The sequence below is a fragment of the Vibrio cyclitrophicus genome, from assembly GCF_024347435.1.
Classification (GTDB): Bacteria; Pseudomonadota; Gammaproteobacteria; order Enterobacterales; family Vibrionaceae; genus Vibrio; species Vibrio cyclitrophicus.
Genome location: NZ_AP025481.1, coordinates 173014 through 230684 on the forward strand (window position 1 = coordinate 173014; position 57671 = coordinate 230684).

The 57671-nt window shown below is 44.4% G+C and carries 52 protein-coding genes, 6 tRNA genes, 3 rRNA genes and 1 riboswitch (2 of these 62 only partly in view); of the genes, 28 read left to right on the forward strand and 33 right to left on the reverse strand.

The genetic code is table 11. The features are described 5' to 3' along the window. Positions 1 to 79, reverse strand: the start of a protein-coding gene (gene ribB, locus OCW38_RS15790) for a 3,4-dihydroxy-2-butanone-4-phosphate synthase (protein WP_004733029.1). It extends 578 nt beyond the left edge of the window; only the first 79 of its 657 coding nucleotides appear in the window; it begins with the start codon at positions 77 to 79; the stop codon falls past the left edge of the window. 213 nt (positions 80 to 292) lie between these two features. Next, positions 293 to 443, reverse strand: a riboswitch (FMN riboswitch). Positions 444 to 796: 353 nt separating this feature from the next. Here ribB and OCW38_RS15795 point away from each other — a divergent pair. After that, positions 797 to 1534 carry a phosphatase PAP2 family protein gene (locus OCW38_RS15795; RefSeq protein WP_016767022.1) on the forward strand — a complete coding sequence of 246 codons (738 nt, stop codon included), beginning with the start codon at positions 797 to 799 and terminating at the stop codon, positions 1532 to 1534. A 62-nt stretch (positions 1535 to 1596) separates the two neighbouring features. Here the strand turns inward: OCW38_RS15795 and OCW38_RS15800 are convergent, their stop codons facing one another. From OCW38_RS15800 to OCW38_RS15810, 3 genes are all read right to left on the reverse strand, one after another. Continuing rightward, positions 1597 to 1959, reverse strand: coding sequence for an MmcQ/YjbR family DNA-binding protein (locus tag OCW38_RS15800; protein WP_010433062.1), 363 nt, complete (start codon positions 1957 to 1959; stop codon positions 1597 to 1599). A gap of 82 nt (positions 1960 to 2041) precedes the next feature. Continuing rightward, positions 2042 to 2767: a sulfite exporter TauE/SafE family protein gene (locus OCW38_RS15805; RefSeq protein WP_010433065.1), complete on the reverse strand. Its 726-nt coding sequence runs from the start codon at positions 2765 to 2767 to the stop codon at positions 2042 to 2044. Between the two features lie 225 nt (positions 2768 to 2992). Next, positions 2993 to 4204, reverse strand: a complete 1212-nt coding sequence (locus OCW38_RS15810; protein ID WP_016767024.1) for an MFS transporter — start codon at positions 4202 to 4204, stop codon at positions 2993 to 2995. A 636-nt stretch (positions 4205 to 4840) separates the two neighbouring features. Here OCW38_RS15810 and OCW38_RS15820 point away from each other — a divergent pair. Beyond that, positions 4841 to 5455 carry a YitT family protein gene (locus OCW38_RS15820; protein WP_010433071.1) on the forward strand — a complete coding sequence of 205 codons (615 nt, stop codon included), beginning with the start codon at positions 4841 to 4843 and terminating at the stop codon, positions 5453 to 5455. A gap of 124 nt (positions 5456 to 5579) precedes the next feature. Here OCW38_RS15820 and sigZ read toward each other — a convergent pair whose 3' ends face one another. After that, positions 5580 to 6179 carry an RNA polymerase sigma factor SigZ gene (sigZ, locus tag OCW38_RS15825; protein ID WP_010433074.1) on the reverse strand — a complete coding sequence of 200 codons (600 nt, stop codon included), beginning with the start codon at positions 6177 to 6179 and terminating at the stop codon, positions 5580 to 5582. Continuing rightward, complete coding sequence (locus OCW38_RS15830) at positions 6163 to 6459, reverse strand: ArsR/SmtB family transcription factor (protein WP_010433077.1); 297 nt, start codon at positions 6457 to 6459, stop codon at positions 6163 to 6165. Before OCW38_RS15830 ends, sigZ begins: the two co-directional genes overlap by 17 nt. Positions 6460 to 6692: 233 nt before the next feature. On the opposite strand from OCW38_RS15830, the gene OCW38_RS15835 reads away from it, so the two are divergent. Then, positions 6693 to 7793, forward strand: coding sequence for a permease (locus tag OCW38_RS15835; protein WP_016767025.1), 1101 nt, complete (start codon positions 6693 to 6695; stop codon positions 7791 to 7793). Positions 7794 to 7895: 102 nt separating this feature from the next. Here the strand turns inward: OCW38_RS15835 and trmY are convergent, their stop codons facing one another. Next, positions 7896 to 8495, reverse strand: coding sequence for a tRNA (pseudouridine(54)-N(1))-methyltransferase TrmY (gene trmY / locus OCW38_RS15840; RefSeq protein ID WP_004733046.1), 600 nt, complete (start codon positions 8493 to 8495; stop codon positions 7896 to 7898). Positions 8496 to 8751: 256 nt separating this feature from the next. Here trmY and OCW38_RS15845 point away from each other — a divergent pair, with 256 nt between their 5' ends. The 11 genes from OCW38_RS15845 to OCW38_RS15895 all read left to right on the forward strand — a co-directional run bounded on the left by OCW38_RS15845 (position 8752) and on the right by OCW38_RS15895 (position 16205). Beyond that, entirely contained in the window at positions 8752 to 9276 is a 525-nt protein-coding gene (locus OCW38_RS15845) for a DUF3087 family protein (protein WP_016767026.1), read from the forward strand. Between the two features lie 604 nt (positions 9277 to 9880). Further along, a 16S ribosomal RNA gene (locus tag OCW38_RS15850) occupies positions 9881 to 11435 on the forward strand. Between the two features lie 123 nt (positions 11436 to 11558). Beyond that, positions 11559 to 11634, forward strand: a tRNA-Glu gene (locus OCW38_RS15855). A 20-nt stretch (positions 11635 to 11654) separates the two neighbouring features. Then, positions 11655 to 11730, forward strand: a tRNA-Lys gene (locus tag OCW38_RS15860). A gap of 25 nt (positions 11731 to 11755) precedes the next feature. Next, a tRNA-Val gene (locus OCW38_RS15865) sits at positions 11756 to 11831 on the forward strand. 25 nt (positions 11832 to 11856) lie between these two features. Further along, positions 11857 to 11932: transfer RNA gene (locus OCW38_RS15870), tRNA-Ala, on the forward strand. Positions 11933 to 11961: 29 nt separating this feature from the next. Further along, positions 11962 to 12037, forward strand: a tRNA-Val gene (locus tag OCW38_RS15875). 420 nt (positions 12038 to 12457) lie between these two features. Next, a 23S ribosomal RNA gene (locus tag OCW38_RS15880) occupies positions 12458 to 15351 on the forward strand. A gap of 101 nt (positions 15352 to 15452) precedes the next feature. Beyond that, a 5S ribosomal RNA gene (gene rrf / locus OCW38_RS15885) occupies positions 15453 to 15568 on the forward strand. Together the 16S, 23S and 5S rRNA genes with 6 tRNA genes alongside form the textbook arrangement of a ribosomal RNA operon. Positions 15569 to 15674: 106 nt before the next feature. Next, positions 15675 to 15765: transfer RNA gene (locus OCW38_RS15890), tRNA-Ser, on the forward strand. A 206-nt stretch (positions 15766 to 15971) separates the two neighbouring features. Next, positions 15972 to 16205, forward strand: coding sequence for an LbetaH domain-containing protein (locus OCW38_RS15895; protein WP_010428389.1), 234 nt, complete (start codon positions 15972 to 15974; stop codon positions 16203 to 16205). A gap of 195 nt (positions 16206 to 16400) precedes the next feature. On the opposite strand, the gene OCW38_RS15900 is transcribed toward OCW38_RS15895, so the two are convergent. Together OCW38_RS15900 and OCW38_RS15905 are read right to left on the reverse strand one after the other, a co-directional pair. Then, complete coding sequence (locus OCW38_RS15900) at positions 16401 to 17735, reverse strand: MATE family efflux transporter (protein WP_016785945.1); 1335 nt, start codon at positions 17733 to 17735, stop codon at positions 16401 to 16403. A gap of 262 nt (positions 17736 to 17997) precedes the next feature. Further along, the gene (locus tag OCW38_RS15905) at positions 17998 to 18972 is read right to left on the reverse strand and encodes a helix-turn-helix domain-containing protein (protein ID WP_010428403.1); all 975 of its coding nucleotides are present in this window, start codon (positions 18970 to 18972) and stop codon (positions 17998 to 18000) included. A 92-nt stretch (positions 18973 to 19064) separates the two neighbouring features. Here OCW38_RS15905 and OCW38_RS15910 point away from each other — a divergent pair, with 92 nt between their 5' ends. Beyond that, a complete protein-coding gene (locus tag OCW38_RS15910) occupies positions 19065 to 20435 on the forward strand; it encodes a serine hydrolase domain-containing protein (RefSeq protein ID WP_261896242.1) in 1371 nt (456 codons plus the stop codon). Positions 20436 to 20501: 66 nt separating this feature from the next. Further along, positions 20502 to 21287, forward strand: a complete 786-nt coding sequence (locus OCW38_RS15915; protein ID WP_010428407.1) for a hypothetical protein — start codon at positions 20502 to 20504, stop codon at positions 21285 to 21287. 82 nt (positions 21288 to 21369) lie between these two features. Here the strand turns inward: OCW38_RS15915 and ppsA are convergent, their stop codons facing one another. After that, positions 21370 to 23742, reverse strand: a complete 2373-nt coding sequence (gene ppsA, locus OCW38_RS15920) for a phosphoenolpyruvate synthase (protein ID WP_016769087.1) — start codon at positions 23740 to 23742, stop codon at positions 21370 to 21372. A gap of 178 nt (positions 23743 to 23920) precedes the next feature. Here ppsA and ppsR point away from each other — a divergent pair, with 178 nt between their 5' ends. Next, positions 23921 to 24754 carry a posphoenolpyruvate synthetase regulatory kinase/phosphorylase PpsR gene (ppsR, locus tag OCW38_RS15925; protein WP_010428412.1) on the forward strand — a complete coding sequence of 278 codons (834 nt, stop codon included), beginning with the start codon at positions 23921 to 23923 and terminating at the stop codon, positions 24752 to 24754. Between the two features lie 65 nt (positions 24755 to 24819). On the opposite strand, the gene grxB is transcribed toward ppsR, so the two are convergent. The 3 genes from grxB to OCW38_RS15940 all read right to left on the reverse strand — a co-directional run bounded on the left by grxB (position 24820) and on the right by OCW38_RS15940 (position 27038). After that, a complete protein-coding gene (gene grxB / locus OCW38_RS15930; protein ID WP_010428415.1) occupies positions 24820 to 25452 on the reverse strand; it encodes a glutaredoxin 2 in 633 nt (210 codons plus the stop codon). 282 nt (positions 25453 to 25734) lie between these two features. After that, on the reverse strand, positions 25735 to 25893 hold the full coding sequence (locus tag OCW38_RS15935; protein ID WP_010428418.1) for a hypothetical protein: 159 nt from the start codon (positions 25891 to 25893) through the stop codon (positions 25735 to 25737). A gap of 164 nt (positions 25894 to 26057) precedes the next feature. Then, positions 26058 to 27038, reverse strand: a complete 981-nt coding sequence (locus OCW38_RS15940) for a Gfo/Idh/MocA family protein (RefSeq protein ID WP_010428421.1) — start codon at positions 27036 to 27038, stop codon at positions 26058 to 26060. 209 nt (positions 27039 to 27247) lie between these two features. Between OCW38_RS15940 and OCW38_RS15945 the strand changes: the two genes are divergently transcribed. After that, positions 27248 to 27730 carry a GNAT family N-acetyltransferase gene (locus tag OCW38_RS15945; RefSeq protein WP_065099778.1) on the forward strand — a complete coding sequence of 161 codons (483 nt, stop codon included), beginning with the start codon at positions 27248 to 27250 and terminating at the stop codon, positions 27728 to 27730. Between the two features lie 2 nt (positions 27731 to 27732). Then, positions 27733 to 28512, forward strand: a complete 780-nt coding sequence (locus tag OCW38_RS15950) for a L,D-transpeptidase family protein (RefSeq protein WP_016769090.1) — start codon at positions 27733 to 27735, stop codon at positions 28510 to 28512. 78 nt (positions 28513 to 28590) lie between these two features. On the opposite strand, the gene OCW38_RS15955 is transcribed toward OCW38_RS15950, so the two are convergent. The 7 genes from OCW38_RS15955 to OCW38_RS15985 form a co-directional block, all read right to left on the reverse strand. Continuing rightward, the gene (locus OCW38_RS15955; RefSeq protein WP_010428431.1) at positions 28591 to 29328 is read right to left on the reverse strand and encodes a sulfite exporter TauE/SafE family protein; all 738 of its coding nucleotides are present in this window, start codon (positions 29326 to 29328) and stop codon (positions 28591 to 28593) included. A 158-nt stretch (positions 29329 to 29486) separates the two neighbouring features. Continuing rightward, positions 29487 to 30206 carry a glycerophosphodiester phosphodiesterase family protein gene (locus OCW38_RS15960; RefSeq protein ID WP_016769091.1) on the reverse strand — a complete coding sequence of 240 codons (720 nt, stop codon included), beginning with the start codon at positions 30204 to 30206 and terminating at the stop codon, positions 29487 to 29489. A gap of 56 nt (positions 30207 to 30262) precedes the next feature. Then, positions 30263 to 31561 carry a sn-glycerol-3-phosphate ABC transporter ATP-binding protein UgpC gene (gene ugpC / locus OCW38_RS15965; protein WP_010428437.1) on the reverse strand — a complete coding sequence of 433 codons (1299 nt, stop codon included), beginning with the start codon at positions 31559 to 31561 and terminating at the stop codon, positions 30263 to 30265. Beyond that, positions 31551 to 32393, reverse strand: a complete 843-nt coding sequence (ugpE, locus tag OCW38_RS15970) for a sn-glycerol-3-phosphate ABC transporter permease UgpE (RefSeq protein ID WP_010428440.1) — start codon at positions 32391 to 32393, stop codon at positions 31551 to 31553. Before ugpE ends, ugpC begins: the two co-directional genes overlap by 11 nt. Positions 32394 to 32479: 86 nt before the next feature. Continuing rightward, positions 32480 to 33361, reverse strand: a complete 882-nt coding sequence (locus tag OCW38_RS15975) for an ABC transporter permease subunit (RefSeq protein ID WP_010428443.1) — start codon at positions 33359 to 33361, stop codon at positions 32480 to 32482. A 261-nt stretch (positions 33362 to 33622) separates the two neighbouring features. After that, complete coding sequence (locus tag OCW38_RS15980; protein ID WP_010428445.1) at positions 33623 to 34915, reverse strand: extracellular solute-binding protein; 1293 nt, start codon at positions 34913 to 34915, stop codon at positions 33623 to 33625. A 287-nt stretch (positions 34916 to 35202) separates the two neighbouring features. Next, on the reverse strand, positions 35203 to 35805 hold the full coding sequence (locus tag OCW38_RS15985; RefSeq protein WP_016769093.1) for a 2OG-Fe(II) oxygenase: 603 nt from the start codon (positions 35803 to 35805) through the stop codon (positions 35203 to 35205). A 371-nt stretch (positions 35806 to 36176) separates the two neighbouring features. Between OCW38_RS15985 and OCW38_RS15990 the strand changes: the two genes are divergently transcribed. Beyond that, positions 36177 to 36965 carry an MBL fold metallo-hydrolase gene (locus OCW38_RS15990; protein ID WP_016769094.1) on the forward strand — a complete coding sequence of 263 codons (789 nt, stop codon included), beginning with the start codon at positions 36177 to 36179 and terminating at the stop codon, positions 36963 to 36965. A 75-nt stretch (positions 36966 to 37040) separates the two neighbouring features. Here OCW38_RS15990 and OCW38_RS15995 read toward each other — a convergent pair whose 3' ends face one another. Together OCW38_RS15995 and rimK are read right to left on the reverse strand one after the other, a co-directional pair. After that, positions 37041 to 37469 (reverse strand): ATP-dependent zinc protease family protein, encoded by a 429-nt coding sequence (locus OCW38_RS15995; protein ID WP_004733090.1) that lies wholly within the window; start codon positions 37467 to 37469, stop codon positions 37041 to 37043. Between the two features lie 32 nt (positions 37470 to 37501). Then, the gene (rimK, locus tag OCW38_RS16000; RefSeq protein ID WP_010428457.1) at positions 37502 to 38407 is read right to left on the reverse strand and encodes a 30S ribosomal protein S6--L-glutamate ligase; all 906 of its coding nucleotides are present in this window, start codon (positions 38405 to 38407) and stop codon (positions 37502 to 37504) included. A gap of 602 nt (positions 38408 to 39009) precedes the next feature. On the opposite strand from rimK, the gene OCW38_RS16005 reads away from it, so the two are divergent. Together OCW38_RS16005 and OCW38_RS16010 are read left to right on the forward strand one after the other, a co-directional pair. After that, entirely contained in the window at positions 39010 to 40794 is a 1785-nt protein-coding gene (locus OCW38_RS16005; protein WP_016769095.1) for an SgrR family transcriptional regulator, read from the forward strand. A 164-nt stretch (positions 40795 to 40958) separates the two neighbouring features. Further along, positions 40959 to 42020 carry an MBL fold metallo-hydrolase gene (locus tag OCW38_RS16010; RefSeq protein ID WP_010428470.1) on the forward strand — a complete coding sequence of 354 codons (1062 nt, stop codon included), beginning with the start codon at positions 40959 to 40961 and terminating at the stop codon, positions 42018 to 42020. A gap of 196 nt (positions 42021 to 42216) precedes the next feature. Here OCW38_RS16010 and OCW38_RS16015 read toward each other — a convergent pair whose 3' ends face one another. Beyond that, positions 42217 to 42642 carry a MarR family winged helix-turn-helix transcriptional regulator gene (locus OCW38_RS16015; protein WP_016769096.1) on the reverse strand — a complete coding sequence of 142 codons (426 nt, stop codon included), beginning with the start codon at positions 42640 to 42642 and terminating at the stop codon, positions 42217 to 42219. Positions 42643 to 42740: 98 nt separating this feature from the next. Here OCW38_RS16015 and OCW38_RS16020 point away from each other — a divergent pair, with 98 nt between their 5' ends. The 5 genes from OCW38_RS16020 (at position 42741) to OCW38_RS16040 (ending at position 47660) form a co-directional block, all read left to right on the forward strand. Then, a complete protein-coding gene (locus tag OCW38_RS16020; RefSeq protein ID WP_016769097.1) occupies positions 42741 to 43232 on the forward strand; it encodes a DUF2798 domain-containing protein in 492 nt (163 codons plus the stop codon). Between the two features lie 34 nt (positions 43233 to 43266). After that, on the forward strand, positions 43267 to 43572 hold the full coding sequence (locus tag OCW38_RS16025) for a DUF3861 domain-containing protein (protein WP_010428476.1): 306 nt from the start codon (positions 43267 to 43269) through the stop codon (positions 43570 to 43572). Positions 43573 to 43778: 206 nt separating this feature from the next. Further along, positions 43779 to 44543, forward strand: a complete 765-nt coding sequence (locus OCW38_RS16030; RefSeq protein WP_261896253.1) for a hydratase — start codon at positions 43779 to 43781, stop codon at positions 44541 to 44543. A gap of 222 nt (positions 44544 to 44765) precedes the next feature. Then, a complete protein-coding gene (locus OCW38_RS16035; protein WP_016797062.1) occupies positions 44766 to 46124 on the forward strand; it encodes a Na+/H+ antiporter NhaC family protein in 1359 nt (452 codons plus the stop codon). Between the two features lie 159 nt (positions 46125 to 46283). Further along, positions 46284 to 47660 carry an IS4 family transposase gene (locus tag OCW38_RS16040; RefSeq protein ID WP_261894103.1) on the forward strand — a complete coding sequence of 459 codons (1377 nt, stop codon included), beginning with the start codon at positions 46284 to 46286 and terminating at the stop codon, positions 47658 to 47660. A 179-nt stretch (positions 47661 to 47839) separates the two neighbouring features. Here the strand turns inward: OCW38_RS16040 and OCW38_RS16045 are convergent, their stop codons facing one another. The 3 genes from OCW38_RS16045 to OCW38_RS16055 all read right to left on the reverse strand — a co-directional run bounded on the left by OCW38_RS16045 (position 47840) and on the right by OCW38_RS16055 (position 51558). Continuing rightward, the gene (locus OCW38_RS16045) at positions 47840 to 49036 is read right to left on the reverse strand and encodes a Bcr/CflA family efflux MFS transporter (RefSeq protein ID WP_438356657.1); all 1197 of its coding nucleotides are present in this window, start codon (positions 49034 to 49036) and stop codon (positions 47840 to 47842) included. 274 nt (positions 49037 to 49310) lie between these two features. Further along, positions 49311 to 49691 (reverse strand): hypothetical protein, encoded by a 381-nt coding sequence (locus OCW38_RS16050; RefSeq protein WP_016769101.1) that lies wholly within the window; start codon positions 49689 to 49691, stop codon positions 49311 to 49313. 154 nt (positions 49692 to 49845) lie between these two features. Next, positions 49846 to 51558, reverse strand: coding sequence for an RluA family pseudouridine synthase (locus tag OCW38_RS16055; protein WP_016769102.1), 1713 nt, complete (start codon positions 51556 to 51558; stop codon positions 49846 to 49848). Positions 51559 to 51851: 293 nt separating this feature from the next. On the opposite strand from OCW38_RS16055, the gene OCW38_RS16060 reads away from it, so the two are divergent. After that, positions 51852 to 52304, forward strand: coding sequence for an NUDIX hydrolase (locus OCW38_RS16060; protein WP_016769103.1), 453 nt, complete (start codon positions 51852 to 51854; stop codon positions 52302 to 52304). A 17-nt stretch (positions 52305 to 52321) separates the two neighbouring features. On the opposite strand, the gene OCW38_RS16065 is transcribed toward OCW38_RS16060, so the two are convergent. The 7 genes from OCW38_RS16065 to OCW38_RS16095 all read right to left on the reverse strand — a co-directional run. After that, a complete protein-coding gene (locus tag OCW38_RS16065) occupies positions 52322 to 52759 on the reverse strand; it encodes a bifunctional diaminohydroxyphosphoribosylaminopyrimidine deaminase/5-amino-6-(5-phosphoribosylamino)uracil reductase RibD (RefSeq protein WP_010428504.1) in 438 nt (145 codons plus the stop codon). 139 nt (positions 52760 to 52898) lie between these two features. Beyond that, the gene (locus tag OCW38_RS16070; RefSeq protein WP_010428507.1) at positions 52899 to 53477 is read right to left on the reverse strand and encodes a nucleotidyltransferase family protein; all 579 of its coding nucleotides are present in this window, start codon (positions 53475 to 53477) and stop codon (positions 52899 to 52901) included. Next, positions 53477 to 53764, reverse strand: a complete 288-nt coding sequence (locus tag OCW38_RS16075) for a putative quinol monooxygenase (protein WP_010428510.1) — start codon at positions 53762 to 53764, stop codon at positions 53477 to 53479. Before OCW38_RS16075 ends, OCW38_RS16070 begins: the two co-directional genes overlap by 1 nt. Positions 53765 to 54679: 915 nt before the next feature. Next, positions 54680 to 55537, reverse strand: a complete 858-nt coding sequence (locus OCW38_RS16080; protein WP_016789393.1) for a hypothetical protein — start codon at positions 55535 to 55537, stop codon at positions 54680 to 54682. After that, entirely contained in the window at positions 55537 to 56391 is an 855-nt protein-coding gene (locus tag OCW38_RS16085) for an ABC transporter ATP-binding protein (RefSeq protein WP_010428515.1), read from the reverse strand. The genes OCW38_RS16080 and OCW38_RS16085 overlap by 1 nt, the downstream gene beginning before the upstream one ends. After that, the gene (locus OCW38_RS16090; protein WP_004729948.1) at positions 56388 to 56759 is read right to left on the reverse strand and encodes a GntR family transcriptional regulator; all 372 of its coding nucleotides are present in this window, start codon (positions 56757 to 56759) and stop codon (positions 56388 to 56390) included. The genes OCW38_RS16085 and OCW38_RS16090 overlap by 4 nt, the downstream gene beginning before the upstream one ends. Positions 56760 to 57064: 305 nt before the next feature. Further along, positions 57065 to 57671: the 3' end of an EAL domain-containing protein gene (locus OCW38_RS16095; RefSeq protein WP_261896259.1), read on the reverse strand. Its footprint extends 1136 nt past the window's final position; the window shows 607 of its 1743 coding nt (coding positions 1137-1743); the start codon falls outside the window, past its right edge; the stop codon is at positions 57065 to 57067.

The following is a 57671-nucleotide window of genomic DNA, read 5'->3' on the forward strand; positions in this document are numbered from 1 at the left end:
CTTCGCGTAGAGCTTGCAGTGCGTTTTCAACGCGAGTGATTGGTTCGCCAAATTCGGCAAGTAGTGAAGACTGATTCATGGTTAAACTCCTAAAATATCACCAGAATCAGGGCTGTATGAGGGATCTCAACCGAGCACAACAAAGCCAACTCATTACAAGTAGGCTTGTACCAATCGTACTATGATTGGCTTTAGCTCATTATGGTTTTATCCAAAACGAAATGCACCCGCCTAAGTTGGAGGTACGAACCCAATTCACGCGGGTGTGCCTTTCCAACTTAAACGAGTGTGTTTTCATTCTCTCTCATCCGGACTATGACCGTCGGCTCTGGCATCTCACCAGATCTGCTGACCTCGACGAATCGAGCGCTCGCGGGCTTATCTTTAGATTTTGCTAAGGACATACCGCCGGTGGGGAATTTCGCCCCGCCCTGAGAATAAAAATTAATACTCTGTTTTGCTTTTGAAAGCAGACCAGATGGTAATCCTTTCAATACTGGATTTAAAGGACTGACAGCAAAGTTTTTAAGATTCTGGTCGTATAACCCGGTAAGTGTTCACTTTATCAGCAGAACGCGTCAGGCCGTCTTTAGTGGTCTTTGCTGTCTCTATGAACATAAGTGGATGTTGAATGTTATTGGTGTTGGCGTGGCTGTTCACCGAATCAATACTCGATAGGTCTATTAATCGAATATCGTTACACCATGACGGCTGACTGACCGTTTTGACATAAAATTGATATTGGTGATGCTAAGCTGCGATAGCATCCGACCACTTCATCTAAAAGATCTTAGCCATGACTTCTCTGTTCTCTAACAAATCCAAAGGCTTATTGCTGCTCGTTCTAAGTTTGTATTCTCTCATACCTTTTTTGATCTTTGGATCGGACTTTGACCTTGGAAGTGCGGTTTTGCCTTTCTATGGCGCCTTCATGACGTTCGTGACGTACTCAGCAGGTAACCAAGGATTCTTGGTAACGCTAGCTGTTTTGTCTCTGGTATTGCTCGCGATGAAATTTTCCAAAGCTAAGATAGCCAGCCTTTGCCTGCAGCTTGGCCTGTTGTTGGTTCTTAGCTTTGCAGCGAAAACCTTCTTAAAGCATTCAACAGAAAGCCCTCGTCCTTATTCTGAGTATTTGGTGACGCAAGAAGTCGTTGAAATGCCCGAAGTGTTTTATGAACTGCCACTAATGGAAAAGAACGCAGCAATTGCATCTGTGCAAGATGAGGTGAGTGAGTGGCGAACGCGTCACTGGCTGGGTGAAACGGACTACTCTTTCCCATCTGGACACATGATTTTCGTCGGTGTGTGTTTGGCGTTCTTCGGTGGATTGTTTTTAGAAGCGAAGCGTTTTTATTTGGTAGGTGGTTTACTGGTTTGGGCTGGTGGTGTCGCTTACAGCCGAGTTTGGCTTGGCATGCATCGCCCAGAAGACTTAGCCGGATCTATTGCCTTTGCAGGTTTGATCTATTTATTGGTGCCGCTTATCTCAGAGCAAAAAATAGAACGCTATTTACCTGTATTTTTGAAATAGACTTCTTAGGGATTCTGCCTCACTGTAAAAGAAGGGCTCAGATTAGCAATACGAAATAAACGTTATTGATTGAGCCCTAGCTCTGCTTGTTTCTTTTTGGTTAGCCCTAATGAGACAACTCGGTGTGATTCAGTGAGGTAATATCTCAGTTCCTCATCCCTTTCTGATGTGCTTTCAAAAAGCTGAATCCACTTCATTCCGCGCGAAGCAAAGTAGGGCGCGGGTTTATATCCCTGCTCTTCTTTGAGAAAATCGAAATTCTGATCGGATGTCTTGAAGATAAACGCAGGCTCATCTTTCGGTCCCCAACCACCAATCGAAAACACCTTGCCACCCACTTTCCAAACGTGCGAGTTATTCCACTGCATCACATAACTGGTTGCAGGTAGTGACTCGCAGAATGCGTTGAATTCATCGTAAGTCATAGAATGTCCTTTTTATCGCTAAGGGGCTTGATCTGTGTTGATTCTCTAAGAATTTTCTTCTTCCCGTCTTTATCGCCACTCACTAGCTCACTAGTCCCTGCCAGATTGCCGTAAAGCCACTGATAGAACATAGCAGCAATGAACCAATGCGTATCTTCTCTTTAGGGATGCTTTGTGTCGTCATCAATGCCACCTTGTAACCCAACCAAGCTGCTGGCAGTAAAGGGATGGTTATGATCAAATGGTGCATGGTGAAGAAGCCAATCGGGATCTGTACCAGTAACGAGATGATCGAACTGAACACGAAAAACGCAGAAAGGTTACCACGAAGCTGATTGGCATCTTGGTGTTGTAGCAGCAGTGCCATCGGTGGACCACCAATACCCGAACTGGTGCCAAAGAACCCAGAAAAGAACCCCGCAATACCCATCTTAGTTGGGGTTGGTTCGAGTCTAAAGGGCAGTAGGCTAACAATCACGGCAAATACGACCAATAAGCCCAACCATAATGACAACACGCTCGTTGAAACCATCACCAACAAAGCTCCGCCTGCCAGTGAACCCGGAATGCGGCCCAGCAATGCGATTTTTAATCCGCCAATAGAAATATTCGCTCGATGTTTAAAAGCGTTAAATATAGAAATGAATAGGCCAACGAGACAGATAGGCGCAGGTACATAGTCTGGAGAGACCAAAAACAGCAGTGGGGCTGCCACTATAGCCAAACCAAAGCCGATTGCGGTTTGCACAAACGAGCCGACAAAAATGAGTGCCATTGCTATAAGGACAGTCTGATCGATGTATTCCATAAGCCTGCGGATTAGTTTTAAAGGATCGGGTGGGTACTATAAATTAAAACGAAAATAATAGTCTTATTATTCAGTGATGTTTATGTAAATATCGACCGTTTTCATCGTTGATATAACGTGCAACGAAAAAGAGAGTGGATACCTCAAGATGTTATCCTTCAATAATCACTCTCTTTATTGGAATGACTGTTAGTTTTTCGCTGATGGGGGTGTCAGCATAAAACGTTAAGCCATTGCCAATTTCAGTCGTTCAATGGGTTTGTCATTGATGGGTAAATGAATAAGTGCTGCTGCAAACGCCAGTACTACCGTTGACCACCAGATTGGCTCGTAAGAACCGTAGTAATCGTAAATACGACCGCCAACCCAAGCGCCTAGGAAGCTACCTACTTGGTGAGTAAAGAACACCAAACCGTACAACGTCGACAGGTAACGAGCACCGAAGATCTGACGAACTAAGCCAGAAGTTAGCGGAACCGTACCCAACCAACAAAAACCAATCGCCGCACCGAAGATAGCCGCGGTTGACTCAGTAACAGGCAAAGTGACAAACGCTCCGATAACCACGGTACGCACTAAGTACAGTGCCGACATTACATGACGCTTGCTGAACTTATCGCCCATTACACCCCAGAAGTAAGACCCGAAGATGTTGAAGATGCCAACGTAAGCCAGTGCCATTGCTGCGCTGCTCGCCGGTAGGTCTTTGTCTGCTAAGTAGCTAGGTAAGTGCGTTGCTATAAACATTACATGGAAACCACACACGAAGAAGCCTGCGTGAATTAACCAGTAACCTTTATGAGCAAATGCTTCAGACATTGCTTTTTTCAGAGTTTGGTTCTCTTCTGCTTGCGCTTGTTTGTTTGAGGCTACTTTAGGCGCTCGCATAAACAGGGCAAAAGAGATCATGAAACAACACAGCACGCCAAACACTTGCATTGCACTCTGCCAATCAAATTCGTTCAGCATGTATTGCGCGCCCGGAATCACCGCGAACATACCAAATGAACCAGCAGCAGTGGTTAAGCCAAACGCTTTAGCCGAATGCTCTGCAGGTACTACTTTGGCTACCGCGCCTAACACGATTACATAACTTGTCGCACTTAACCCAAGGCCAACCAGTGCACCCAGTGAAACGTAAAGCATGCTCGATTCGGTAGAAATTGAGGTAAGAAGTAAACCCAAACCGTAAGCACATGCGCCTGCAATAATGATGCGTCTTGCTCCCCATTTGTCAGCGGCCATACCAACAAAAGGCTGGAACACGCCGAACAAAAGGTTTTGTAGAGCAACCGCGAAGCTGAAAAACTCTCGACCCGTGCCGAAATGCTCTGAAATTGGCATCATGAAAATGCCGAATGATTGTCTGACCCCTAGACTGATAATAAGTGTGCCTATCCCAAGCCATACCAGTAAAGGAAAACGGAAAATGCTCATTCTAATACTCTTAAATTAATGGTGGTGTGAGTGGTCTTGCTCTGACATGGGTTGTTCAGTCATATCATGGTGATGTTCGTGCCCGGAGTGCTCATGCGCTGACTGCTGGTGGCAGCCACTGCTCACGGCATGCTGAGCCAAAAGATCAATCAATGGCTGACTGTGATGCACAATAACCAAACTAATGACGAGAAATAGCATCATCCTGGCCAATTGGGCAAAAAGAGATTGTGAAAACATAAGGTGTTTACATTAGCTCACTGTTGTAAGAGGCCGCGCATCATAATGACGAGTGGTTAATGTATCAAATGACTATTTGTGATTTATTTTATGCGTTTTATGCATAGATTTATTCGTCGTGAGTATTCGAGCGAAATATGACCAGTAAATAGAAAAAATGGATGTTCGCTGGTTAATCTATAAAATCCTGAGATTCAGAATAAAAGATCAAAATCGAGAGTTTAAGTTATTGCTTTATATTGGTTTTCACAAAGCTGTAAAAACTAATATACAAACTAATCACTAACCAACATCGTTCGTTCACTCGACTTATTTGTTAAACATCGTAAATTTGGGCGTAAATCGTTTCAAAACTACTGAAACGCGATGTTAAAAGATTCAGGGAGAGTCATTCACATGGATAAAGATCATAACTTTCGCGAAAACTTACTGGCACTGATCTTAGGTAGCGCACTGGTTTCACTCGGCGTTATCTTTTTCAATCAGGTCGGTTTGCTCACTGGAGGCACGGCTGGTTTAGCAATTTTCATTACCAAAGTAACTGACTTAAGCTTTGGCCAAGTGTTCTTTGCACTCAACTTACCTTTCTATATTTTGTCGGTTGCTCGTATGGGCTGGCGTTTCACCGTCAATACCTTTATTGCCGTTTCGATTGTTTCGTTCGCTGTGGATCACTTGTATCACGTGATTCAAATTGCCGAAATTCATGCATTGTATGCTGCGTTATTGGGTGGTGGCCTAATTGGTACAGGTATGCTGGTGATTTTCCGTCATAAGATGAGTTTAGGTGGCTTCAACATTTTGGCGTTATTCTTACAAGAACGTTTTGGTATTCGAGCGGGCAAAGTTCAGATGGCGTTAGACTGTACGATTGTAGTGCTTTCACTGTTTATTGTTGACGTGTCACTGGTTCTATTGTCTGTGCTTGGTGCGATAGTCACCAACTTGATTCTAGCGATGAACCATAAGCCTGGGCGCTATCAACCGGTCGTCAAAGCGGAAGCAGCGTAGTAAGTGGAAGCAGAGTAGTTAGGTTCGCTCAAGCACTAGGTTAGCTTAAGCAAAGTGATTTGCAGATTATAAAAACAACAAAGCCAGCATCAATTGCTGGCTTTGTTCTATTTCAATGCAACGATTAACAGTTGTTGCAATCGTTGTCTGGCTTGAGTTCGCAATCAATCACATTGCCTTGTTGATCAAGTGACAGGTTACAGCACTCTTCAAACAGGTTCTTAAGATCCCAACGACTTTTCTGAACGCGAGACTTAACCGTTGAGTAGCTGACGTTTTGCGCCTCTGCGATCTCTTTCTGGCTTTGGCCTTTGATGTCGACAGCAAGCAGTAACGATGAGCTTTGTTCTGGCAGTACCTGAATAAAAGGTTCAATACACAATGAGAGCTTTTGTTTGAACTCAGAGTCGTGGTCTAAATCGGTAAACCACAGATCTTCAGCATCAATTTGGCTATCACGTTGTTGGCGTGCATGCTTACGGTAGAAGTCGATAATCGTGTGATTGGCTAATTGGAATAGCCACGACTTTACGTTGCTCGCATCTTGTACCTTATCTAAGTTCTGATAAGTCTTAATCAAGATATCTTGAAGCAAGTCGTCTACATCCGCAGAGTTGTTGACCTTGGAATACAGGAATGACTTTAACGCTTGCTGATATTCAGCCCAAACCTGTTCTAAGTCCAAAGATGCCCTATTCAAAGGTGCCTTAGTTGCACTGTTCATTTACGCAACACTCGTCTTGTAAGAAATCAATCACGCCTTCTAGACATTCATACTCCGCCACGCAGAATAACGTTCTTCCTTCTCGTCTTTGGCTGATTAAACCCGCAGACGCCAAGCTTGATATGTGATGAGACAAGGTAGAACCGGGAATGCCTAGTTCTTCTTGTAGGCCGCCAACTGCAATGCCTTGGTAGCCAGCTTTAACAACACTTTTATAAATGGTTAGGCGAACAGGGTGGCCCAACTCTTTAAGTGCTTTCGCAACGACTTCTAAGTTCATATTAACCCCTCAAGTTTTAATTTCGATGTTAGTCGAAATATAAGAACAATTCAAATTTAAAAACTGTGGCTATGTAAGTCATTGGAAAATAGTGTTTTCCAAAATTTATTTCGATATTTATCGAAATAAACCTTGAACTGTAGCTGTTTATTTCTATAATTCGAGAATATTCGAAATTAAGGGTTAGTTACTTTCCTCATAGAGTCCCGCCTTAAATCCAGTTTGGAGTTATTATGAGCAATGAAATGTTAACAATGCTAAAAGACGCACTTGATATGTTCGCTTTCTTAGCAGTAGAGCTAATCATCCTTTTTTTGGCGATCAGCTACATTGTTGGGATTCTGCAAGAGTTTCTTACGCCAGAAAAGATTCAATCTATCTTGAGCTCACGTAACGGTAAGGGCTATGTGGTTGCTGCACTATTGGGTGCGATTACGCCTTTCTGTTCATGTTCGACGATTCCTTTCCTAAAAGGATTGCTGCGTGCAAGAGCAGGTTTTGGTCCAATGATGGTGTTCCTATTCGGTAGCCCACTCTTGAACCCGGTGATCATTGGCTTGTTCGTGATTACGTTCGGCTGGCAAGTGGCTGTGTTCTACTTCTTAGTAGCAATGACGGTATCGGTAGTCGCAGGTTACGCACTTGAGAAGCTTGGCTTTGAGCGTTACGTAAAACCTGAAGCGTATGAATCGTCAGGTTCAGCTTCAAGCTGTGGGACTAGCTGTGATGACTCTGCCCCTAAGAAAGCAGTACCTGTTAAAGCGGAATCTTCATGTGGTACAAGTGCATGTGGTGAGCCTGCGCCTGTAATGGCAAAAGAGACATCTTGCTGCGATTCGAAAAAAGAAGAACCACAAGTGACTGTGTCAGGCTGCTCAACGGATGGAAGCGCGACGGCTGAAATCGTAGAGAAGAAAGAACCTAGCCGTTGGATGAGAATTTGGTTCTCAACTTGGAAAGACTTCAAACAAGTATTCCCTTATCTAATGATGGGTATCGCGATTGGTTCATTCATCTACGGCCTCATTCCTACAGACCTCATTGCACAGTACGCTGGTGAAGGTATGTGGTATGCGATTCCAGTAGCAGCCGTGATTGGTATTCCACTGTACATTCGTGCTGAAGCGGTAATCCCACTAAGTGCAGCTTTAGTACAGAAAGGTATGGCGTTGGGTTCAGTAATGGCATTGATCATTGGTAGTGCAGGCGCAAGTTTAACGGAAGTTATCCTGCTTAAATCAATCTTTAAGAATCAAATGATTGCAGCATTCCTATTCGTTATCCTAAGCATGGCGATGGGTGCAGGCTTCCTATACAGCTTCATCTTTGGTTAATCAGGCCTGATTTCGAGATAACACCATCGATACTGAGAGGTAAATAAGCAAAAGAGCTCAACTAAGTGAGCTCTTTTTTTGTTTAGATAATTAGCTAGGAGGTTAGAAACCGCGAATATCAAGCTCATTGTTGATCAACACAACACACTGAGAAGCAAACAACATGTTTGGACCTAAGCTGATTTTCTCTGTCCCTAAACGCTTCAAGCTGTTGTAGCTTTTCTTTGGCATAGGGATATGGTCAGTTAGAAGGAAACATGGGTTTTCCGCAATCTCTGCGTCACGGATAAAGTCGCCTTTCTTATCCATCATGTACAGCTGGTGGTCTTCTGCCAGTTCTTTAACCAACTTTTCAAAGCTCATAGTACGAACAGTGATGCCCGGTTCAACCTGACGTGTCTGTTCTTTTGTCATACCTTGAGAAGCGTCAACCGCTCTTACTACCGCAGATAACAATGCAGACTCATGGAAGCCACCAATGTTAGTGATTTCGTTTGAATCGAATGTAATGGTACGTGAAAAGTCTTTAGTACTTTCTAACACAAGGTGCACGGTGACATTCTCACGGTGAGATTGAGCAACGAAGATCGTGTTCATCAGAGTATGAGCCAGAATCTCAGTATGAGCATCTTGCCCAACACCTTCTAAGATAAGTTTGCTCTCTGTAGGGGCTGCGCGAGCGCGTAATACAAATGAACGCATGGAATGTACCTTGTCAGTATGTGATAAAGCTAAACGGACTTTATCAACATGAATTTATGAATAACCAAAATTGTGGCGGTATGTAACTCTTTTCTATTAATGAAGTCAAATAGAGTTGCTTATAGCGCCAACCAGAAGAACTCTGCGTATTAAATAGAGAATGACCACATTACAAGATGGTAAGGGTTGAAGCGACCCAATGTTTATGTAGATAGTATGCGCAAATTATTAGGTGACTTACTTAAGGAAGTAGTCGATGAAGTTACAGAAAATCAATAAAGAAGAATATAGAAAGAAGATGAACCTGCTGTTGGTTTCGTTAGTTGGGTCACTCGCCTTGTTTGCTATCGTATTCGGTAGCGTTCTGATTGAACTTTTTGGTTTAGCTGGATCTATTAGTGGGGAAGCGACAGGCAATTTCCATTTGAATGTACTCGGGGTGATTTTATCAGTCGTACTGAATGCCTTTATCGCGAGTCGTGTGAAAGGGCATAATTACTTTAAAGAGGCGCTTTATGTGTGGAACCTTAAACAAACTCACAATCAAATCTATCGTAAGCTCAAGCGTATTCAACCGAAAGCTGAGCAAGGTGATCGAGAAGCATTAACTATCCTTTACTTCTATTACACTACGCAAAAACAGGTATACGACCTAGACAACAACACATTGACGATAAAAACAGTTCAGCAATCGCTAGATAACATCCAAGAACTGAGTGAGAAATGGAGCATTGAGCTAGATATAGAGGCTTTTTCGAAAGATTTAATCGCAAAATTTTAAGTGATATGCCCACTATTGTATGAGCTTTGAGCTACGAAAGAGCCTTTTGACGTAAAAGTAGCCACTTAAGCAAGTTTTTTGAATTTTTATCAAAAAAGGGGTTGCCATGTTTTCGATGATCTCTATAATGCCGCCTCACTGACACGGTAGACGCCACAAGGCTTCAGCAGTAATCAGTAAGACGGAAAGTTCGAAAGAAATTAATTTTAAAAAGTGTTTGACACTTAAGATTAAATCGCTAGAATTCACGTCCGCTTTCAAGGGTTTCTTTGTAAAAAGAAAGTTTCGATAAGCAAAGCTCTTTAACAATTTAAACCTATCAATCTGTGTGGGCACTCGTTGATGAATATCAAAACGTTTTATCTTCCCTTTTTATTAAGAGAAGTAAAACAGATTCCTCGGAATCAACTTTGGTTTCAATGAACTGAGTGACCAATACGAATAACTACTTTCTCTTGTGGAAAGAAAGTATTTGGCACAGTCAATTCATTACCATTCTGTTCCTATTTATTTAAGAAGAGAGGGGTAATAGCTTTAGAATTACATGTTCATTTTCGAATGAATATTAGTTTTGAAGTCAGTATTCGTTGAGTCACAAAATCTTAAATTGAAGAGTTTGATCATGGCTCAGATTGAACGCTGGCGGCAGGCCTAACACATGCAAGTCGAGCGGAAACGACACTAACAATCCTTCGGGTGCGTTAATGGGCGTCGAGCGGCGGACGGGTGAGTAATGCCTAGGAAATTGCCTTGATGTGGGGGATAACCATTGGAAACGATGGCTAATACCGCATGATGCCTACGGGCCAAAGAGGGGGACCTTCGGGCCTCTCGCGTCAAGATATGCCTAGGTGGGATTAGCTAGTTGGTGAGGTAATGGCTCACCAAGGCGACGATCCCTAGCTGGTCTGAGAGGATGATCAGCCACACTGGAACTGAGACACGGTCCAGACTCCTACGGGAGGCAGCAGTGGGGAATATTGCACAATGGGCGAAAGCCTGATGCAGCCATGCCGCGTGTATGAAGAAGGCCTTCGGGTTGTAAAGTACTTTCAGTTGTGAGGAAGGGTGTGTAGTTAATAGCTGCGCATCTTGACGTTAGCAACAGAAGAAGCACCGGCTAACTCCGTGCCAGCAGCCGCGGTAATACGGAGGGTGCGAGCGTTAATCGGAATTACTGGGCGTAAAGCGCATGCAGGTGGTTCATTAAGTCAGATGTGAAAGCCCGGGGCTCAACCTCGGAACTGCATTTGAAACTGGTGAACTAGAGTACTGTAGAGGGGGGTAGAATTTCAGGTGTAGCGGTGAAATGCGTAGAGATCTGAAGGAATACCAGTGGCGAAGGCGGCCCCCTGGACAGATACTGACACTCAGATGCGAAAGCGTGGGGAGCAAACAGGATTAGATACCCTGGTAGTCCACGCCGTAAACGATGTCTACTTGGAGGTTGTGGCCTTGAGCCGTGGCTTTCGGAGCTAACGCGTTAAGTAGACCGCCTGGGGAGTACGGTCGCAAGATTAAAACTCAAATGAATTGACGGGGGCCCGCACAAGCGGTGGAGCATGTGGTTTAATTCGATGCAACGCGAAGAACCTTACCTACTCTTGACATCCAGAGAAGCCAGCGGAGACGCAGGTGTGCCTTCGGGAGCTCTGAGACAGGTGCTGCATGGCTGTCGTCAGCTCGTGTTGTGAAATGTTGGGTTAAGTCCCGCAACGAGCGCAACCCTTATCCTTGTTTGCCAGCGAGTCATGTCGGGAACTCCAGGGAGACTGCCGGTGATAAACCGGAGGAAGGTGGGGACGACGTCAAGTCATCATGGCCCTTACGAGTAGGGCTACACACGTGCTACAATGGCGCATACAGAGGGCAGCAAGCTAGCGATAGTGAGCGAATCCCAAAAAGTGCGTCGTAGTCCGGATTGGAGTCTGCAACTCGACTCCATGAAGTCGGAATCGCTAGTAATCGTGAATCAGAATGTCACGGTGAATACGTTCCCGGGCCTTGTACACACCGCCCGTCACACCATGGGAGTGGGCTGCAAAAGAAGTGGGTAGTTTAACCTTTCGGGGAGGACGCTCACCACTTTGTGGTTCATGACTGGGGTGAAGTCGTAACAAGGTAGCCCTAGGGGAACCTGGGGCTGGATCACCTCCTTATACGAAGATACTTACGATGAGTGTCCACACAGATTGATTAGGTTTAGAAAAGCAAAGAGATGAAGAACTCCCAAGTTCTTCAAGGTTTGTTTCTACTTTTTAAAGTAGAGATAAATTAGCAGTGTCCCGTTCGTCTAGAGGCCTAGGACACCGCCCTTTCACGGCGGTAACAGGGGTTCGACTCCCCTACGGGATACCACTTCCTTCAAGAAGTAAAAAGGGTCGTTAGCTCAGTTGGTAGAGCAGTTGACTTTTAATCAATTGGTCGCAGGTTCGAATCCTGCACGACCCACCATTTCCTCCCAAGGAAATAAAATTTGGGGCGATTAGCTCAGTTGGGAGAGCACCTGCCTTACAAGCAGGGGGTCACTGGTTCGAGCCCGGTATCGCCCACCATTTCCTCCCAAGGAAATAAAAATATGGGGCTATAGCTCAGCTGGGAGAGCGCCTGCCTTGCACGCAGGAGGTCTGCGGTTCGATCCCGCATAGCTCCACCATTCCTTCCATAAGGAATTAAAACTTTTATGGGCGATTAGCTCAGTTGGGAGAGCACCTGCCTTACAAGCAGGGGGTCACTGGTTCGAGCCCGGTATCGCCCACCATCTTTAAACATTCTTTGATGACAACAGTCTGAAGAGAGTTTTTAAAAATGGTTTTGAAAGTTTAAAACTTGAAAAACTCTTGCTCTTTAACAATTTGGAAAGCTGACTGATTTGATTACTTACGAGTAATTCAAGTCAAATTTAAAAGTTCTCAATGTTTATCTGCTCTTATTTAATAAGAACGGTATAAACACAACAAACACATTCAAGTGTCTTGTATTCGAATGATCAGAAATGATTGTTCATTTTTTGATTCTACTTTTTATTAAAAAGTGGAAACAAAAAGTAAATTGAGTCCGGCAAACAGTCATTGAGAATTAACCCTTCTTGATGACAACCAAAAACCTTGGTTAGTTGCCATACGCTTATTTGTCTTCACTTTTTAAAGTGAAAGCAAATAGAAACCCTTTCGGGTTGTATGGTTAAGTGACTAAGCGTACACGGTGGATGCCTTGGCAGTCAGAGGCGATGAAAGGCGTAATAACTTGCGATAAGCCCAGATTAGGTAGTAATAACCTTTTGAGTCTGGGATTCCTGAATGGGGAAACCCACTTGCATAAGCAAGTATCCTGTTGTGAATACATAGCAACAGGAGGCAAACCGGGGGAACTGAAACATCTAAGTACCCCGAGGAAGAGAAATCAACCGAGATTCCGAAAGTAGCGGCGAGCGAAATTGGATTAGCCCTTAAGCTTTTAATGATGCAGGTGAAGAGTCTGGAAAGTCTCGCAACAAAGGGTGATAGCCCCGTAACCGACACATCATAATCAGTGAAAACGAGTAGGGCGGGACACGTGATATCCTGTCTGAATATGGGGGGACCATCCTCCAAGGCTAAATACTACTGACTGACCGATAGTGAACCAGTACCGTGAGGGAAAGGCGAAAAGAACCCCTGTGAGGGGAGTGAAATAGAACCTGAAACCGTGTACGTACAAGCAGTAGGAGCACCTTCGTGGTGTGACTGCGTACCTTTTGTATAATGGGTCAGCGACTTAATTTTAGTAGCAAGGTTAACCGTTTAGGGGAGCCGTAGGGAAACCGAGTCTTAACTGGGCGTACAGTTGCTAGGATTAGACCCGAAACCAGGTGATCTAGCCATGGGCAGGTTGAAGGTTGAGTAACATCAACTGGAGGACCGAACCGACTAATGTTGAAAAATTAGCGGATGACTTGTGGCTAGGGGTGAAAGGCCAATCAAACCTGGAGATAGCTGGTTCTCCCCGAAAGCTATTTAGGTAGCGCCTCGGACGAATACTACTGGGGGTAGAGCACTGTTAAGGCTAGGGGGTCATCCCGACTTACCAACCCTTTGCAAACTCCGAATACCAGTAAGTACTATCCGGGAGACACACGGCGGGTGCTAACGTCCGTCGTGGAGAGGGAAACAACCCAGACCGCCAGCTAAGGTCCCAAAGTATAGCTAAGTGGGAAACGATGTGGGAAGGCTCAGACAGCCAGGATGTTGGCTTAGAAGCAGCCATCATTTAAAGAAAGCGTAATAGCTCACTGGTCGAGTCGGCCTGCGCGGAAGATGTAACGGGGCTAAGCTATACACCGAAGCTGCGGCTACGTACCTTAGGGTATGTGGGGTAGGGGAGCGTTCTGTAAGCCGTTGAAGGTGGTCTGTAAGGGCTGCTGGAGGTATCAGAAGTGCGAATGCTGACATGAGTAACGATAAAGGGAGTGAAAAACTCCCTCGCCGGAAGACCAAGGGTTCCTGTCCAACGTTAATCGGGGCAGGGTAAGTCGACTCCTAAGGCGAGGCCGAAAGGCGTAGTCGATGGGAAACGGGTTAATATTCCCGTACTTCTTACAATTGCGATGGGGGGACGGAGAAGGCTAGGTGGGCCTGGCGACGGTTGTCCAGGTTCAAGTATGTAGGCGGGTGGTTTAGGTAAATCCGGACCGCTACTAACGCTGAGATACGATGTCGAGCTACTACGGTAGTGAAGTCATTGATGCCATGCTTCCAGGAAAAGCCTCTAAGCTTCAGATTGTAAGGAATCGTACCCCAAACCGACACAGGTGGTCGGGTAGAGAATACCAAGGCGCTTGAGAGAACTCGGGTGAAGGAACTAGGCAAAATGGTACCGTAACTTCGGGAGAAGGTACGCTCTTATCAGTGAAGTCCCTTGCGGATGGAGCAGACGAGAGTCGCAGATACCAGGTGGCTGCAACTGTTTATTAAAAACACAGCACTGTGCAAAATCGTAAGATGACGTATACGGTGTGACGCCTGCCCGGTGCCGGAAGGTTAATTGATGGGGTTAGACTTCGGTCGAAGCTCTTGATCGAAGCCCCGGTAAACGGCGGCCGTAACTATAACGGTCCTAAGGTAGCGAAATTCCTTGTCGGGTAAGTTCCGACCTGCACGAATGGCGTAATGATGGCCACGCTGTCTCCACCCGAGACTCAGTGAAATTGAAATCGCTGTGAAGATGCAGTGTACCCGCGGCTAGACGGAAAGACCCCGTGAACCTTTACTACAGCTTGGCACTGAACATTGAACCTACATGTGTAGGATAGGTGGGAGACTATGAAATTGCGTCGCTAGATGTGATGGAGTCGTCCTTGAAATACCACCCTTGTAGTTTTGATGTTCTAACGTTGGTCCCTGAATCGGGATTACGGACAGTGCCTGGTGGGTAGTTTGACTGGGGCGGTCTCCTCCCAAAGAGTAACGGAGGAGCACGAAGGTGGGCTAAACACGGTTGGACATCGTGTGGTTAGTGCAATGGCATAAGCCCGCTTGACTGCGAGAATGACAATTCGAGCAGGTGCGAAAGCAGGTCATAGTGATCCGGTGGTTCTGAATGGAAGGGCCATCGCTCAACGGATAAAAGGTACTCCGGGGATAACAGGCTGATACCGCCCAAGAGTTCATATCGACGGCGGTGTTTGGCACCTCGATGTCGGCTCATCACATCCTGGGGCTGAAGTCGGTCCCAAGGGTATGGCTGTTCGCCATTTAAAGTGGTACGCGAGCTGGGTTTAGAACGTCGTGAGACAGTTCGGTCCCTATCTGCCGTGGGCGTTGGAAAATTGAAAGGGGCTGCTCCTAGTACGAGAGGACCGGAGTGGACGAACCTCTGGTGTTCGGGTTGTCATGCCAATGGCATTGCCCGGTAGCTAAGTTCGGAATCGATAACCGCTGAAAGCATCTAAGCGGGAAGCGAGCCTTGAGATGAGTTTTCCCTGGCACTATAAGTGTCCTAAAGGGTTGTCGTAGACTACGACGTTGATAGGCAGGGTGTGTAAGTGCTGCGAGGCATTGAGCTAACCTGTACTAATTGCCCGTGAGGCTTAACCATACAACACCCAAGGGGTTTTGTGGACTCAATAGAAAGACAGACCTTGAATGCGTTTGATGAGACATAACTTTTAAATACAGTTTTCCGAATTTTAAAATTTGCTTGGCGACCATAGCATTGTGGACCCACCTGATTCCATGCCGAACTCAGAAGTGAAACACAATAGCGCCGATGGTAGTGTGGGGCTTCCCCATGTGAGAGTAGGACATCACCAGGCTTTAAATTTATTTTCACTTTTTTAAAAGTGAAGACAAAAGGTATCGCTATTTGCGTATGCAATTAGCAACATCATTAGTGTACTAATCTATTGATGACAATTTGTTGGAGGGATGGCTGAGTGGTCGAAAGCACCGGTCTTGAAAACCGGCAACCGTTAATAGCGGTTCTAGGGTTCAAATCCCTATCCCTCCACCACCATTGAAAAGCCCGCTGAGAAATCAGCGGGTTTTTTTTGTCTGAAAATCATATGAAAACAAGTGTTTATCTTTCAATGCATGTATTAGCATAGGGAATTCGGGTATTTAAAATAACTTCCTTTTAAAATGGTCCCGAATGAAACTGAAGTACTGCAGTTTTAGGCTGGCGAAGTACTTTGACACAATGGAATGATTAACTCATTTATGTTGATGCAGGGCCTGAACTGCTTGATTGTTTTCGTTGGCAACCGCTGCTTAAGGCGTACCGCCATACTCGATTGCGTTTGGCAACTACGTCCTCGGTTTGATGCTCCTAGCTATGCCGAGCGATTAGAAAGCTTTGAATGGTGGCATTGGGATGATGAAACACTAGCAGAAATATTGCCACCATTCCAAAAAGATTGCGGTGAGTTTTTGGCTTACTTTGAGCAAGTCTAACCCAATATATTTTAAGTCTGAAACTAAAAAAGCAGCCTAAGTGGCTGCTTTTTCGTTTAATAGCTTTATAGCTTTATAGCTTTATAGCTTTATAGCTTTATAGCTTTATAGCTTTATAGCTTTATAGCTTTATAGCTTTATAGCTTTATAGCTTTATAGCGGTTTAGCTGGCAAGCCGTTTAGTTCGCTAACTGATTAATTAGAAAGCTTAGCCTCGACTTGCCCAAGTGCGCGTTGGTACATAAACCAAGCACATGTACCGGCAAGCACATTACCCACCATGGCACCCCAGAACAGGCCTTCAATACCAGCAAGCTGCGAACCAACCCACAAGCAAGGCAAGAAGAAGGCGAACAGGCGCAGCGCTGAAATCGTCAAGGCGGTGTAAGACTTGCCTAGAGCGTTAGACACAGAAACCATCAGCATACAGATTCCCAATGGCCCTAAGCTAATAGGCACGATCAGTAGGTGATAGTTCAAAATCGTTGATACTTCGCTTTCACTGGTCATTAGGTTGGCCAGTCCGCTCGAAAATAACCAAGTCACTAATGCTATCACCAGCTGGAAACCCAATACGAACATGACTGCAATCTTAACGAGCTTACGTATGTTTATCAGGTTGTTCTCTCCTAACATGCGTCCAATCATTGGTGGCATCGACATCGTTAGTGCAAGCACGGCGACAATCGAGAAGAATTCAAAACGTGAACCCAACGCCCAAGCAGCAACGGCAGCGGTGCCATAGCTAGCAAGTAGCTTAGTGGCAAACATTGATGAAACGGGTGGCAGCAGCTGACTGATCATCGCTGGTCCCATGATGTTGCCAATGGAGCGAACACTCTTACCAATGTTGAGATCGTGCCAGTCAAATGTCATCCAATGTTTCTTAGTTACCTTAGGAGCAACGATAAAGATGCCCGCACCGAACGCTAAAATGGTCGCAATGGCTGCTCCATTGATGCCCATGTCGAAAGTAAAGATGAAAATCGGATCCAATATCAAGTTGATGATACTGGTCGCGATCATCATTGAACCGGGCAGCATGGTATTACCGTTGGCACGACAAACACTGTAAAAGAAGTAGAGTAGGGCTCCTGTCCAAGAGCTGGCTAGCCAATAGATCCAATAAGAATCAATGATCGGTAATACCGTCGGTGGCGCATCCAACAATTGTAAAATTGGCCCACGAAGCAGATAGATGATGACAGAGAAAAGCGCGACACTCACGCTGCCCATCGCAATCACTAATCCACCAAGCTGCTTAGCGTAGCGCGTTTCATTCGCGCCAATGGCTCTTGCAATTACCGCGGTCGTTGCGATTCCTAGCCCGACCTGTATACCAATGATGATCATCTGTATCGGAAGTGTAAAACCTTGAACAGCGAGCGGTAGCACGCCCAGTTGGCCAATGAAAGCACTGTCTACAAGTTGGAAGCTCATCAGGGAAAGTACCCCAAATAGCATTGGCCATGTCATTGTATAGAGTTGTCGGCCAAGAGAAGGCGAGGGAGTTGCGGTAGTAGAATTCATAACACTCTTATCGGTCTTGAAGTTAGGCTTGTTGTGGTGACAAACCTCTCAATGAAGAATTGCGTAAAGGATAACGTAAGGTCAGCTCGATACCAATAATTGTTATTAGATCTATCGATATTACCTTTGCACAGTTTCATCGGTATATGAGCATTGTGCGATGCAACTTTATGCGTTCGCTTATTGAAATTTACGGTGTCGTATCTTGTTTCTGAGTTTTATATTGGCGGATTGGGTCTAAAGGTTTTTAAGTCGACTATTTCTAATGCTTCGCTTTGTGCCGATAACTTGGTGCTGTGATACCAACCCAACCTTTGAAAGCACGGTTAAAGTTGCTCAAATCACTGTAACCAACTTGCCAACTGATCTCTTGAACTGAAAGGTCGGTCTCTTCGAGTAGCCGTTTTGCCTTGGTTTCACGAACTTGTTCTTTGGCTTCTTTAAAAAGAATGCCTTTACTCTTTAGATTTCTCTGTAGTGTTCGTTTTGTCATGCCGAGCATGGTCGCAAACCACTCAATATTGAACCAAGGTAAAGTCGAGTAAGTGTTTATCAGTGTCTTTACTGCTTGATCCCAATCTTGGGTACTATTTTGTTCTGAGATAGCGCGATAGTCGTCGGGCAGTGGGATCGCAATCGCACCATATTGTTGCTCAAACTGAATATCAGAATTAAAAAAGTGTTTAGGTAACTGACGCGCACCGTTGTTGGTAGAGACAAGTTTAGCGCGTGATGGTTGCCACTGGTCGTCTATAAACTTACGGCATAGGGTAATCACTGTAAGAGATCTAAACCATTCGGATTGTTCAAATCCAGAGGTTGATGGATGATAGCAACTGCGATGACATAACCACCACAAGCCATCTTTTTTCTCGGTCCATATCGTGACGTGGTTGTTCAAACTAGGCATTTCAGCGATCAAACAGCGAATGGCTTGTTCTAACGATATGCATTTCTCTATCTCATGGTGTAGCTGTGGTGAAAGTTGTTCGAGAGAGGTTTTTCGCCCAACTTCAATACCAATCGAATAACCAAACTTACGCTCAAGTCGATGAATAAAAAGAATTAAATCTTGGGTAGGGAGCCATTGGTTAGACTGTGTTAGCTCAATTGGTAAACCGCACTCGATAGCGACACTGCGCCAGTCAAGCGATCTCTTGTCACAATATGCAATGTACGGGGCAATATTACTGGTAGAGCTCAATAGTATGTTAGTTATGTTCGATGATGCTTTCATTATTGTTAGTATTACCTATAAATGTCACCAAATGACCTAATTAAGTGTAGCGCAACTTCATATACTTCTTCTAACCCAAAGAGGAGAAGAACATGAAACTTACACCTATTGCCCTAATTCTTTCATCACTCACGATTTCATCGCTTGCTGTGTCATCGACTGTATTTGCAGAAAACCCAGTAGAAGCTGCGCTTAAGATTGAAGGCGCGCAGGTTACTCTACCTGTAAAAGATGCTCACCAATCTTTTACTCCTGGTTTCGTTGATTCAGCTCGTGAAAATTTCAATAACTTCCATTGGCAAATGGGTGGTGATCACAGTGTCTACTACAACATGCACATGAGTGAATTCTTGCCGACGGCTCTTGCTGCTCCTAATGCTGAATATAAGCCATTGGTTAAAAATATCGATTCACGCCTTGCTAAATTAACCGTAAACACCGAAACCAAAGGTGAACTGACGATGGAGCAATATCTAGCGGATGAACAGTTCAGAACTCAAGGCTTCATGTTAATTCACAAGGGTGAAATTGTTTATCAGGCTTACCCTGGCATGAGCCCAACAGACACCCACGTTTGGGCGTCAACAGCGAAAACGACAGTAGGCGCAGTAGTCGCAATGTTGGTTGAAGAGGGAAAAGTCGATCCAGAACAAGACATTACTTATTACATTCCCGAGTTAAAAGGGAGTAATTGGGAAGAAATCACTGTCCATCAAGTGCTCAACATGTCGACTGCGTTAGACAATGAAGAAACGCTCGAATCAATATTGAATCCTGATTCTGACGTAGTGCGTTTCTTCGCCGCATCATTCAATTCACCAAGAGCTAAAACCGGTGAGATGGAAACTTGGATGAATGTTGCGAAAGGAGCACAAAAACTAGAGGGTGAGAAAGCTGGTGATCATTTCCGCTATGCCTCAATCAATACCATGGTTTTGACCAAACTAGTCGAAAACATTGAAAACAAGACTTGGACTGAGGTATTTGAAGACCGTGTTTGGTCTAAGGTACATGCTCGTCAGCCTATGCAGATCAACCTAACACCTGATGGAATGGGTATCGCGGTAGGTTTGGTTTCGACGACCTTAGAAGATATGGCACGTTGGGGAACGTTATTTACACCCAGCTGGAAAGCCGTTGCTGATGAGCCTGTGATCTCACAAGCGGTGATTGACCGCATTCATAATGGTGGCGATCCGAAAACCTTCGAAGGCACCAGCAAAGATAGTAGTTCAGTGCATGCTTTTAACGAAAAGGCCGACTACAACGCTTATCAATTCGATTATATCTTCAATGACGGTGCGATGTCGAAAAGTGGCAACCTTGGCCAGTTTATCTATATCGACCCAGAGCGTAATTTTGTAGGCGTGATGTTTTCAACCAACCCATACCACTCAGGTTTTGGTGAGAATAAAGGCCCGGCACTGATGCGCTCTGCAGCGAAACTACTTGCCGACAAATAATCTACTTATAACCCAACAGGATGTTCCAGGCTTCAAGGAGGAAGCAAACGACTTTCGAGATATATAATGAAAAAGTTTGCTCTATTGATCCCTTTGAGTTTAGGTTTAGCGCTGCCTGCACATGCAGAGTCCGAACGTGTTATCGACCCGGCTGATGTCACCAAAGTTTATACTCAAGCTGCATTGATGTTGAACGGTAGCTCAGATATCCAATTTCAGGGACAAGTTTCTGGCGGTTTAGAAAACGGTCAACAGTTTGCCCTACTTGCTGAAGCGACGTTTGTCGATGAAAGTAACACAGCGCTTCGCGATCCAGACAAGTTTGGCACTGAGTACAGTAACTCTAGAGTCCAGTATTTCCATGTATTTGAGACGGGTACTAAGGCGACACCTAAAGTGGGTCTGTCATTAGATTACATTAATACGCGTACTAACATCAAAAACGATTTGTTGTCGGTTGGCGGGGTTGTTGCGATTAATCCTGCTTATACCGGTGGATTTCTTGTATTTCCAAGAGCAGGGTTGATGACAGGTAGCATGGAGATCCCTGGTGTTACTTCATCTAAAGATGATTTAACGGGATACTCTCTTGGTTTGATTACCGCGAAGCATCTCGGTGACTTTGGCGCCTATGTGTCTTTAGTACCAGAGTGGCAGGATCTTTCTGGCGATGACATCGATATGCAGAACTTCTCTTTCAAAACATCATTAAATGTACCGATGAACAGTGCAAGAACTTGGTGGTTGAATACGCGTTATGACATTACCAAAGCAGATGTTGATGTGAAAGGTGTGTCAATGCCGAATGATTGGCAAACCGAGGCTTGGATTGGTGTGAGATACTACTTCTAACCCCTAGTTTGCTAACATGCAAAGAACCTAGAAAAGCCAGTCATCGTGACTGGCTTTTGTCGTTTAGGTCTCGCGCTAAGCGTTATTTATTTGCTACGTTACCAAGCTTCAACCATGTATCGATAACCGTGTCTGGGTTTAGGGATACAGAGCTGATGCCTTGTTCCATTAACCACTCCGCTAGGTCATCATGGTCAGATGGGCCTTGACCACAAATGCCCACGTATTTACCCGCTTTGGTTGCCGCGTCGATAGCCATTTTCAGCATCGCTTTTACAGCAGGGTTACGCTCATCGAATAGGTGTGCAACATCGCCAGAGTCACGGTCAAGACCAAGCGTCAGCTGTGTCATGTCGTTTGAACCGATAGAGAAGCCATCGAAGTACTTCAAGAACTCTTCAGCCAAAATTGCATTCGATGGTAGTTCACACATCATGATGACTTTCAGACCTTGGTCGCCACGGCGAAGGTCGAACTTAGCCAGAATGTCGATAACCGATGCTGCTTCGCTTGGAGTACGAACGAATGGAATCATGATTTCAACGTTTTTCAGACCCATTTCGTTGCGAACACGCTTGATCGCTTGAGTCTCTAGCTCGAAACAGTCTTCGAATACTGGTGAGATATAACGAGATGCGCCACGGAAGCCCAGCATTGGGTTCTCTTCATGTGGTTCAAACGTTTTACCACCGACTAGGTTGCTGTACTCGTTCGACTTAAAGTCAGACATACGTACTATTACACGCTTAGGCCAGAATGCAGATGCGATAGTCGCGATGCCTTCTGTCAGCTTGCTTACGTAGAAATCGATTGGATCTTTGTAGCCGCGAATACGCTCACTGATTTCTGCTTTTAGCTCGTCAGTTTGAGCATCGAAGTTCAATAGAGCTTTCGGGTGAATGCCGATCATCTTGTTGATGATGAACTCTAAACGAGCAAGGCCAACACCTTCGTTTGGAATCTGTGCAAAGTCGAATGCGCGATCTGGGTTACCTACGTTCATCATGACTTTGGTTGGCAGCATTGGCAGCTCATCAACTTCAGAACGTTTGATTTCAAAGTCGAGTTCGCCGTTGTAAACGTAGCCGGTTTCGCCTTCTGAACATGACACTGTTACTGTGTCGCCGTCATTCAGGCTGCTTGTCGCTGTACCACAACCAACAATTGCAGGAATACCTAGCTCACGAGCTATGATTGCTGCGTGACAAGTACGGCCACCACGGTTAGTCACAATCGCGGACGCTTTCTTCATCACAGGTTCCCAGTCTGGGTCTGTCATGTCTGTTACCAGTACGTCGCCTTCTTGAACCAATGACATTTGGTCTAGAGAATCAACTAAGCGAACAGGGCCTGAACCGATGCGTTGACCGATAGCACGGCCTTCAACCAAGACATCCGCCTTGTTGTTTAGTTCGTAACGCTCGATAACGTTTTGGTCACTTTGAGAACATACGGTTTCAGGACGAGCTTGGACGATGTAAAGCTTACCGTCGATGCCATCTTTTGCCCACTCAATGTCCATCGGACGTTGGTAGTGCTTCTCGATGATCATCGCTTGTTTCGCTAGTTCTTTGATCTCTTCATCGTTCAGTGAGAACTCGTTACGCTCTTGTGTATCGGTGTCGATGATATCAACTTGCTTGCCGATCTCTTGGTTGGTTGAGTAGATCATCTTGATCAACTTAGAACCAAATGTCTTTTTAACGATTGGATAGTGACCCGCTTCTAACATTGGCTTATGAACGTAGAACTCATCTGGGTTCACCGCGCCTTGTACAACCATTTCACCTAGACCCCAAGAAGAGGTAATGAACACCACTTGGTCGAAGCCAGACTCAGTATCAAGCGTAAACATTACACCTGAAGAGGCTTTGTCTGAGCGAACCATACGCTGGATACCTGCAGACAATGAAATTCCACGGTGATCAAAGCCTTGGTGTACACGGTAAGAGATGGCACGGTCGTTAAACAGTGAAGCATAAACGTGCTTGGTTGCTTCGAGTACCGCATCGATACCTTTCACGTTAAGGAAGGTTTCTTGTTGGCCGGCGAAAGAAGCATCTGGAAGGTCTTCTGCGGTTGCAGATGAACGAACCGCAACAGACAATTCTTCGTTGTCTTCGATCAGCTCGCGGTAGTTATCGCGGATGTCTTGCTCTAGTGATTCAGGAAAGGGGGCATCTAGAACCCATTGTCGAATCGTTGCACCTGTCTTACGCAGTGCGTCAACGTCTTCAACATCAAGTTCATCAAGTAGTTGGTGAATGCGCTCATCAAGACCTTTGTAGTCAAGAAAGTCGTTAAACGCATACGAAGTGGTAGCAAAACCATTAGGTACAGAAACACCAGCATTGGATAGGTTAGAAACCATCTCGCCCAGTGAGGCGTTCTTACCGCCGACTTTGTCGACATCTTCCATGGATAGGCCATTGAACCATAGGGTATTATTTTGCATTTATTTCTCCAGAAACATAGCAAGCATTGTAGGGATTTAAAGGCAAACGATTACGTATCAGTTTAAAAAAATGTAAATTATTTTCTAAAGCTGTGGGGGACGTAATAGTCAGCAGGGTTTTATTATCTATATTATGGTTACCATCCTACTCAAAATAATTTTAAACATTAAATAAAAAATGCAAATTGATATTCAAAGTCGTGATGTATTCTATGTTTCTGATGGAACGGCCATAACATGTGAGACTTTAGGGCATGTTGTTCTAGGTCAATTCCCATTCAAAGCCAATGAAAAAACCTTTCCGTTTGTGGAAAGTGAGGACAAACTTTCTGATTTATTAAAAGAGATTGATATTTCGTATCGTGATACCGGGTTAGAGCCGTTAGTGTTCTTTTCTATTGTGATCCCAGATATCAAAGCGAAATTACTTACAGCGCAAGCTCACTGTTATGACGTATTGGAAAGTATTGTTCAAAAGGTTCAGGATGATATTCAAATGGCACCGGTTCCTAAATTACAGCGCTCACGCAGTGTAAATAAGGATTCGGTTAAGTATTTCGACCGTATTGCAGCAATTGAATATACGCTCGCGCATGATGACGGCATTACTTTAAAAGGCCTGGAAGAGGCGGACATCATCTTACTGGGTGTTTCTCGAAGCGGTAAGACACCGACAAGCTTATACATGGCAATGCAATTTGGTTTGCGCGTTGCGAACTACCCATTTATCCATGACGATTTAGCGCGTTTGAAGCTTTTGCCAGAGTTTGAGATTTACCGACATAAGCTGTTTGGTTTGACCATAGATGCAGAACGATTGACTGAAATCCGTGAGAACCGATTGGCAGGCAGTGAGTATGCCAGTGATTCGCAATGTTTGTATGAGTTACAGACTGTAGAGGCGATGTTCCGCCGAGAAGCGATACCTTATATCAACACTTCTTCGCTATCAGTTGAAGAAATTTCTACACGGATCTTGGAGCGTACAGGGTTGAGAAGACGCTTGCTCTAATTAGGGGTATAGGGTGTTTAAAAAGAGAAGTTCATCGGTGATCTTCTCTTTTTGTTTTTAACGAGTTAACGAAGCAGCGAAAGCTTAAGTGTTTGGCTCTGGTGTTCTAACCAACGCTCAAGTGCTGGTGGCCACGTGATGCTTGGCTCAACGCAGAAACCGCGCAACATAGAAAAATACACAGCTTGGTCAATAAGCGGCAGCGACGACTGACCATTTTCTAGGTTCAGTAGAAGCTCAGTATCTTTTAATAACGGGTTAATCTGATCAACAAACTGTGGTGTTTGCTCAATCAGCTTATCGAAGTTGAGTTCTTCGGTTTCTTTGGCTGCACGCCATGCTTCTTTGCTTGCTGGTGATTGGTATTCGGCAAGGTCCAGTTTCCACCAACGTGGCAAACCAATACGCTGACTCAACGGGAATGCGCGGCTTTGAAACAGAATCACCTGCTCTGAAGGTTCTCGCTGTTCATCGCTTGATTTCAAATTCATAAAGTAAGCGATGATATCTAAGCTCTCCGCCATGATAGAACCGTCATCTTTTTGTAAGACCGGTACCATTTTTTTACCGATCAAATCGATAAGGGTTTGAGCATCGTCATAATCCACAGAGACAAGCTCGATGTTCAATTCTAGAGATTGAGCGATGTAGGCAACTCTTGCACAGAAAGGGCAGTGGTCGTAAATGTAAAGCTTCATAGCTTCCCTTAGTTCATAGTCAATACAAGTATCAGATGACGCTAATGTAACAGAAGTCTAGGCGGACAATAAGTGTTTGGTTTAAATGGCTACCGTCTAACTGTATGGCCCAAGTTTAGCCTGAGGCTTCTACTCTATGTATAAGATAATCAGTAGATTGAGGGAATTGCAGGCATAAAAAAGGCTCTGATTGTCCACTCTAATGCAGAAGAGTGAAGTCAACCAAAGCCTCAATATTGTTATCTTTAGAAGAGTGACTACTAAAGGAACACAGCAATCAAACTATGCTTTTTTAAGATCTTGCATTGGGTAAGTAAGCGGCAGTGCGCTTTCTACAGTTTTAACGTGAACGTAGTAACCACCAGCACTTAGGCCTGTAACTACCATCTCACCAAGCTCAACACCTTTTGTTGCAACAACGCGATCATCAACTGAAAACACTTTACACACCTTCAATAAATTAAATTAATACGATAGATATCGAACGCGGATTTAAACAGATGGTACGTTAATCGACTAATCCGGTTATTTGTCGTAAAGATTAAATTTGATTATGTATAAATTAAGAGATCTTAAAAATCATATTGTTAACTGACTAAGCGAGTTTATTTGTCCGCAGGATAAACGACACCAACTTGCTGACGCATCTCTGTAATTAACTTAGCAACTGTTAAAGCGCGTTTTTCCGCTTCAGCTTGTGTTGTTTTATCCCCACCGATACAGTTTGCAAAAGCTTGCGCTTCGTAACTCATTGAGTTCTCGCTCTGTGTTTGAGTGAGATTTTCAATGCGGCCATCTCGGTATCGGATCTTAACATCGGTACATTCGGCGATGTGATCGATGATGATCGCGCCGCACTCACCTTGGATCTCACTTGGTGCGTAAGAGTCACTGACTTTGGAGTGCGCAAGGGTTACGTCAAACTCTGGGTATTGGAAGACCGCACAGCCATGCGCATCAACGCCAGAATCAAGCAGTTTTGCTGAAGCATGTGCACTTTCTGGCTTGCCAAACAGAGCAACTGTTGCGGCTACGCAGTAAAAGCCGATATCGACCAAAGAGCCGTTAGAGAAGGCTGGATTGAAGGTATTAGGATTATCTCCGTTTAGATATTTCTGATAACGCGATGAATATTGGCAGTAATTGATGTGTGCCTTATGTACCTTGCCGATTTTTTCTAATCCGAGTTGCACTTGTTTAAAGTTTGGCAGAAATTGAGATTTATACGCTTCAAAAAGCACCACACCGTTTTGCTCTGCGACTTCAAACATTTGAGTTGCTTCATCGATATTGGATGCGACAGGCTTTTCACATATGACATGCTTGCCATGTTTCATCATTAAGATGGATTGTGTGCAGTGCAATGAATTTGGTGAAGCAATGTAGACCGCTTCGATAGTGCTATCACTCGCCAAAGCATCAAGCGAGTCGTAGGTTGTATTAACATTGAACTCTTGAGCGAATTGAGAGGCGCTCTCTATGTTTCTTGAATAAACTGCAGCAAGTTTCATCGATTGAGTTTCGTGGGCAGCTTGAACAAACTTCTGAGTGATCCAATTGGTTCCAATTACAGCAAACTTAATCATATAGGTATCCAGTCGTTAGTGTGTTGATTCTGCAGAGATAGTAGCATTCCACGTCATCGAATGTGTCTGAGAATTGAGGAACAATTAGTTCCCAAATGTTGCCTTATATCAAAAATACGGAATCATGGGACACGTTGGGATTCAGTTACAACGGTGCATAACGAAGGCATTTTTGCTAAAGTATTATGGAATTTAAATAAGGTAATGATATGCAAGTTCGGACAGCCAAGGTAACTGATATTCGCTCGATCTTAGAGCTTTCTGACCAGATAAATCGCCAACATCATCATGGCGCTCCAATGGTGTTTGCTCCCGTGTCTCAATCTTTTTCAGATAGTGAAGAGTACTGGTTGGGGCTGATGCTCGATCCCATTGGTGCTTTCTTAGTCGCTGTTAAGGGTGGTCAAGTTATAGGATTTTTGGCTGGGAAAGTTACGCAGAATCGCGGGGTGAGTTTTATCCAACCTCACAAGATCGCGAGAGTGAATACGATTGTAGTTAACGATGAAGTTCAGAGCCAAGGTGTTGGTAAGTCATTAATGAAGTCATTTAATCAGTGGGCTCAAGCGAGAGGAGCCATTGAACTCCGTTTGGAAGTGATGGAATTCAACCAACAAGCTCAGAGTTTTTATGAATCCTTGGGTATGGAGACGCAATCACGAACCATGTCTATGCGATTTGAGGAGATTTAAGCGTGCGTCTGTTTGCTCCTTTATTCGCTTATTTAGTTGTGTCGATGCAGATTGTTTATGCTGAAACATCTCCAATCGTGGATGTCCCCGTCTATGGTAACAAGTTAGTCGTAGAAAAAATCGTTTCAGATGCAACAGCTATTGAAACTATTGTGTTTGAGTCCGCACCTTCTCAATCTAGTCGCACTCCAACGTCATCAGTATCAGTGCCTCCAAAGCCTATCCTTAACCAAGACTCGCATAAAAATGGCGTTATTCAAAATACTAATAGCGAGCAGTTCGCCCAACTATCTCAATGGACATCCCGCCGAATTTACACAAAACAAAATACCGATTCTTCAATCGATCCGTTGTTACAAGTTGTGACTTTGGTGAAGGTTGATAAATCTAAACGTCGAATGTATCTGCTGAAAGGGAATGAGGTCATTCAGGAGTTTCGAATAGCGTTGGGCAAGGAACCAAAAGGGCATAAACGTTTTGAAGGGGATAACCGCACGCCAGAAGGTCAGTATCAACTGGATTACATCATGGAAGACTCTGATTTCTATCGTTCGGTGCACATTAATTACCCGCGTTCTTCCGATAAGCAATGGGCCAAAAAAAACAAGGTCGACCCAGGTGGCAATATCAAAGTCCACGGTATTAAAAATGGTGAATGGCGTTCACCTAGTTTTATCCAAAGCTTCGATTGGACTGATGGCTGTATTGCATTGACCAATCAAGATATGGATCAGTTTATCGAATTAGTTGGAATGGGTACCCCTATCCATATTGAATGGTAGGATATCGGCACCCAATTTCCCTGAACAACTCTCAAAACAACTCTCAAAAACAATTGCCGAAATCAGCGCTAGAGCCAGTTACAGTAAGACTCGACCTGCACTGAAGATAGCAATTACAATGAGCAGTGCAATCGTGACGGGCTTGAATTTCTCTCCGCCAAATCTCTCAAACAACTTAGAACCCACATAGCCACCCAACATACTGCTTGGTAAAAGAACTGCGGTATGCCAGATCACATCTCGGTTTACTAAGCCTGCTATCGAAGCAGAAACAAATGCACTCGAATCGGCCAAAACAAAGAAAGCGATTAAGCCCGCTCTTGCAATGTGAGGCTCTACTGGGCTAGCTAATGCATGTGTACCAACAGGAGGCCCTGACATTGATGCTGCACCATTCATTACGCCAGCAAGGCTTCCCAGAAGATAAGGAGCAAATCTAGGCTCACTTTGATACTGGAACCCTTTGTAGATCATAAGTGCAGAGGCGAAGATAAATGCACTTATGATCAAGATTATCGCATCTTGGTTCACGGATTTGAGCAGGATTAAGCCGACAGGGGTGAAGGCTAAGCAAGGAATAAACACCTTCGAAACCCAGCGCCAATTTACGTGATGTTTAACCTTCGGTAATAATTGGATATTGCCTAACAGGTCGATCAGCATGAAAACGGGAACGAGTTCGATAACAGGCACGAATAACGCACTTAATGGCAATGCCACTAGGGTGAAACCGAAACCTGAGAAGCCACGAACTATGGCAGCGAAAATGAAGATTGCACCCAAAATTGGGAAAGTTGGACTAAAAATGAGATCCATAAATGAAGTAACCAATGAAGCTGCTTAAGAAAAGCGAGCTAATGAAACCAAGTGAGTAGCGGAATGTACTCCTACTCACTTGTGTTTACTACTTAATTTGCAGGTTTCTCGGGGTTAATTTCAAAGACGTTAAAGGTTATTTTCTGGTATTTACCAGGTCAATTTATAGCGCTGAATTTATCTGGAAAATCAGTGAATACCGCGTCCACTTTTGAAAGGAATTTGAAGCGAGAGGGGTCATTCACGGTATAGCACCATGTTTGAATTTTTGCTTCGTTAAGCGTATCAAGATCGCTCTGATTCACGTGTTCATAATTCATATGGCAGCTGAACGCTTTGACCTTATCAATGAGCATCAGATCGGCTTGAGTCAGTTGTTCGGTAATCACGCCAACGCGGTATCTCGGTAAATGGTGAGCGATTTCAACGATCACTTGATGACTGAAGCTAGATAATAAAATCCTATCTGTATCCAGATTTGAACGGATCAATTCTGAGTGCAACAGATCAACCACATGCGGGGCTTGATGTCTGCTATCGACCTTGATCTCTAGGTTAACGCTAAGACCGTGTTGTTCAACTAGGCCAAGTAGCTCTGAGAGCGTCAGTATTTTTTCTCCAGAGAACTCTTCAGATTTCCAGTTTCCGAAATCAAGTTGGCGCAGCTCTGCGAGCGTGTGCTCATCGACACGCCCTTTACCATCACTACAACGTTCTAGTGTGTGATCGTGACAAACCACAAGTTGATCATCCTGTGTAGGTTGAATATCAACTTCCACCCATTTCAAACCGAGTTTTGCGGCTTGTTCAATGCTTGCTTTGGTATTTTCTGGGTGAGTACCTGCTACACCTCGATGACCTACGATGATAGACGACATAATTAATCCTTCTTAAAGACGCACCGTAAAAACGCATTAATTATCAGTGTACTCGATTAAGCTAGAGCCGTCGTTAAGCTTGTCGTATCTTCGTGTGACTCCTGTGATGTGAAGTTATTTGGGTGAATGCGTTTGCCATGATTGTCAAAAATATGCAGGTTGGATTTATCGATGCTTAGTCCGAGAGGGACGGCTTGGCACAGCGCCGTTTCGGGTGTCACAGCGATAAAGGGTTGTTCGTTCACAAGGCCATGAACCAATTGATTTGGCCCTAAAGGCTCAACCACGCTGATGCGTAATTCAAGCGGCAGCGCGTTCATGACTAAATCGGCACAAACCTCAGAGTGTTCTGGCCGAATACCAAGTGTGATGGATGTGTTTTTTACGTGGGCGTATTCGGGCAAGTACATTTGCTGGTCGCCAATTTCAAGGTAGCCGTCGTCGAGTGTTGCTGGTAAGAAATTCATCGCAGGGCTGCCAATGAAGCTTGCCACAAAGGTACTGGCTGGCTGGTGGTAGACCTCTCTTGGTGTACCGACTTGCTCTATTTGACCGTTGTTGAGTACCACAATTCTGTCAGCTAGTGTCATGGCTTCAACTTGATCATGAGTGACGTAAACACTGGTCACGCCAAGCTCGCGTTGCAGCTTTTTGATTTCTAACCTCATGTGAGCACGCAGTGAGGCATCTAGGTTAGATAAAGGTTCATCAAACAAGAACAGTTGAGGGTCGCGTACGATCGCTCGTCCCATGGCAACACGTTGACGTTGACCGCCTGACAATTTAGCGGGTTTACGATTGAGATATTCTTCGATTTTGAGTGTCTTGGCGACTTTCTCAATTTTCTCTTCAATTGTGTGTTGGCTGACACCTCGGTTTTTTAACCCATAAGCCAGATTTTTATACACTGTCATGTGTGGGTAGAGCGCATAATTCTGAAAAACCATTGCGATATCGCGCTTTGCTGGCTTCTCGGTATCGACTCGACGACCGGCTAAATGAATCTCACCGCCAGAGATGCTTTCTAACCCAGCAATGGAGCGCAAAATAGAAGATTTCCCACAGCCTGAAGGGCCAACTAACACGAGAAATTCACCTTTTTCGATATCAAGAGATACTCCTTTAACGGCACGGTGACCATTTTCGTAAGTCTTGACCAAGTTCTTGATACTCAACATGATTGGTGTCTTACGCGTCTGTCCGTTGTTTGTTTGGTGGTGACCAAGTATTTGATGACGAGTCGTCATTTGCGAGTCCTCTGTATTTTTGTGGATAGTTTGTTGAGAAGCTTTGTACTCATCTAGCGATTGAATATGGTTATCTTTCATTTGAGTTGTGTCGTTATTATTTTTCACTTTCTACTAGCCCTTTTACAAACCAACGCTGAAATACAACCACCACTAAAACGGGCGGTAACATGGCTAAAATGACCATGGCGAAAACATAGTCGTAGCGTGGTAAACTGGTTTCATTGATGTTGTTGAGTACTTGTTTGATACCCATCACGATGGTGTTGTAGCCTTCGTCGGTGGTCATCATGATTGGCCACAGATATTGGTTCCAACCCACCACAAACATGATGATGAAGATTGCGGCGATCATGGTTTTAGACAGTGGCAGTAAGATGTCGATCAAAAACCTAAATGGACCTGCGTTATCTAATTGTGCGGCTTCTAGCAATTCGTCGGGGATGGTTTTGAAGAACTGCCTAAAAAAGAACGTCGCGGTGGCTGACGCGATCAAAGGCAGAATTAAACCTGTGTAGCTATTAAGAAGCCCGAGCCCTGCAACAACTTCATAGGAAGGGATAATACGAACCTCTAATGGCAGTAACAGCGTCACGAAGATCAGCCAAAACCACGCCGTGGCGTAAGGGAGTCTAAAGTAGACCAAAGCAAACGCGGCCATCATCGAAATTAAGATCTTACCGATCGCAAAACCGAGCCCCATGATCATCGAGTTGGCGATCATTTTACTGGCGGTGACTTCGCCACTAAAGCCCATACTCTTGTTCCAAGCTTCGCTATAAATGGCGGTAAAGTTATCGCCTGGGAGCCATTGCAGGCCATCGCTGACAATGGTGTTTGGGTTATGCGTCGAACTGGCGAAGATTAGCCAGATAGGGACCAACATAAACAGCATCCCAGCAATTAAAATTAGGTGGTCAGAGACCTTATTACTTTTCATAAATAACTCCTGTCGCGTAATTCATTGCACGCTTGGCTTTCACTGGTGGTTGCTCTCTATTGCCGATAAGTAGCGCGATTGAAGGGTTAATAGTGAACACGCTTTTCTACAACGCGGAACTGGATAAAAGTCAGAGTGAGTACCAGTACTAAAAGCACTACAGATTGCGCTGAACTACCGCCCAAATCGGCACCAACAAAGCCGTCTCGATACACCTTGTAAACTAACGAAGTTGTACCGCCACCAGGACCGCCATTGGTCATGGTGTCGATCACGCCAAAGGTTTCAAAGAAGGAGTAGGTGAGGTTGATGACCAACAGAAAGAAGCCAGTAGGGGCCAGTAGTGGGAAAGTGATGGTCCAGAAACGTTTCGAGTCACTGGTACAATCCAGCATCGCTGCTTCTTTTACCGCGTAAGAGATCGATTGAAGTCCCGCCAGAAAGTAGATGAAATTCACCGAAACCTGTTTCCAAACCGACACTAAAATCAGAGCAAACGTGGCATCTATAGGATCGGTCTGAAAGCTAAAGTCCCAACCAATAACTGCAAATAACTCGGTAAACACGCCAATGTGTGGGTTAAACAAGAAAGCACCGATTACGCCTGCGATCGCAGGAGCAACGGCGTACACCCAAGTGAGAGTGACCTTGTAAGCCCCTTGTCCGTGAATGATATTGTCGGCTTTTGCGGCGAGCAGCAAAGCCAAGGCAAGCGATAGGAAAGAAACCACAATCGCGAACATCAGGGTAAAGCCAATTGAGCTGAGATACTCGCTCGATTCGAATAGCATTTGATAGTTTTCGAACCAAACGAATAGAGAAGATGTGCCCCAAGGATCTTCCAGCATAAAGGAGAGATAAACTGCCTTTGCCGCTGGGTAGATAAAGAAAACCGCAATGATGAGTATCTGAGGTGCTAAAAATAGGTAAGGCAGCGGAGAGTGAAAGAATTGTTGACGTCGTTCCACAGGGTAATCCCAAAAAGTTATTAAAAGTTGACCACTAGCTAGTGACAGTTATCACTAGCGCGATATCAAGGAATGCATCCAGTTGAGTTATCGTTGTTGGAGCAAGAAATGGCGCTAATGAATAATCTCCTCGCGCCTCGTCATGACTCTATTTATTCGAGGGTGCTGACAAGACGTGAGGAGTAATTTACTGCTTTGGTTAGTTAAGCTTCTAAACAGAAACTTCTGAGTTAATAAAGCAGCTTTAGCTAACGAGCCGACCTAATTCATCGTGCGAGCGAAGCGTTTTAGTAGCTTGCTGCTTTCATCTTCGACTTTGTCTAGGCTGTTCTCAACGCTAGAGCGGTCAGCGAAGATATTGTCGAACTCACGGTGCATCACTTCACGGATCTGCGGGTAATAACCTAAGCGGTAGCCCTTAGTCCATTCGCCCGATTTAAGGCTTAGCTGCTTAACACCCACTTCTGCGTCTGGTTGTTCTTTGTAGTAACCAGACTCTTTCGCTAGTTCATATGCAGCGGTTGTTACAGGTACATAGCCCGTGGTTTTGTGCCAGTAAACCTGTGTTTCAGGCTTAGTCAGGTAGTCAAAGAATGCAGCCACACCTTTGTCTTGTTGTTGGTCATGACCATTGAGTGCAAACAGAGCGGCACCACCAATGAAGGTTAAGCCAGCATCCGGGTTAACCGATTTCCAGTATGGAAGGTAAGTTGTGCCTAACTCGAAAGGTACGCGGTTACGTAAACCACCGAATGAACCTGAAGAGCCCATCCACATTGCCACTTCTTGGCGCTCGAAAGGCGTTTGGTTTGCATCCCAATCGCTGCCGTAATACTTGTAATAACCTAGATCTGACCACTCTTTCATCTTGCTAACGTGCATCATCATGTCTTTGGTGTTGAACATGATCTTAGTGGATAGGCCGTCGTAGCCGTTGTTCTGGTCAGAGACTGGCAGGTTATGGCGAGACTTGAAGTTCTCGAACATGATCCATGGCGTTAGAGATTGAGAAAACGCGATGTGTCCGTCTTCCTTCAGCTTTTTAGCAACAACTTCTAGTTCTTCATAAGTTTTAGGTGCCTCTGCACCGACTTCCGCAAGAAGGTCTTTGTTGTAGTAAAGAACTGGGGTCGAACTGTTGAAAGGCATACCAATCATCTTGCCTTGGCTGTCTGCATAGAAGTTACGAACGCCCGCTAGGTAGTCGTTCGAATTAAAGTTGTAGCCAGACTCAACCAGAATATCTTGTACGGGTTTGGCGACACCTTTAGCGTTCATGATGGTTGCAGCACCGGCATCGAATACTTGTAGAATGTTAGGAGCTTCGCCTGCTCGATATGCCGCGATACCCGCTGTTAAGGTCTCTGTGTATGAACCTTTATAGATTGGCGTGATCTTGTAATCATCTTGTGACGCATTAAAGTCAGTCGCAATCTTATTGACGGTTTCTCCAAGTTGGCCGCCCATTGCGTGCCACCAAGTGACTTGAGTCGTTGCGAACGCTGGCATTGCCGCTGTTGCGGAAAGAACGCCTGCCAAAATTAGCTTATTCATCTTCTTTTCCTTTTGGATGAAATCGATGTAGAGGTATTGAATTAGAGTATTAACGAGACGGTAGGGGTGTCGTTTGAAGCTATCTTGAACAGGCCATATTTCACTTACGTGGCTAAACCGTTTCAGTGATATGAAAGATTCGTTTCGATTTTATTTAAGAGTAAAGTTATTGATGGTTTTGATGTTGAACATGTTCGGTTTTTAAGACGTTTTATTGAACAACTGTTGTTCAATAAAAAATCCTCTCGATGGAGAGGCTTAGAAGAAGGTTCGATGTGGATACAGTTTTAGTGCGCGATGTCCAATTGGTTGTCTTTCACGCCGTTAATACGGAACCAACCAGCGATACTGAATCGCTCTGTGTTAGTAGGCAGAACCTCGTGTGGGAATTGTTCAGACAAGAATACCAATAGTCGACCACCCTTTGGTGGAATGGTCGCGATGTGGTTGTCTTTTAGATCGTAAACCACGAGCTCACCAGCGTCTTCTTCTGTCCACTCATCATTCATGTAGAACACAGTAGTCAGGCGGCGGTTTTCATTGCCCTTGAAACAATCTAAGTGCTTCTGGTAGAAGTCGCCTTTTTCGTATTTAGCAAAGTGCGCTTCGTACTCGAACAGACCCAAAAAGAACGCTTGGTTTGCCGCTAAACGAATTTGTTCCATCTTGTCTAAAAACAGAGATGCTGGCTGACCCATATCACGGCGTACCCACTGAATTTTGTCACTACGAATCGTTGCTTCTCGTGCTACATCATCGTTACGGCCGATCCTAGCCTTTTTCCAGTTCTCTGGAATGCAATCCCTCAATGCCACCACTTCTTCGTGAGTTAAGAAGTCGTCCCAAACGAAATAACCTTGGGTAGAAAGAGCATCGATCAATTGGTTCATGTATAGCACTCAGACAATAAATTAGAGGCGCATATATAGTCCGAATAACTCGGGCTAACAAATCACATGTTTTGTTGTCACGACAAATAGATTCATAAGCTTTATCTGAAAGGTTGATAGAGCAAGGTTTCCGATAATGTGAGCATTCAATAATGATGAAAAACATCGGATTAAATTGATGATCATCTTTGAAATTTGGTCCCATTGCACTGAGTTGAATTGGATTTGAGTAATTTAGTGGTTACCAGTGGAAATCTTGATGCGAGCTATCTATCCGGTTTTAGATTATTGTTTTTAACAAAATGATCACAATTAAAGTTGGATTTGCTAATATATAGGTCTGACCAGTTGTTTTATCACAAGGAGTGGGTTTGCAGCTGCATACCATTAAAGGCTATATCCAAGACATGTATCTCGTAGAGTACCCTGACAGGTTGCTCTTGCTTGATGGTGCGTGTCGAGCCGACATCCCGCATTTGAAGGATTTCATCGAAACTGAGCTTGTGCGTGATTTTGCTGATTTGCATACGGTTGTGGTTACGCACATGCATCCAGACCACGCAGGAGCAGCGCACAAGCTCAGAAAGCTGACCAATTGTCATTTGGTTGCAGCAAACCGAGACAAGGATTGGTATTACGGCATTGATGGCATTTTGATGCATCTGACCGATCTGGCATTGGCACGATGGATGGCGAACCGATTGGGCAAGCCAAAAGCAAATTTGTGGTATTCAAGAAAGTTAAAGCCCGACTTCAAGTTGTCGGATGGTGATAGCATTCCGGGGTTTGATGACTGGTTAGTTCTAGAAACACCGGGTCACACTGACAGAGATCTTTCCGTCTATTGCCCATCACACAGTATTGCCTATGTGGCGGACTTAATGGTCGAGGTCAAAAAGAAGCTGATTCCGCCTTTCCCAATTTTTCATCCCAATAAGTATCGAGAGTCGGTATCCCGTATTTATGACATGCAGCTCGACACCTTGCTGGTGGCGCATGGGGGACAAGTGAATTTGAGTGAGCAAGCGTTTGAACATCTGCTGATGAGTGCGCCAAGAAGGCCAGTGACACATTGGCGAGTGACTAAAATCAAACTCAAAGGTTTGGTTAAATCTGTTTGGCGGTTTGGGTTTAAAGAGAAAAAAAATCGCCATAAATAAAAAAGGCCAGTCTCAAAGACTGGCCTTTATTAGTGTGTGTTGTTGACTCACTATTTGAGCTGTGGAGCAGTTCAATTAGTGAGAAATTAGAAACTCACCAGCTGGGTCAACAATCACTTTGTCACTCATGCCTTGACGACCAAGCAGCATCATATAAGTCATATCCTGACGGTTGCTTAGCGTGATATCGATAGGCCATTCTTGACCCCCAATTTTTAGCATGGTTTCAATCACACAGCGGTGTTCAACTTCGCCGTTCGATGATTTGATTCTTTTACTCGTTTTCAGCTTCGCCTTGCAGCGCACAGTCTCTTCTAGGTGGTAAACGTCTGGGTGAAGATCGAATTCAACGAAGTTTTCACCGTCTGTTTTTACACATAGTAGATTGTCTACGTGTAGAGAAGAGGTTTGAGCCCCTGTATCAACACGCGTATGTAGTCCAGTTATCCCTAACTCTGGTAAGCAAAGTGCTTCTGTATTCCCTATGATCATTTTATTGTTCATGTTTTTTCCAATCATGAGTAAACGGCGTTTAATCAGCCTTTGCCACGAGTACGGTTAGCGTTTGGTTTTGCATTTTTCTCGATGAATCCGAAAATCATATCTGCTACATCTTTGCCTGTCGCTTTCTCGATACCTTCTAAGCCTGGAGAAGAGTTCACTTCCATTACAACAGGGCCATTCTTAGATTGTAGAATATCGACACCACATAGGTTTAACCCCATGATTTTAGCTGCATTGATCGCTGTTGCGCGCTCTTCTTTGGTTAGTTTAACCAGTTGAGCTGTACCGCCACGGTGCAGGTTAGAGCGGAATTCACCCTCACCAGCTTGGCGCTTCATTGCTGCAATAACCTTGTTACCCACAACAAAACAACGGATGTCTGCGCCATTAGCTTCTTCAATGAACTCTTGAACCAATATGTTCGCTTTTAGGCCCATGAATGCTTCGATAACGCTTTCAGCTGCTTTGTTTGTTTCTGCTAGAACCACACCGATACCTTGAGTACCTTCAAGAAGCTTGATAACCAGTGGCGCGCCACCTACGTTTTTGATCAAGTCTTGAATCTTGTCTGGGCGGCTAGCGAAACCTGTTTTTGGTAAGCCAATACCTTTGCGAGACAACAATTGTAGTGAGCGCAGTTTGTCGCGAGAACGACTGATTGCTACTGACTCATTGATACAAAAAGTGCCCATCATTTCGAATTGGCGAACAACCGCAGTCCCGTAAAAGGTAATGGAAGCGCCAATACGTGGAATAACAGCATCGTATTGAGGTAGCTCTTCACCCATGTAGCGAATCTTCGGATTGTTACTCGCGATATCTATATCACAGTGCAGCGTGTCGATAACATCGACCTGGTGACCACGTGCTTCTCCAGCCGCTTTTAAGCGAGAAGTAGAGTATAGATTTTCGTTGCGAGAAAGAATTGCGATACGCATGGCGTTTCCTTAGTTAATACCTGATTGGTAACTGCAAATAAATGAGTTGTTAGCTGAGCTTTCAGTTTTTTCTGAGGCTCCTTGCTTGCTTCGGGGCGAACCTTAAGGCTTTTCGTTTAACTAAGAAAACGAATTAAATTTGTCGAGTCGACAACAGAAATTTATCGAATGTGTGAGCTATTGGTACAGCAGGCTTGAGAGGGGATTTGGAATGGAAAAGCGAGTTGAGACCTAACTCATATTGGGGGTAGGAGCCTATTAGGTTGTGCTCAACTCGCGTTAACTCGGTGCTAAAAAGTGTACTAATAACGCCAGTTACATAGCTCTATAAGTGTTCGTAGCGCTTCTCTTTCGAGCTTGCTACAGGTGCTTTTTAACTTATTAAGATAGTATTTTCTCATGGTCATTACTCTCTCTAGTTAGGCTTTATTTACAACCTATGGTTTGTTGCTGACCCGTTCATTATGGTTAATTAAGAGGAACTAGAAAACAGATGGTATTTTTATTGGTTGTTCCTGTTTTTGCCATATCACACTACTTTTTTACGATTGTGTTTTATAATGGGCTTAATTAGGAAGAGTTAGGTTTAAAAGGTTCATTATTTGTCTGATCTAAACATGATGCGTTACTACATGCGGCTAGAGTCGTTCGAGCCAAATATTTCTCACTCCGTGACCTTAACGGAAGTGGCAGACAAGCTGTTTACCAGTTTGCGTCACGCTCGAACCTTGTTAGGTAAGATGCATCAAGCTGAATGGGTAGTGTGGGAACCAAAAGTTGGCAGGAATCAACGATCTAACCTGACCTTACGCTTTAGCAACCAAGAGCTGACGCAACATGTTGCTGGCAAATTGATAGAGCAGGGCAAATACGAAAAAGCCCTCTCGATTCTAGACAATGACCGCGCAATATTTGGTTCTCTCCTCCAAGAAACCTCGGGCGCGACAATGCGTGAAGGGCTGCTGCATGTCCAATTAACCTATAAACGTAAGTTTGAAGACCTGTTTCCGCACCATATTCACCGCAGTAGCGAACGATTTTTGATCAGGCAAGTATTCAGTTGCCTCGTCACTTGTAGTGGTAAAGGCGAGTTGAAGTCTGAGTTGGCGCACCATTGGGAATATGATTCTGATAAGTTAGTTTGGACTTTCTATTTGCGCCCAGGGCTTACTTTCCACGATGGACAGCCAGTTGATGCTAAACAGTTAGTCTCGCTGTTTTCAGCCTTACAAACCTTGCCTTTCTATCAAACAGAGTTAGCTCATGTTGCTTCGGTTTACAGTGAGCAGCCGTTAAGGATCAGCTTTCAACTCACCAAAGCAGATACCGGCTTTGCTGGTTTACTTGCTGGCGTTAAATATTCGATTCAACCCGCAGCGCAAGTGGCCCGTGAACCGTCACCATTAAGTTCTGTGTCCCATGCTGTTATTGGAACCGGCCCATTTAAAGTGATTGAGACCAACAATGAACGAATCAAGCTCGCCGCATTTGAGCACTATTATGGTTGCCGCTCTTTAACCGATGAGGTGACTATCTGGCAGTTTGAGGAATCAATGACGGGCACTGCTCGCTTCGATGAAAGCCAAATGCACGTATCGCCTTATGAAGATTCTTCTTGCTTTCATCAGTTAGGGAAAAGCGATGCGGAACTTGTTTCTGCAGACACAGACGGCCTTCGTAGCCGAGTCGAGGATGGGTGTCTGTTTATTCTATTCAATCAGAACTCAGCGGCTATTCCACTAAATAATGAGCAGCGCAAATTCCTTTCAGAACTGACTAACCCACAAGCGATCTTGTCTCAGTTGGAACATAACAAAGGTCTGTTTAGTGTCTCTTTAGCTCAAAATATACTGCCAAGTTGGCAGAAATTGTATCGAACGCCTTCGAAAGAGGCACAACTGCCGAAAAAGATGAGTATTGCGGTTTACGACTATTATGCGTTGTATCGATGTGCGATTTGTGTATCCGACATACTCAAACGGTATGGTGTGGACGTTGAGGTGAACACCTACAGTTTTCGAGAGTTGGCGCAGCTCTCTCAGAGTGGCGAGCTAAAGGAGGACTTGGTGCTGTGTAACTTAAACCTCGATGACAATGCCCCGTCTTCGCTGTTTTCGTGGATGATGAACGATCCTGTTTTGCACTCTGCTTTAGGAGAGATGAACAGCGACTGGCTCAAGCAGCGTTTAGACCATCACAAAGCGTCGGTTGAACTGCCGAATTACTTGGCAGAGTTGGAGCCCGTTGCATCGACGCTGATCTCGGATTATTGGTTAGTGCCTATGTTCCATCACCTACAAACCGTGCGTTTCCAAGGTATTCTGAAGAATGTAGCCATCACGAACTGGGGTTGGCCAGATTTCAAGAATGTATGGTCTGCGGATTAATATTTCTAACTAAATAGATTCACTATTCTTTTCTAGCCGATCTCGGCAGGTACACATATAGCCAAAATATAAGTTACACTAGCCGGTTTACTTTTTAGTTTTACTATGTAAACTAATCAGTGTAGTTTTGCGTTGGGATAGACCCAATGATTAAAGAGATACCAATGAAAAAATATCTATTACCGATTTTAGGAGTACTTGCCGTGGTCGCTATCGTAAGCACAGGTTCACAATCAAACGACAATCTAGATAAGCTTCCGAAGAAGTTTGTTAACAGTGAGTTGGAATACAAATCGGGTATGTCTGATATTTTTTCAATCTTGAAAGCTTACGTGACTGTGGAAAGAAATGAGCCGGTGCCACGAGCTGCATTGCCTCTGATACCGATGACAGCCGAGCAACTGATCGAAGAACAAGACGACGTTGCTTACCGCTTGGGTCACTCTAGCGTGATGATGAAACTGGATGGAAAACTAGTGATGACTGATCCTGTGTTTAGTGATCGCGCATCGCCAGTGCAATGGATGGGGCCAAAGCGCTTCCACCCAACACCAATCTCATTACAAGAACTGCCTGATATTGATGTGGTAGTGATCAGCCACGATCATTACGACCATTTAGACAAAGGTGCCGTAAAGGTATTAGCAGACAAAGTAGGGACATTTTTGGTGCCACTCAGAGTCGGTGCTCTACTAGAAAAGTGGGGCGTGGATAAAGCAAAGATCATTGAGTTGAACTGGTGGGAGTCAGCAACCGTTGCTGATATCGAGTTCACTTTGACGCCGACACAACATTTTTCTGGGCGTGGCTTACTTGATCGTGACCAAACATTGTGGGGGAGTTGGGTCATTAACGCTTCAGATAAGAAAGTCTTCTTTAGTGGTGACTCTGGTTACTTCAACGGCTTTAAAGAGATTGGTGAGCGTTTCGGACCGTTTGATTTAACCATGGTTGAAACGGGCGCGTATAATTCACTCTGGGCGGATATTCATATGTTCCCAGAGCAAAGCGTTCAAGCGCACATTGACCTTAAAGGTAAGGTGATGATGCCAATCCACAACAGCACGTTTGACCTTTCTATGCACGATTGGCAAGACCCAATGGAGCAAGCACTGACGATAAGCAAAGAGCGAGACGTGCAAATGGTGAGCCCTGTGATGGGTGAACGCCTGGTGATCGCAGAGCCAGTACCTGTTCAAGCATGGTGGAAACTAGCATCGAATTAGAGCTGTTACCTAATTAGAACTGGCATCTAATTAAAACGGTCATCTAAGTTAGAGGTAGCCATACCGCTAATCTATATCAAATCAGCTCATACAAAAAACGCCACCGATCGTACGATTCGGTGGCGTTTTTTTCATCTTTCTAAAGATCGGCTTTGTTTCAAAGAGCCGATCTATTTCTAATCACTCATTCTCTAGATCAGTTTTCTAGATTGTGAGCCATCTTGCTCGCGATTTTTCGAAACTGTTCTAACTCATCGTCGGCCATGCCTTTGGTCATTCTCTTCAGCATTTCACGATCAATATTCGCGACCTTATTCATGATCTCTTGACCCTTATCGGTCAGAACCAATAACTGGCTGCGCTTGTCTTCGGGATTAGGCGATTTCTTCACAAGTTCCTGACTGATCAACGCGTTAACGAGCCTAGTGACTTGCGCCTTATCGCGGTTTAGGAAGTGTGCAATATCAATAGAAGTACATGGAGACTTCTTGGTAATGATCTTCATTACACGAATATTCATTGGCGCGATGTCAGAGTCCAAACTCTCAATCTGTTCACTCATTTGACGTTTCAAAGAGTGTACCAAACGAAAGATGGATTCTAGCGATGTGTTATCAGACATAAACGATCCTTAGAAATCTAGTTGACAATATCAACCATTTTATTTATGGTTGACATTATCAACTTAATTGTTCGTAAATTCAAGACAGGAATATAGATATGACGATTCAAGCAACATTAACGCCAACTTTTCCTGAGCAAAAAGCCACGCCTGTATTGCACAAAGCTTTGGTCATTATGAGTTTAATGCTGACGATTGGCGGCAGTTTAACAGCGGTTATGACTTACATGAATGTCGGGTTTGGTGAGGAATTCATCAGCAATTGGCTATCATCGTTAGCGCTTGCTGTCGTGATTATGATGCCAATCGGCATGGTGATGATGACTTTGGTGACTAAAGTCACTGCTAAGGCGTTGCCCAGTTACGGCGAGAAAGCTCGCAACCTAATCGTGGGATTGATTATGGCTTTTATCATGGAGTCCATCATGGCATTTGTAACAGCGGCAAATAATATTGGATTTTCGGATACATCGGCGTTTACCAGTGGATGGTTTAATGGATTTATTGCTGCGCTTCCTATTGGCCTTACGATCATGGTCGTGATGTCGATGACGGTTAAACCTAAGCTCGAGCGATTCATGAAGAGCTAGCCAAAACACTTTTTAAGCATTGTAGGAGATCCACATGACAGCATTCACAGGCAAACACAATAACTACCGTATCACTATCGAAGAAGTGAACATCAAAGAAGATCGTGAACTGCAAACCATGCAGTTTGAAATTGAAGACAGAGAAAACATGTTCGCGATTGTTGAGAAGATCAAACAAGACAGCGGCTTAGACGAGCAATCAGCAACGCGACTAGGGGTGAGCATTCGATTACTCGGCCCAATGATGATGCAAGATAGAAAGCACCCTCTGTTTGTTGATTTCATGCCTCATTTCAGAAACTTCATGCAGAATCTGAAGAAGACGTTGAAAGGGCAGTAAAGCCTAATCATCAGTAATACATCGAAAAGCCAGTAACCAACTTACTGGCTTTTATGGTATTTAAATCAAAATGATTTCAGTTGTTTGCGTCTAGAATATGGGAAAATTGATGGCTGAATTTGCGGTGTTGCTTCGTTGTTTAATTGTCTATTCAAGCTTCAAGAAATCCGATATTATACTAGTCATAAAACTAAAGGTGGTATTATATGACAAATGTATTTAAGCAAGCAGCTGAAGAACTGCTGAGTCGCCGCGTCGCGGGAACTAAAGCCCCAAGATTGGACGAACAGTATCGTCCGAATAACTTGGAAGATGCGTTGAAAATTCAAGCATCAATGATTGACCTTCAGAGCGATAAAGTAGGTGGGTGGAAGTGTTTACTGCCTCTTGCTGAAGAGAAGTTTATTGTTGCGCCTATCTTTTCGGGCAGTATTCAACAAGGTGAGGTTTGTGAACTGTTTGCAGACAACAACGTTGTTCGTGTAGAACCTGAAATTGCCTTTACGCTTGCAAAGAGCCTGCCTGCAACCCCAGAAGGTTACAGTGAAGAGCAAATCAATGAAGCGATTGGTTCTTGCCATATGGCTCTTGAGTTAATGCAATCTCGCTTTGCTGATGACAGCGGTGCCGAGTTCTATGAAAGACTTGCTGACGGCCTAGTAAACCAAGGCTTGTTCATCGGCCCTGAGATTGATCGCGAAAAAGCGTTCACCTCTGCTGAGATCAGTATTGAAGTAACTCAAGGCGAGCACGTTCAAGCATTTGACGGTAAGCACCCGAATACACTGCCACCAAGCCCAATTTACTGGCTGATTAACTACATGACGCGTCGTGGTGTTGATTTCCAAGCGGGTGAAGCAATCATCACGGGTTCTTACTGCGGTATCGTAGAAATGGAATTCGATAAGCTAACGACATTCCATTACCAAGATATTGGCGAATACCAAGTAACGTTTAAGCAGAAACGCTAATTACGTTTACCTGCTAAGTTTACAAAAACGCTAGCTTCTATTGGCGCACTATCTGTTATCGAAAGGCTATTTACTGACTAGTAAATAGCCTTTTTTATTAAGTGATATTCAATAGGGTTCTTATTACTTTGCATTTAATTGGGCGTTTAGACGTCTAGACGTTGACAAGTTCTAAGTGTGACATTAGTCTCTCTTCTCCCTGTTCTATTGCGTTGTCGTTCCATGTCTAATTCGAAAAATTCTAATGCTGTAATTGCACCTTCTGCAGTTGCACTTATCCCTCTGATTGTTTTCCTTTCGCTGTTTATTGGCGTAGGTACGTACTTGTCGTTGCAAGGCGTCGACTTTGCGTTCTATCAGCTTCCAGCTCCGATTGCGGCTTTGCCTGCGGTGATGTTGGCGCTGTTACTAAGCAAAGATAAATTGAACCGTGCTATCGAGCAATTCCTGAGTGGAGTCGGTCACAAAGACATTATTGCAATGTGTATGATCTACCTGTTGGCGGGTGCTTTTGCGGCTGTTGCTAAAGCGTCTGGTGGCGTTGACGCGACCGTAAATCTAGGGTTATCGGCGATTCCAACAAGCATGATCCTACCGGGTATCTTCCTAATTTCAGCTTTCATCGCGACAGCAATGGGCACCTCAATGGGCACTATCGCTGCGGTTGCCCCTGTGGCACTAGGCATTGCAGATTCAGCAGGCATGAGCATTCCACTGACGGCTGGTGTTGTTTTAAGTGGCGCGATGTTTGGTGACAACCTTTCTATCATCTCTGATACCACGATTGCCGCGACACGCTCGCAAGGCTGTGAGATGAGAGACAAGTTTAAAGAGAACATCCGCATTGCACTGCCTGCTGCTCTTATCGCGATTGTTATCTTTGCTTTCAACAGCACGGCAACTCAAGTGCCTGAAACGGGCCCAATCGAGTGGCTGAAAGTCCTTCCGTACATCACTATTTTGATTCTTGCTGTATCGGGTATGAATGTATTCGTTGTGCTGACGATTGGTATCTTGCTGGCGGGTGGCGTGAGCCTAGGTTCTGTTGAGAACTACGGTATGACGGATTACGCTCAAGATATCTACGCAGGCTTCGGCAACATGCAGGAGATCTTCTTACTGTCGATGCTGATTGGTGGTTTGAGTGAGCTAATGCGTCGCCAAGGTGGATTGGCGTTCCTGACTAGCTTGGTAAGTGGTGTGATTCGTGCGTTTGGCTCTTCACACTCTAAGCAAGCGAATGGCCGTGCGAGTGAGTTGGGTATTGCGGGCTTGGTATCAATGGTGAACCTATGTACGGCAAACAATACGGTAGCGATTATTGTATCTGGCAGCGTGGCTCGCCAATTAGCTGAAGAAAATAACGTTTCTCCACGTCGCTCTGCCAGCTTATTGGATATCTTCTCTTGTGTGATTCAAGGTGTACTGCCTTATGGTGCGCAGGTGTTGCTATTAGGTTCAGTATTTAACTTGTCTCCCTTGGATATTGTGGCTAACTCTTACTACTGTTTTGCTCTTGCGATCGTGGCTGTGTTTGCCGTGTTTATCAAGCATCCAGCGCGCCAAGTGGCTAACGCTTAGTAGTAATTGACCAAACTCAGTCGTAACTGGCTTTGATAAGAAGGCTCCTTAATAGGCTGTCTCTTATACACAAATCCCTAAGCTATGCTTAGGGATTTTTTTTGAACTATTTTGAGGTTCTATGATCTGATCATCTAAGCAATGACAAGGATGATTATCATGACCTATATAGAGCCAACCCTTTGGGCACAAAAACAGTTCGGTCAAGCCCACCTTAATGACCCAAGACGTACTCAAAGACTCGTTGCTCTCGCAGCTTCACTGGCCGAGCAACCTGGCGTACCTGTCTCGAAACTCATTATCTCACCGGCTGAAATGGAAGGGGCTTATCGCTTCATCCGTAATGAGAAAATCAAAGCAGAAGATATCGCAGAGGCAGGGTTTTATGTCACTGCGCAAGAAGCGTTAAAGCAACAAACACTTCTTGCCTTAGAAGACACGACTTCTCTGAGTTACGCCCATCGCAGTATTCGAGATGAACTCGGACACTCCAATCAAGGCAATCGACATCGAGCGATGTTCGTACACTCTACCTTACTTTTTGCGCCCGACACTCAATCTGTGATTGGTTTAATTGAACAACAGCGCTGGACTCGTGATATAGAAAAGCGAGGTCAAAGACACCAGCATGCGACTCGACCATACAAAGAGAAAGAAAGTTATAAGTGGGAACAAGCCTCTCGCTATGTCGCTGAGCGACTTGGCGATAAAATGTCGGATGTCATTTCGGTGTGCGATAGAGAAGCCGACCTCTTTGAATACCTCACTTACAAGCGAGAGCAACAACAAAGATTCCTCGTTCGTTCCATGCAAAGCCGCTGTATTGAAGAGCATGATAATCGTCTTTATAGCTATGCATCTACTCTGTCATCAGCCGGGGAGAAAGTGCTCGAAATACCGCAAAAAGGCGGTCGCAAAGCTCGCAAGGCTCATTTAGATATTAAATATGCCCCCGTGACACTCAAGTCTCCTGCAAACAAGAAAGAGTTCGATAACATTCCGCTTTACTACGTGGGATGTATAGAACAAGGAGAGAATAACGATAAGCTAGCCTGGCACTTACTGACTTCGGAGCCGATAACGAGCAAAGAAGAGGCCCTCAAAATGGTCAGTTATTATGAGCGACGCTGGCTAATAGAAGATTTTCATAAAGTCTGGAAAAGTGAAGGGACTGAAGTTGAGCAACTGAGAATGCAGAGTAAAGATAACTTAGAAAGGCTCAGCGTCATTTTAGCTTTTATCGCGACTCGCTTACTCCAGTTGAGGTTCATGAATGAGTCCGATGAGTTATCTAAGACCAGTTGTGAGCAGGTATTAAAAGGCAAAGCATGGAAGTTAATGTGGCTAAAGCTGGAGAAAAAGCAGCTGCCGAAGGAAGCGCCCAATATATCATGGGCTTACAATGGTATTGCTCGGTTAGGTGGCTGGAAGAATACCAAGCGAACGGGTCGCGCTTCCATAAAGACGTTATGGCAAGGATGGTTCAGGTTACAAACCATCCTTGAAGGGTATGAACTCGCTAAGTCTCTTGATTAACCAGACTTGTGATCAAGAGACAGCCTTAATAGGAGCCTTTTTTGTGCCTGAAAGAGTTGTTTGGAAGCTAATGTTGATTTGAGCAGAGACAAAACCGCCCATGTGGGCGGTTTCTAAGTTCTATAAGTAGTTTTCAAGTTAACTGTATGTAGTGTGAGTGACAACTAAGCTTGAGACCTTTAGACGAGCTTCGTAGTCACATACTCTTTGTTTCTGACCATCAGCCACATCAGGCCGCCTAGAGTACCGACGGATAATTGAATAAAGCCTAGATTTTCAATCAGGGACTCTGGGCGTATTGAAACCAACACCATGCCAAGTGAACCACAAATCATGCTGAAGAACTGAATCAGTGCAACGGCAGAACCCGTGTCATGATCTTGTTGATTCAACATCAAGTTGGTACCCGGTACTCGCATGATGATCGCCATTAATGTCGCTGGTGCCGCGATGAACATGAAGAACCAAGGGGATAGGTCGCCAATGGTTAGAGTGAAGATTCCCGCAAGCGCTAATAAAGCAAAACATCCTGAGATGACCTTTTGAACCAGCATTCGGTAGGACAACTTCATGTAAATTGTTGGACCAAATGAGGCGCACAATGCATTGAATGCGAACGCGTAACTAAACTGTTGTTCGGTCAATCCAAAGTGATCGATGTAGATATAAGAACCCGCCGCAAGAAAGCCCATCAACGCCATCGGTATGATAGAGAAAATGACCAGCAGCTTGACGAACGAGCGGTTTTTCATGACCACGCCCATTCTTCCCCATGAGCGGAATATGGAACCTTGGTATTTGTTTTCGAGTGTTTCTTGGTAGCAGCAAGCTAATACTGACGCAAATGCACCAAAAATGGCGAGCGTGACAAACATCATTCGCCAAGAAGCAATTTTCAGTAAAAAGGCTCCAAACACAGGCGCAACCATTGGTGCGATGATCACCAGTGACATGATAGTCGCCATGATCTTTTCACGTTCTCGGCCGTCATAAAGATCTTTTACAGTGGCAGTCGCGATAACGGTGATGGCACTGCCCGCAAAGGCTTGGAATACACGAGCACCAATCAACTGTTCGATGCTATTGGTCATCGCGCACAATATGCTCGCGACCATATAGCCCGCTAATCCAATCAATAGGATCGGCTTACGGCCAAATTTTTCGCTGAGCGGCCCCCAGAACAAAAGACCGATGGCGTAAGTAACGAAGTAGCTGCTCAGGGTTAGGTTGACCATGGATCGATCAGTATTAAACACCTCGACCATCTGCGGAAGCGCAGGTAAGTAAAGGTCGATAGTCAATGGAGGGAAAGCACTTATTATGACGAGAAAAAATAGCATACCGGTCTTTCCCAGTACTGGTTGTGGTCTCTTCAAGGTGGCTCTCCGTTGTCCAAGGTAGGTTTCTAATTGATGTGATATTGATATACAGAAGGCTAAGGCACGTCAGACAAGAAGGATAGAGTCGTTCAAGAATATGGTGAAAGTATCGATGAACTTATTTCTATGAGTTCGAATCTACGAAGTCGGTCTGCGAACTGAATTGTATTACAAAACATTATTACTTTGATAGCTAACGAGTTCAATCAGTTAGTAGCAGGGTGGCTTGTGATCGCCAACGACACATTGTAATGATTATCGACTTGGCTTGTTATCTTTCCTTTGGGCGTTTTTCGACTAAACCGTTACGCTCTAAACCACGTCGAACGCTGCTGCAAAGCTTACCAAAGCGGCGCAGTTCCTCGAAGTTGGGGCCTTGGCCAATGGAAATACTGTGCTCCCAATACATTAACTCACTGTCGACCATCTCTAGTAGTTTCTTAGAGCAACCCGAGCAGTTTCCTTTTGGCCCACAGATAAACGTCTCCGATTCGTAAAGTGGGAGTTCGTTTTTAACTTCTTCAATTAAGCTTAGCATTGCCAAATTTAGATTAGGCTTTTTGGTTGCTAGTGGTTTCAAGCTTGGTGCTTGCGCAGTTATCAAAGAAGAAGTTTGTGTGTTGTGGTGCAAATTCAAAGCAGCTGATGACATATCAAAGGCCTCAAGGAGAGAAGACGGTGGGCATGCTACTCTTCACAACAAAGTGAATCTTGATGTAGTGCAATAAGCGTCGAGATATACCCAAAAGAGGTAGGAGCCACAAGCGGTGTGACTCCTTTTTTAAAGCTCGGTACTAATGAGAGGTTTAAAACTCAGCGTCGAACTGGAACTCCATCCACTCTTTGGTGACTGGGTGGTGTAGCGCAAGTCTTTCTGCGTGTAGGTGCAGTCGGTCAGCTTTATTGCCATATAGGCCATCACCCACGATAGGCATGTTAAGCCCTTCTTGGTGTGAACAGTGAACACGTAATTGGTGTGTGCGGCCAGTTTTCGGGTGCAAATAAACCTTAGTGGTGTCTTGGTTTCGCTCAATCACTTCCCACTTAGTTTCAGCTGGCTTGCCGTGTTCGAAGCATACAATCTGACGAGGACGGTCATACAAGTCACCACGCAATGGCAGTCGAATATAGCCTTCATCTTGGCCTAGCACACCTTCAATCATTGCGACATATCGCTTCTCAACTTCACGAGTAATGAACTGCTTCTGTAAGCTTTTGTTCGCACGTCGTGTTAAAGCAAATATCAGAATGCCAGAGGTCGCCATGTCCAAGCGGTGGATAACAAATGGCCCTTCAACATCGGGATGCATTTCTTGAACGCGTGTGTAGGCGGAATCTTTAATGTTTTTACCCGGTACGGACAGAAAACCTGCTGGTTTGTGTACTACAACGATGTGTTCATCTTGGAACAGGATATCGAGGTCTTTTCCTTCTGCTGGGTTATCTAGCAATGGGTTGGGGTCGACTTCCAGACCTTTCATCATGTGGCCTAAAATCGGTACACATTTGCTTTGGCAAGAGGCGTAGTATTTCTTGTGTTTGCGAATTTCAGATTTCGGTGAACGGCCCCACCAAAACTCAGCCAGTGCCAGCGGTGTATATCCGTTCAAGTACGCATATTGCAGAAGTTTTGGCGCCGCGCATTCACCAGAACCGGCTGGTGGAATCTTGTTTGGTGTATTTTCAAAGATCTGGTTAAGGTCTTCGACATTGCCTTCCGCATTTTGGAAAGCGTATTGTGAAAACAACTTGTGTTGGAGCTGATGAGAGATGCGTGCTCTTTGCTCTTTGAGTTCCGCTATTTGAGTCGTAAATACGTCAACTTTACCTTGAAGCTCATTCAGAGTTTGTTCCCAGTTGAGTTTAAGGTACTTCTGCTGATTCTTGTCGGCAACACTGGCTTTGTTTAGTTCGTCATTTAGCTCTTCGAAAGCTTGCTCATCAAGGTTTTCTTTGCCTTTTTCACGTTGTTCTTTACGTATTTTTCGGCCTTCTATAATCAATAGACGCTGGGCTTCAATCTCTTGCTCTGCCTTTGCTTTCTGTTGTGCTAATTGTTCACACAGTTCAACGTAATCAGCGTTTGCTTGCAGCGCTTTAAATTTCGCATTAACAGCCATCATGTCGGCCGTGTCTTGATGGAAAAAACTGTCGCTGCTGAGCATGTCGAAGACTGGCGGTACAAAGTGAGGTAATAAGTTTTGATCAGCGATTTTACCAGAGAAAGCAGAGAAGTAACCCAATTCACCTTCTGGACTTCTTACTAACAACACACCAAACATTTTGCCGCGACCAGCGTCAGAATCCAGTCCGAAGTCATGCTGCCAGTCGGTTTGAGTTTCTAGATATTGTTGAAGCTGATGAGAAGCGATTTCACACAGTGCGTGTGGTTCATAATAGAACGGGAAGGTGAAACGCTCAGGCAACGAATATGACTCGATCGGCTGTTGAAAGCGAGTGAAGCAATGCTCAGGTGTGTGGCTGTTTTCTGAGTCGTGCGTTGGTTTGGATGAGTGCATATTGTCGTCTTACTACTTATATCTTGGTGATAAATGGTTGTGAGTCTACTGTGTATGTTTAAAGGCTTTAAACACAGTACAAGGCGGCGATTCTACTCTTTATCGAAAAGCGCCTCAAATAAGAAATGGTTCTATTACTGGATAGCTAAGCGAGATGGTTAACATTGAACCCATGAGCTATGGCTTGAACTTCATTAATTGATGAGTAACTTCTCGTTTTTAATCATAGAAAACAATTTAACAAACGAAGGGTGGTAGCCTTGCCGCCTTCTTGCTCAACCTAAGGTAACGTTATGATTCCACTCAATACTTCGATTGTATCTGGTGTCGCTATTTCAGAGATCGACGGACAAATGAAAATGCTACTTATGAAGCGTGTGAAGGGCGAGTTTTGGTGCCATGTCGCAGGCTCGATTGAAGCAGGTGAAACAGGCTGGCAGGCTATCGTGCGCGAGTTTGAAGAAGAGACCCAAATTAAAGTGGAAGCCTTGTATAACGCGCAGTTTCTGGAGCAGTTTTACGAGGCTCACGTTAATGTGATTCAGCTCATCCCTGTGTTTGCGGTGCTATGCCCACCCAACCAAGCGATTGAACTGAATGACGAGCATACGGAGTACCGTTGGTGCAATTTAGAAGAGGCAAAAGCGTTAGCGCCATTCCCCAACCAACATGCTGTCTACGATCATATCTGGTCGTATTTTGTCGATAAGCCAGTCAACCCGCTTTACCGAGTGAAATTGAACTAATACTGGTTGTTTAAGATCTAGGACCTACCAAGGTAAGGGGATAAAAAGGCGCTCACTTGTGTTTGGCATAACCCCACATCCACCTTCACGCCGTGCGATTCAAGGATCGCAACACCACGACCATTATTACGAGGGTCTGGGTCTAGCATCGCCACCACTACGTGTTTCACACCGGCTTTAACTAATGTATTGGCGCAAGCGGGAGTTCTGCCGACAAATGAACATGGCTCTAAAGTTACGTAAGCGGTAACGCCTTCCATTGCTCCGTCCGTTTCGCTGTCATAGCCATTCAGTGCTTCAACCTCGGCGTGGTTTCCACCGACTTTTTGCGTATATCCAACAGACACCACTTTATCGTTCCTAACCAAAACACAGCCTACAGGCGGGTTTGGTTGGCAATCAGGTAAGGCTTGGCGCGAAGCTTCGAGTGCTTGCTGCATGTATTGTTGGTTCATGGTCGTTACTCAGTATGACGAGAGAGCGTAGCAGCTAGTCGCCACGCGCGGTTGATGATTTGGTTAGTTACTAACTTACTCAGCTAGCAAGCTAACAAGTGGGGCATGTTCGATCTGATTCGGTTTTTAGTCAATGGTTTTAGCGTTTGAATTCGAAAGTTAGTTCACTGTGACTAGTCGTTAACTTCGACCAATGAGTTAACCAGTTTTTAGATTGTACTCTTTGATCAAAGATATCTCGGTTACGCTTTGGGTTAGGTGTGATTTGCAAATCAAACAAACTCTCTAAACCAAAAGACGAAATACACTCGATGTCTCCAGTTAGGCTCTGTTTTAAGGCGACTGCGGTCTCTTTCTCTGGCCAGTAACTCATCGCATCTAATGAGCTTTGGTAAGGTTCATCCCCATTTCTGGTGTGCATGCAGGCTTGATTGCGAACTTGCCAATTCAGTTCAGGTAACCGTTGCTTAAGCAGAGCCTCGTATCGAAGATCCGATTCGTATGAGGTATCAATGGTATCAAAGTAGATCACATCAATATCATTGAGTGGAGTCGGGGAGGCATGACCATGTAGGTGATCCCAAACGAGGTTTCTCACAAAGCCCGCAGCAACATAGCACTGCGGTAAACCCAGCTGAGCGACACAGTCTAAAATCTGCATTCGTAAGGGATCTTGTTTGATCAACGTGACGATACTGTTGGCTAGCGGGTCAATCATTATGATGTCGGAACATCGGTGATTTGGTAGTGACGTGTCACGTTCTTGGATATGTCACCCCATTGAGAAGCTTTTACTCGCTGTTGGTGCGCTTCAAATGCTTCTCGATTCGTAAACTCTTCATAAACTTCAAAGCGATTAGGTTGAAGGGTACTTTGACTAATTCGAAACACGATACAACCAGGTTCTGCCAACGTGAGTTCTTTGTGTACAACCAAGGCTTGGATGACTATTTCGAGATCGTTGTCTGGCACTAGAATATGCCCTTGTAGAATTGTTTTACTCATTATTACGTCCATTTAATTTTGTCAATTACGGCTTTTTTCTATCAAAAGCTCTATCCGTTGCAAACATAATCCCATTTTGAGTTTGTAACGTATAGGCTAATGTGAATAAAAACGTGTAACCCAAACTTACTGCAAGTTACGCTGTCACTTTAGGCGGTGACGGTAAGAAAATCTTGGGAACTAAATTCGTGTTAGTCCGGTCTACTTAATACGTATCATTGAACTGTATTGATACTGAAATGAATTTGTCATCTGCGAGAACTAACCTTAATTTCGAACAGCAGCTCATTAGATTAAATTGAGTCATAGTTGATATCTAGGTCATACTTTGATGTAAATGGTACTCAGAACTCTATATGTTTTGTGATTTGTATCATTGAACTAGGCGTCAAACACCGTTAGATTCGAATAGTTGGTAATAAAAATAGCTCATGAAGAGCAGTTATAGAAAAGGAAATATCTCTTATGAAAAAAATGAGAAGAGCACAGCTTCATCGCGTTCGTATCCAATACTGGAAAGACACGTCAAAAGAAGCATCAAAGAAATAAGCTTTAAATCGTAAAGCTTTAAAAACTTAAAAACTGAAACAAATGTAAAACGCAACAAACTGATTTCACTAGCACTCTCAAGGACCTTCATCTGGTCGGCGACTAAAGAAATCATCCCCCAAAGAGCTGACAGGCATCAAAAATGCAATCCAATGTCAGCTCATTAATACCTATATTCGTTTATCCTCCTCCGTAAAACCTGTTACCCCAAACTAAAACTTGTTTATCTCTTGGTTCTGTCTACCGGGTCGCATCCCTGTACTTGTTAAAGCCCTGATAATAAAAGCTCCCGATTTCTCAGAAGCTTTGGTTTGGATATCTTATGTGACTGCCTGATAAAAGTTCGCGCTTGGGATATGACGCTAGCTAGCGTTGGAATAGCGTCTTCAAGCTAACATCGTCGGTTCTATTCAATTTAAGGCTCAGAAGATAGCCACCTACACCAATCAGTACGTAAATACTTAAAGATAAAACAGGTGCTTCTGCAAGCACGCTGAATGGGTTACTTGCTATGAGCACATTCATTGGCAGTGATGCGATGAGAGATAGGAAGTCGTTGATGCCGTAGAAGCCAAATACAGCGACAGAGAGGAACTTAATCGCATAGCTTGAGATAAAAATGACAAGCAATGGAGAGTTTACCAGTTGTGAAATTGCCAGAGTTACTGTTGCCAATGGCAATAAAACCAGTGCAACTAACATCATTCGTCCAAAGAACACAATCCAGTTGCTCATCACATAAAACAGAGATTGCTGCTCAACCAATAGCGCCAGTTGTTGCTCACTTGAGACGTTCAATATCCAGAATAGAAAATCTGCGAACAGCACTAACAATGCACAGATAGCCGGAATAACCACTAAACCGAAGCCTAGCTTCACGCTGTGAGTCATTGCATTGGATACCGGCATACTTCTCCAAAACATTGAACTGCCTTCTTGGCGTTCTTTACGCAGTGTTTTAGGGATATATAGCGTCGACAGGATCAGTGAAATAAGGCCCGCGCCAAAGTAGATCACTGAATTGAGATCTTGTGCGAACTCTCTGTGGATGTCGCTCACGTCACCATTCACTTGCATTTCAAAGAAAAACTCGTGTTGCGCTGCGCCATTAAAGAACAGACCAACGAACAGTAAGAAACCACATAACGCGACAAACAGAGGCAATCGAGTGTTAACTTTGTGCTCGATGAGTTCTTTTTCTAGCATGTAAAAACTTGGATGCATTACGCCTTCTCCATCTGTGTTGCAAGGAATAGATCTGCGAGACCAACGTTATAGGTGTTACCCAGTGACTCAACCTGCGCTTTGTATTGACCTTCCAATAACCACTTAGTAGTGCCTAGCCCTGATTGTGAGGTCAGTGGGTTGAATCTCTGAATCTCGCTTGAATAGTTGTTTGCGACTTCAATAATGAAATAATCGTTTTCAATGTCTTCCATGCTTTTCTGCAAAACACAGTGACCTTGTTTCAGAATCAACACATCAGTTAATAGGTGTTCGATCTCTGAAACCTCGTGGCTTGCAATGATCATGGCGCGTTCACCATCATAAAACCACTCTAATAAATGACGATAAAAAGTATCGCGGTACAGCAAATCTAAGCCCAGCGTTGGCTCATCTAAGATCAGCACTTGAGTGTCGGTCGCGATGATGACCGCAAGGTGAAGTTGTACCTTCATTCCCTTAGAAAGCTGCTTGATAGTAGAGGATAGATTTATGTTGGTGCTACTTAATACCTGCTCTGCTTTTTGCCTGTTGAAGCTAGGATGCACACCTTGGGTATATCTAAGAAGTTGTTTCACTGTCATCCATTCTGGCAACACGTTCACATCTGAAATATACGATAAGTGCTGCATGAGCGCTGCGTGCTGGTGGATAGGGTGGTAGCCATTCACCTCTATTTCGCCTTGATAGTTGTGACCACCAAGCAGTGATTTGATCAGAGTCGATTTACCCGCGCCATTGTGGCCCAGCAGACCAAGAACTTGACCTGGCTTTAGCTCAAAGCTGATGTTTTCGACACCCACTTGATTTGAATAGGTTTTGGTTACGTTTTTCACGGAAAGTAAAGTACTCATGACTTGTCCTTTATATGTTGTGCTAGCTGTTTCACGAGTTCTTCGACACTCATATCAATGATGCCTAGCGTCTCAGCGATGGCTGGGATCTGTGTGTTGATGAATGACTGGTGTGCAGACTCTTTCAATTTTTGAAGTGCCCCTTCGGCCACATACATGCCTTGGCCGCGTTTTTTCTCTACCAAGTCTTCATCCACCAGTAACTGATAGCTTTTCATGACAGTAAGGTGGTTGATCTTGAGATCGGCAGCAACCGCACGCACAGAGGGTAATGCTTGTTGCTCTAACCAAACACCTTGAAGAATTTGGTCACTGATCTTTGCGGCAAGTTGCCTAAAGATCGGTTGGTCGTCTTTCCATTCGGTCATAATTAAAACTGCATGGTGATATACATATGTATAACACTAAACTATTTATTAGAATTGGCAAGCTCTTTATTGGTATGAGAGGGAAACGAATAGAAGTGCTAACGGTAAAATACAGAACGCGGGAAAGATGTTGAAGTCGCGGTCATTTCGCTTCGGTTTATCTTTGGATGTTAATTTGGTAGCTGTTGGTGGTTCGATGAAAGGTTATGTAATACTTTTCCTGTGAGCTCTGAAATAGTTATCGTTTTATGACTAATTTCAGTTGCCTTAATTGAGCTCACAGGTGGTTAAGATCGATAAAGCGATCAGTAGATTGTACTTTGAGGTCTGCTGTATAAGTAACCTTGATGCAAGTTGTAGCCAAGTTGACACAAGATGTATTGTTGTCTGCGAGTTTCGACACCTTCGTAAATCATGGTGATGTTTGATAGGCGCCCAATTTCTGAGATGTTGAGCAACACGCCTTGATGGTGATCCCCAGACTCAATGTCTTTGACAAAACAACGGTCCAGTTTCAAGTAGGTTGGGTCAATAGTGCTAATGATTTCGATGTTATTGTTTCCTGTACCAAAATCATCTAATGCGATCGTAATTCCCAACTTTTTGATCTCTTTGATGTTATCTATAACTTCACATCCGTAGCCGATATTGGAGTATTCGGTTATTTCGACAACAAATTCGTTCGCTTCCATCGCCATGAAGTGCTCTTTAATCTTTGTAAAGTTGGCACCGACTAAAGAGCTAGGGCAGACATTAACGCCATAAATTTCGTGGCTATTGTGTAACTTGGCATTTCTGACCGTTTCAATGATCAAAATAGTATGGAAAGTGAGTAAATTGGTACGTCTCATTGTGTCGATGAAGCTTAAGACCCCAACGTTACGGACTCGAGTCAACAGCTCATAATATAAA

Coding starts and splice junctions, on each gene's coding strand:
- rimK (WP_010428457.1), bottom strand. CDS start 38,407: ATGCGTATCGCAATTCTTTCTCGCAACGAAAATCTATACTCTACTTCT.
- OCW38_RS16015 (WP_016769096.1), bottom strand. CDS start 42,642: ATGTCTGATAACACATCGCTAGAATCCATCTTTCGTTTGGTACACTCT.
- OCW38_RS16050 (WP_016769101.1), bottom strand. CDS start 49,691: ATGTCATCAGCTGCTTTGAATTTGCACCACAACACACAAACTTCTTCT.
- ugpE (WP_010428440.1), bottom strand. CDS start 32,393: ATGAAAAGTAATAAGGTCTCTGACCACCTAATTTTAATTGCTGGGATG.
- OCW38_RS15940 (WP_010428421.1), bottom strand. CDS start 27,038: ATGATTAAGTTTGCTGTAATTGGAACCAATTGGATCACTCAGAAGTTT.
- ppsR (WP_010428412.1), top strand. CDS start 23,921: ATGCAAATTGATATTCAAAGTCGTGATGTATTCTATGTTTCTGATGGA.
- OCW38_RS15985 (WP_016769093.1), bottom strand. CDS start 35,805: ATGAACCAATTGATCGATGCTCTTTCTACCCAAGGTTATTTCGTTTGG.
- OCW38_RS15830 (WP_010433077.1), bottom strand. CDS start 6,459: ATGAACTTAGAAGTCGTTGCGAAAGCACTTAAAGAGTTGGGCCACCCT.
- OCW38_RS15960 (WP_016769091.1), bottom strand. CDS start 30,206: ATGTCGTCTATCATCGTAGGTCATCGAGGTGTAGCAGGTACTCACCCA.
- OCW38_RS15845 (WP_016767026.1), top strand. CDS start 8,752: ATGAAGTTACAGAAAATCAATAAAGAAGAATATAGAAAGAAGATGAAC.
- OCW38_RS15820 (WP_010433071.1), top strand. CDS start 4,841: ATGGATAAAGATCATAACTTTCGCGAAAACTTACTGGCACTGATCTTA.
- OCW38_RS15945 (WP_065099778.1), top strand. CDS start 27,248: ATGCAAGTTCGGACAGCCAAGGTAACTGATATTCGCTCGATCTTAGAG.
- OCW38_RS16040 (WP_261894103.1), top strand. CDS start 46,284: ATGACCTATATAGAGCCAACCCTTTGGGCACAAAAACAGTTCGGTCAA.
- OCW38_RS16090 (WP_004729948.1), bottom strand. CDS start 56,759: ATGACCGAATGGAAAGACGACCAACCGATCTTTAGGCAACTTGCCGCA.
- OCW38_RS16020 (WP_016769097.1), top strand. CDS start 42,741: ATGACGATTCAAGCAACATTAACGCCAACTTTTCCTGAGCAAAAAGCC.
- ppsA (WP_016769087.1), bottom strand. CDS start 23,742: ATGCAAAATAATACCCTATGGTTCAATGGCCTATCCATGGAAGATGTC.
- OCW38_RS15900 (WP_016785945.1), bottom strand. CDS start 17,735: ATGAATTCTACTACCGCAACTCCCTCGCCTTCTCTTGGCCGACAACTC.
- OCW38_RS16075 (WP_010428510.1), bottom strand. CDS start 53,764: ATGAGTAAAACAATTCTACAAGGGCATATTCTAGTGCCAGACAACGAT.
- OCW38_RS15810 (WP_016767024.1), bottom strand. CDS start 4,204: ATGAGCATTTTCCGTTTTCCTTTACTGGTATGGCTTGGGATAGGCACA.
- OCW38_RS16035 (WP_016797062.1), top strand. CDS start 44,766: ATGTCTAATTCGAAAAATTCTAATGCTGTAATTGCACCTTCTGCAGTT.
- OCW38_RS15905 (WP_010428403.1), bottom strand. CDS start 18,972: ATGAAAGCATCATCGAACATAACTAACATACTATTGAGCTCTACCAGT.
- OCW38_RS16080 (WP_016789393.1), bottom strand. CDS start 55,537: ATGCATCCAAGTTTTTACATGCTAGAAAAAGAACTCATCGAGCACAAA.
- OCW38_RS15800 (WP_010433062.1), bottom strand. CDS start 1,959: ATGACTTACGATGAATTCAACGCATTCTGCGAGTCACTACCTGCAACC.
- grxB (WP_010428415.1), bottom strand. CDS start 25,452: ATGAAGCTTTACATTTACGACCACTGCCCTTTCTGTGCAAGAGTTGCC.
- OCW38_RS16025 (WP_010428476.1), top strand. CDS start 43,267: ATGACAGCATTCACAGGCAAACACAATAACTACCGTATCACTATCGAA.
- OCW38_RS15955 (WP_010428431.1), bottom strand. CDS start 29,328: ATGGATCTCATTTTTAGTCCAACTTTCCCAATTTTGGGTGCAATCTTC.
- OCW38_RS16030 (WP_261896253.1), top strand. CDS start 43,779: ATGACAAATGTATTTAAGCAAGCAGCTGAAGAACTGCTGAGTCGCCGC.
- OCW38_RS15835 (WP_016767025.1), top strand. CDS start 6,693: ATGAGCAATGAAATGTTAACAATGCTAAAAGACGCACTTGATATGTTC.
- OCW38_RS15910 (WP_261896242.1), top strand. CDS start 19,065: ATGAAACTTACACCTATTGCCCTAATTCTTTCATCACTCACGATTTCA.
- OCW38_RS15995 (WP_004733090.1), bottom strand. CDS start 37,469: ATGAACAATAAAATGATCATAGGGAATACAGAAGCACTTTGCTTACCA.
- OCW38_RS16085 (WP_010428515.1), bottom strand. CDS start 56,391: ATGAGTACTTTACTTTCCGTGAAAAACGTAACCAAAACCTATTCAAAT.
- OCW38_RS16070 (WP_010428507.1), bottom strand. CDS start 53,477: ATGATTGACCCGCTAGCCAACAGTATCGTCACGTTGATCAAACAAGAT.
- OCW38_RS16060 (WP_016769103.1), top strand. CDS start 51,852: ATGATTCCACTCAATACTTCGATTGTATCTGGTGTCGCTATTTCAGAG.
- OCW38_RS16055 (WP_016769102.1), bottom strand. CDS start 51,558: ATGCACTCATCCAAACCAACGCACGACTCAGAAAACAGCCACACACCT.
- OCW38_RS16010 (WP_010428470.1), top strand. CDS start 40,959: ATGAAAAAATATCTATTACCGATTTTAGGAGTACTTGCCGTGGTCGCT.
- sigZ (WP_010433074.1), bottom strand. CDS start 6,179: ATGAACAGTGCAACTAAGGCACCTTTGAATAGGGCATCTTTGGACTTA.
- OCW38_RS15805 (WP_010433065.1), bottom strand. CDS start 2,767: ATGGAATACATCGATCAGACTGTCCTTATAGCAATGGCACTCATTTTT.
- OCW38_RS16065 (WP_010428504.1), bottom strand. CDS start 52,759: ATGAACCAACAATACATGCAGCAAGCACTCGAAGCTTCGCGCCAAGCC.
- OCW38_RS15895 (WP_010428389.1), top strand. CDS start 15,972: ATGTTGATGCAGGGCCTGAACTGCTTGATTGTTTTCGTTGGCAACCGC.
- trmY (WP_004733046.1), bottom strand. CDS start 8,495: ATGCGTTCATTTGTATTACGCGCTCGCGCAGCCCCTACAGAGAGCAAA.
- OCW38_RS15915 (WP_010428407.1), top strand. CDS start 20,502: ATGAAAAAGTTTGCTCTATTGATCCCTTTGAGTTTAGGTTTAGCGCTG.
- OCW38_RS15795 (WP_016767022.1), top strand. CDS start 797: ATGACTTCTCTGTTCTCTAACAAATCCAAAGGCTTATTGCTGCTCGTT.
- OCW38_RS15980 (WP_010428445.1), bottom strand. CDS start 34,915: ATGAATAAGCTAATTTTGGCAGGCGTTCTTTCCGCAACAGCGGCAATG.